Below are 55,668 nucleotides of genomic sequence, written 5' to 3'. Positions count from 1 at the left end.
CCGTACGAGCCGGAGGAGTGCAGTGGCAGCCAAGGACGGGGCAGCAGCTCCTGGAAAGTCCGGCGCGGGCTCCGGCAACGAAGCGCTGATGCGCGCCGCCCTGAGCGCGGTCGCGCCGGGTACCGCGCTGCGCGACGGCCTGGAGCGGATCCTCCGGGGGAACACGGGCGGTCTCATCGTGCTCGGCCTGGACAGGACGGTCGACTCGATGTGCACCGGCGGTTTCGAGCTGGACGTCGAGTTCACCGCGACGCGCCTGCGCGAGCTGTGCAAGCTCGACGGGGCGCTCGTCCTCGACAAGGACATCACCAAGATCCACCGCGCGGGCGTGCAGCTGGTCCCGGACGCGTCCATCCCCACCGAGGAGACCGGCACCCGCCACCGCACCGCGGACCGGGTCTCCAAGCAGTGCAAGTACCCCGTCGTCTCCGTCTCGCAGTCGATGCGTCTGATCGCGCTGTACGTGGACGGTGAGCGCCGGGTCCTGGAGGAGTCGGCCGCGATCCTGTCCCGCGCCAACCAGGCGCTCGCGACCCTGGAGCGGTACAAGCTGCGGCTCGACGAGGTGGCCGGTACGCTCTCCGCGCTGGAGATCGAGGACCTGGTCACGGTCCGGGACGTCACCGCGGTCGCGCAGCGCCTGGAGATGGTCCGGCGGATCGCCACCGAGATCGCCGAGTACGTGGTCGAGCTCGGCACCGACGGGCGGCTGCTCTCGCTCCAGCTCGACGAGCTGATCGCGGGTGTGGAGCCGGAGCGCGAGCTGGTGATCCGGGACTACGTGCCGGAGCCGACGGCGAAGCGTTCGCGGACCGTCGCCGAGGCACTCACCGAGCTGGACGCGCTCACCCACACCGAGCTGCTCGAGCTCCCGGTCGTGGCGCGGGCCCTCGGTTACAGCGGCTCGCCCGAGACGCTGGACTCGGCGGTCTCGCCGCGCGGCTACCGGCTCCTGGCGAAGGTGCCGCGGCTGCCCGGTGCGATCATCGAGCGCCTGGTGGAGCACTTCGGCGGGCTGCAGAAGCTGCTCGCGGCGAGCGTGGACGACCTCCAGACCGTCGACGGCGTCGGCGAGGCCCGTGCCCGCAGCGTCCGCGAGGGCCTGTCGCGGCTGGCGGAGTCGTCGATCCTGGAGCGGTACGTCTGAGCCCCGGAGCCCTCGACCCCGGAGCTCTCGACCCCGGAGCTCTTGACCCCGGAGCCCTCGGCCCGGGGTTGCTCAGTCCTTCGCCAGCGTGAACGAGGCCGGGAGGACCTTGGCGCCCGGCATGGTCGCCTCCACGAGGTAGGTGCCGGGTCCGGCCTTGCCCGGCGGGACGCTCGCGCACTGCGGGGCGCTGCGGCCCCGGTCCCATTCCACGGTGTGGGTGAGGGTGGCGCCCGCGGGGACGCGCAGCAGGAGCGGGTTGCCGGGGCGGGGGCAGTCGGCGGTGGACCAGACCTCGTCGTCGCGGTCGTCGCTGATCGTCAGAACCGCGCTGCGGGGCCCGAAGTCGGCCTTGCAGGTGGTCTTCGAGGTGTTCTTGGCGACGAGGTGGAAGCGGGGCTTCTCGTCCGTCTCGTAGCTGACCTTGGCGGTGCGGAGCGTCAACTGCAGCGCTCCGGGAGGGCAGTTGGGCAGCTTGGAGTCGGCCGGGACCTGCTGTCCCGCGCCGGTGCCCGCGCCGCCGTCGCCGCCGGCCCCGTCGGTGTCGCCGTTCTTGCCGGTGCCCGCGGTGCCGGAGTCGGCTCCCGCGTCGGCACCGGCGTCGGCGCCCGCGCCCTCGTCCGTATCGGAGCCCCCGGAACCGCCGTTGTCGCCGGAGTCCCCCGACTCGTCGCGTCCGCCGGGCTGTTGGTCGATCGCCGGTCCGGTACCGGAGGGTCCGGGGGTGATCGACGGCGGGGTCGGCGACGAGCCGTTGGCGGCGTCGTTCGCCTTCTTCCCGCCGCTGTCACCGGAGGTGACGGCCCAGACGGCGAGCAGCGCGAGAAGCGCCACCAGGCACAGCGCCACCGCCCTCCGTCGCCAGTAGATGGTGGAGGGAAGCGGCCCGACCGGATTGCGCAAAGATCCCACGACCCGAACCTTACGAGAGATCCGGCCCAACTCCCGCCCCACCCGCCGCCCGAGACCTCAAGTTTTGCCGATGATCACATCCGTCGGTTCCGGGAACTTTTCGCGGAACCCCACCGGAAACCGTAGGGAACCGGCCCGAATCGCGGCCCCCCACTTTCGTCGGGGGTCGTTCTGGCCGTTGGCCCGGGGCGGCGGACTCCGGATTCCGGTTAGCGTCATGGACCATGAACACCCTCCTCGACCTCTCCGACCGTCTGTATCTCGACGTCGCCGACTTCGCCCACTCCACGCCCCACTGGTTCCAGTGGCTCGCCGAGGTGTGGACCGAGCTCGGCCTGCTGCTCTTCGGCGTGCTGTTCCTGGCCGGTTGGTGGCGCTCGCGGGAGGGTTCGAGCCGTGCGATGGCGCTGGCGCTGCTCGCCCCGGTCGCGACCGGCTTCGGTTACGTGGTGAGCGAGGCGCTGAAGTCGCTGATCGACGAGGAGCGTCCGTGCCGCGCGGTCGCCGGGGCACCCGTCTCGCTCGTCGCCTGCCCGCCGCACGGCGACTGGTCCTTCCCCAGCAACCACTCGGCCATCGCGGGCGCCGCGGCGATCGCGCTCGCCCTGTCCTGGCGCGGGATCGTCTGGCTGACCGTGCCGATGGCGCTGCTCATGGCCTTCTCGCGGGTCTTCGTCGGCGTGCACTACCCGCACGACGTGACCGTCGGGCTGCTGGTCGGCGCCCTGGTCGCGTTCCTCGTGATGCGGCTCGCGGAGCGGCCCGTGCGGTCGCTGGTGGACACGGCCCGGTCGAGCCGGAGCTCGGCCGTGCTGTGGTGCGCGGGGCGCGGGCCGCGCGCCCACGCCCCCGCGCACGCCCCCGCGCACTCCGAGCGGCGCTCTCGCGCGCGCCACGGCGCGTACTGATCCCGCCGCGGACGTGCCAGGATCGGGGGTGCCATGACTTCCATCGACACTCCCCCGACTTCCGAGGCCCCCGTCGCCCCGGCGTTCCCCGCCGAGCTGCACGGGCCCGTCCTCGCCTGGTTCGACCGGCACGCCCGTGACCTGCCCTGGCGCCGCCCCGAGGCCGGTGCCTGGGGCGTCATGGTCAGCGAGTTCATGCTCCAGCAGACCCCCGTCGTCCGGGTCCTCCCGGTGTACGAGCAGTGGCTGGCGCGCTGGCCGCGCCCGGCCGACCTGGCCGCCGAGGCGCCCGGCGAGGCCGTCCGCGCCTGGGGCCGGCTCGGTTACCCCCGCCGGGCGCTGCGGCTGCACGCGGCGGCGGTCGCCATAACGGAGCGGCACCACGGCGACGTGCCCCGCGAGCACGCGCAGCTCCTGGCGCTGCCCGGGATCGGCGAGTACACGGCGGCGGCGGTGGCCTCCTTCGCGTACGGGCAGCGGCACGCGGTCCTGGACACCAATGTGCGCCGGGTCTTCGCGCGCGCGGCGACCGGCGTCCAGTACCCGCCGAACGCGACGACGGCGGCGGAGCGGCGGCTGGCCCGCGCGCTGCTGCCGGAGGACGAGCCGACGGCGTCCCGCTGGGCGGCGGCGTCCATGGAGCTGGGCGCGCTCGTGTGCACGGCGAAGAACGAGGACTGCGGGCGCTGCCCGATCGCCGAGCGGTGCGCCTGGCGGCTCTCGGGGAAGCCGGCGCACGACGGTCCGCCGCGGCGGGGCCAGACGTACGCCGGGACCGACCGCCAGGTCCGCGGCCGGCTCCTCGCCGTGCTGCGGGAGTCGGCGGATCCGGTGGCGCAGTCGGCCCTGGACGCCGTCTGGGACGAGCCGGTGCAGCGGGCCAGGGCGCTGGACGGCCTGGTCGCCGACGGGCTCGTCGAGCCGCTGGACGGCGGCCGGTACCGGCTGCCGCTGTCCTGAGGCGGGACCGTCCCCGCCGGTCGTCCCCCGAAACCTCCTCCGCCCCCGCTGTTACACAACCGATGGGTAGCCGTGCGTCCACCGACGGCTGCCCCGCACAGCCCCGTGACAACCGCTCCGTAGCGTCGTCGACGACACGAGGAACGAAGCAGGTCACGGGGATCGGAGGCGGTTCGGATGAGGCACGGCGAGGTGCTCGACTTCGAGGAGTACGTACGCACGCGGCAGGACGCGCTGCTGCGCAGCGCCCGTCGTCTCGTCGCCGACCCCGTCGACGCCCAGGACCTCCTCCAGACGGCGCTGGCCCGGACGTACGGCCGCTGGGACGGCATCGCCGACAAGTCCCTCGCCGACGCCTACCTGCGCCGCGTCATGATCAACACCAGGACCGAGTGGTGGCGCTCCCGCAAGCTCGAAGAGGTGCCGACCGAGCAGCTGCCCGACGCGAGCGTCGACGACCCGACCGAGCAGCACGCCGACCGCGCTCTCCTCATGGACATCCTGAAGGTCCTCGCCCCCAAGCAGCGCAGCGTCGTCGTCCTGCGGCACTGGGAGCAGATGAGCACCGAGGAGACGGCTGAGGCGCTCGGCATGTCGACCGGTACGGTGAAGTCCACGCTCCACCGCGCGCTCGCCCGGCTCCGTCAGGAGCTGGAGAGCCGTGACCTCGACGCCCGTGCCCTGGGGCGGACCGGGGAGCGGGCGACCGTACGAGGCGACGAAGGGGGGCGGGAGCGGTGCGCGGCGTAGACGGCGAACCGGACGGCAGACCACACGAAGGCCGGCACGGGGTGAGCGGCGACGACCGGTACGGGACCGGGCGCCGCCGCTCGCGCCGTACCGTCAAGGCGGCGAGCGTCACGGCGACGGCCGGGCTCGTCGCCGTCGGGCTGTCCCTGGCCGCCTGCTCGACCGGCGGCACCGGCTCCCGTGACGAGGGCGCGGCCCGCACGGACGAGATCGCCGCCGCCGCGCCCACCCCGTCCGTCTCCGGCAGCGAGGGGCCGCAGTCGGCCGAGCGGGTGGATCCGATCGCGCTCCTGAAGGCCGACCCGAAGATCGGCGAGCGGCTGAAGGCCGATCTGAAGCCGTGTGTCGCGGACGCCTACCCGGTGGACGCCTCCTACGGCAATCTCACCAACTCCTCCGCCCCCGACGTCGTCGTCAACGTGATGACCTGCGGGGACGCCGTCGGCATCGGCACGTACGTCTACCGCAAGCAGAGCGACCGGTACGAGAACGTGTTCATGGCCGAGGACGCCGCGGTGTACGCGGCGATCGACCGGGGCGACCTGATCGTCACCAAGCAGGTGTACGCGAAGGGCGACCCGGTCGCGTACCCCTCGGGGGAGGACGTGATCACCTACCGCTGGTCGGGGAACAGGTTCACCCAGCACGACTGGGTGCACAACGACTACAGCCGGGCCGTCGGAGACGGCGAGGGCGCGGAGCCCGCGCCGAGCGCGTCGCCCGCCGACTGAGCCGTGGAACGAGAGAACGCACCGACCCCGAAGGGCACGCACGATGGCCGAAACCCATGTCCTGTTCGTCGAGGACGACGACGTCATCCGTGAGGCCACCCAGCTCGCCCTGGAGCGGGACGGCTTCCGGGTGACCGCCATGCCCGACGGGCTGTCCGGCCTGGACGCCTTCCGGGCGCAGCGGCCGGACATCGCCCTCCTCGACGTGATGCTGCCGGGCATGGACGGCGTCAGCCTCTGCCGTCGCATCCGCGACGAGTCGACCGTGCCCGTCATCATGCTGTCGGCGCGCGCCGACTCGATCGACGTGGTGCTCGGCCTGGAGGCCGGGGCCGACGACTACGTCACCAAGCCCTTCGACGGCTCCGTCCTGATGGCCCGCATCCGGGCCGTGCTGCGCCGCTTCGGGCACGCGGGCGGGGCCGGCACCGGTGAGCACGACGAGCCGGCGGACGGCGGCGGGCTGCTCTCCTTCGGCGACCTGGAGGTCGACACCGAGGGCATGGAGGTCCGCAAGGGCGGGGTGCCGGTCGCGCTGACCCCGACCGAGATGCGGCTGCTGCTCGAGTTCTCGTCGGCGCCGGGCACCGTGCTGTCCCGGGACAAGCTCCTGGAGCGGGTCTGGGACTACGGCTGGGGCGGTGACACCCGGGTCGTGGACGTCCACGTGCAGCGGCTGCGGGCCAAGATCGGCCAGGACCGCATCGAGACCGTCCGCGGTTTCGGCTACAAGCTCAAGAGCTAGGGCTCGTACTTGTGCATGTGAAGCTGCTCCCCCTGCGCACCGGCGTCCGCTGGAAGATCGCCGTGGCCATCGCGGCGGTCGGCGCGCTCATCGCGGTCACGCTGAGCGTGGTCGTGCACAACGCCGCCCGCATCTCGATGCTCGACAACGCGCGCGAGGTGCAGATGGAGCGGCTGCTCTTCGCCCAGCGGATGTACGAGACGTCGAAGCCGAAGGAACCGCGCTTCGGCACGAAGATCAACGACCCGGCGCTGCCGCCCCAGCTCGACCAGCTGATGCGGGACAAGCGGCGCGGGACGTACGTCCAGGAGCACCGGCACGGCGGGCCGCCGGACGTGTGGGCGGCCGTCCCGCTCGCCAACGGCGACGTGCTGTCGCTGCACATCCCCTTCGCCGACCGCAGTGCGACGATCATGAGCGATCTGGACCGGGCGCTCGTGATCGGCTCGGTGTCGGTGGTCTTCGGCGGCTGCGCCCTGGGCGTGCTCATCGGCGGTCAGCTCTCGCGGCGGCTGCGGAAGGCCGCCGTCGCCGCGGGCCGGGTGGCCCAGGGCAACACGGACGTACGGGTGCGGGACGCCGTCGGCGGAGTCGTACGGGACGAGACCGACGACCTGGCCTGGGCGGTGGACGCCCTGACGGACGCCCTGAACGAGCGGATCGAGGCCGAGCGGCGGGTCACCGCCGACATCGCGCACGAGCTGCGCACCCCTGTCACCGGGCTGCTCACGGCGGCCGAGCTGCTGCCGCCGGGGCGTCCGACCGAGCTGGTCAGGGACCGGGCGCAGGCCATGCGGACGCTGGTCGAGGACGTCCTGGAGGTGGCCCGGCTCGACAGCGCGTCGGAGCGGGCCGAGCTGCAGGAGATCGCGCTCGGCGAGTTCGTGGAGCGGCGGGTGCGGGCCCTGGACCCGGAGGTCGTCGTCCGGGTCGTGCACGACTCGTGGGTGAACACCGACCCGCGCCGTCTGGAGCGGGTCCTCGGCAATCTCCTCGCCAACGCGGCCAAGCACGGCAAGCCGCCGGTGGAGGTCACCGTCGAGGGCCGGGTGGTCCGGGTCCGCGACCACGGTCCTGGCTTCCCCGAGGCGCTCCTGAAGGAGGGCCCGAGCCGCTTCCGTACGGGGACGAGCGACCGCGCGGGCCAGGGCCACGGCCTGGGCCTGACGATCGCGGCGGGCCAGGCCCGGGTCCTCGGCGCCCGGCTGACCTTCCGGAACGTGGCCGCGGAGAGCGCTCCGGGCGGCGTGGGCGGCGCCATCGCGGTGCTGTGGCTGCCGGACCACGCTCCGACGAACACGGGCAGCTTTCCGATGCTGCGGCTGCCGGAGTGAACGGCGGAGGGGGCCGGTCCTTTCCAGGACCGGCCCCCTCTCCCGCACGGATGATCAGACCGTCTCGGCGACCTTCGGCGCGTCGTCGCCGGACTCCGCCTTCGGGGCCGCGGCCGGTCCGGCGCCGCGGAGCGCGACCTCCTTGACGAAGAAGGCGAGGGCGAAGCCGAGGACGGCGACGGCCGAGGCGACCAGGAAGGCGCCGTGGGTGCCGGTGGCGACCGCGTGCTGGTAGGCCTCGCGGAGAGTGGCCGGCAGCTTGGCGAGGCTCGCCGCGTCGAGCTGGGCGGTCCGCTCCGTGAGCCCGCCGCCGCCGCGGGCCGCCATCTCGTCCTGGACGCGGCTGGTGAAGAGGGCGCCCATGATCGCGACGCCGAAGGAGGAGCCGAGGGTCCGGAAGAGGGTGGTGGAGGAGGACGCGACGCCCATGTCCTTCATCTCCACGCTGTTCTGGGCGACCAGCATGGTGATCTGCATGAGGAAGCCCATGCCGGCGCCGAGGACGGCCATCCAGATCCCGGAGACGAGGCGCGAGGTGCCGGTGTCCATCGTCGAGAGCAGGAAGAGACCGGCGACCATGAGCGCGCCGCCCACGATCGGGAAGACCTTGTACTTGCCGGTGCTGGTGGTGAAGCGGCCGACGAGCAGCGAGACGACCATCATCGACAGCAGCATCGGCAGGAGCAGCAGGCCGGAGTTGGTGGCCGAGGCGCCCTGGACGGACTGCTGGAAGATCGGCAGGTAGAGGACCGCGCCGAACATCACGAAGCCGGTGATGAAGCCGATCAGGGACATCAGGGTGAAGTTGCGGCTGCGGAAGATGTGCAGCGGCATGATCGGGTCGTCGGCGCGGGTCTCGACGAAGAGGAAGGCGGCGAGCGCGGCGGCGCCGCCGACCGTCAGGCCGATGATGGTGGCCGAGCCCCAGGCGTACTCCGTGCCGCCCCAGGTGGTGACGAGGACGATCGCGGTGATGCCGGCGGTCAGCAGCGCGGCGCCGAGGAAGTCGATCCTGGTGCCCGTGGCGCGCTGCTTCTTCGGCAGGTGCAGGACCGTGGTCAGCATGGCGAGGGCGACGGCGCCGAGCGGCAGGTTGATGTAGAAGGACCAGCGCCAGCCCCAGTGGTCGGTGATGGTGCCGCCGACGAGGGGGCCGCCGATCATGGCGAGGGCCATGATTCCGGCCATCATGCCCTGGTACTTGCCGCGCTCGCGGGGCGGGATCAGGTCGCCGATGATGGCCATGACGCCGACCATCAGACCGCCGGCGCCGAGGCCCTGGACGGTGCGGTAGCCGATGAGCTGGCCCATGTCCTGGGCCATGCCGCTGAGCGCCGAGCCGATCAGGAAGATCACGATCGAGGTCAGGAAGACGCCCTTGCGGCCGAACATGTCGCCGAGCTTGCCCCAGAGGGGGGTGGAGGCGGCGGTGGCCAGGGTGTAGGCGGTGACGACCCAGGAGAGGTGTTCGAGGCCGCCGAGCTCGCCGACGATCGTCGGCATCGCGGTGCCGATGATCATGTTGTCCAGCATCGCGAGCAGCATCGCGATCATGAGGGCGAGGAGGACGACGCGTACGCTGCGCGGCTGCGGGCCCGCAGCCTCCCCCTCTGCTGCTTGTACGTTCTGTTTCGTCGCCATGTCGATCCCTTACTTGCCGCCCGGCTAGTTACTACACTGAGGAACGTAGGCCGGTCACTAGCCGGTCGTCAAGTAAGTTTTCTGGAAAGTGGAGAGCAGCCATGGCCCGAGGCAACACCCGCCAGCGCATCCAGGACGTGGCTCTCGAACTCTTCGCCGAGCAGGGCTACGAGAAGACCTCGCTGCGCGAGATCGCGGAGCGGCTGGACGTGACGAAGGCGGCGCTCTACTACCACTTCAAGACCAAGGAAGACATCATCATCGGGATCTTCCAGGACCTGGCGCGCCCGATCGACGAACTGGTCGCCTGGGCCGCCGAGCAGCCGCGCACCCTGGACACCAAGCGGGAGATCCTGCGCCGCTACCACAAGGCCCTGCTCGCGGCGGCCCCGCTGTTCCGCTTCATGCACGAGAACCAGGCGACCGTGCGGGACCTGAGCATCGGACTCACGTTCAAGGAGCGCTTCATCGCGCTCAACGAGTTCATCCAGGAGCCCGGCGCCCCGATGAAGGACAGGGTCCGCTCGGTGAGCGCGATCTTCACGCTGCACGCCGGGACCTTCTTCATGGAGAACATCGAGGGCGACCCCGAGGAGAAGCGCGAAGCCATCCTCGAGGTCGCCCTCGATCTGATCGAACAGGCCCAGGGGGCCTGACACGACGGGGTGCGTCAGACGCCGACGCCGTGGGCCCGGAGGAAGGACATCGGGTTGACCGCGGAGCCGTAGTTCGGGGTCGTACGGATCTCGAAGTGCAGGTGGGGGCCGGAGGAGTTGCCGGTGTTGCCCGAGAGGGCGATCTGCTGGCCGGCGGAGACCTTCTGGCCGATGTAGACCTTGATCTTCGACAGGTGGGCGTACTGCGAGTACGTGCCGTTGGCGTGCTTCACGACGATCGCGTTGCCGTACGCGGGGCCGTCGCCGCCGCCGTTCGGGCCGGCCTTCACGACGGTGCCGGCGGCCGCGGCCTTGACCGGGGTGCCGACCGGGACGGCGAAGTCCTGGCCGGAGTGCTTGTGGGCCCACATGGCGCCGCCCTGGTTGAAGCTGGCGCTGAGGGTGTAGGCGCCGACCGGCTTGACCCAGGCCGGGGTCACCTTCTTGACGGCCTTCACGGGGGTGGCCTTCACGGCGGCGGCCTTGGCGACGGCGGCCTTCACCGTGGCGGCGACGTGCGCCTGGGCGTCGGCCTGGGCGGCGACGGCGGCGGACGCGGTCAGGGCCACGGGGGCGGCGGCCTTGCCCTCGGCGGCGAAGGCGGACCCTGCTCCGGCCACCAGCGACGCTCCCAGACCCGCGGTGGCGAGAGCAACGGCGGTGATGCGGGCGGCGGGGTTCATGACGCGCTTCGACATACGGGGGAAAACCTCCGGGACGTACGGGACCCGACGCGGCCGGTCGCCGTGTCGGGCTTGCTCATCCTTGGTAACCCGGACCCCCGGCCCGGCCAAAACACCCCATCTACGACATGACGTCGTAGCGATCTCCGGCGGAATGCGGGGCTTGACGGCCGACGGGCAGCATCACGAAATCGGACAAAACAACCTCGCGGATACGGTTTATCCGCACGTCGAGGGGAGACGGAAGTGCCCGAATCGTGGCCCGGCGCCCGGTTCGGGCCCCTCGGGACCAAAGTCCTGATGCTTGATCCCTAAACATCCCGATTCACCCCCGATGCGGTCCACTAACCCGGCTAGTACCCTCCGAAACCCCTGTGCGCCTTGTCACCAGCGCCCCGCCCCGGATGGGACCTGGGTCACGCAACCGAGCCGTCCGAAACCCCGTCCCGCACTACGCTGATCACTTCGGGACACCACGGGGGGGCACACATGGAACCGGCGCTCATCGGCACCCGCCTGGCCTCGGCCGCGATCGGCCCACTCCTGAAGAAACTGCTGGTCAGCGACGGACCGGGGGCGGGCCTCACCGGCTCCTCGACGATCCGGCTCTCCTCCCTGGTCTCCTTCCGGGGCGAAAAGCGCACCCTCACCGAGAAGGACGTCCGGAAACTCGCCGCCACCCTCGTCGGCCGCTCGACGGGCGGCCCCGGCGAGACCCCCTTCCCCGCCGACGAGACCGAGGCCGTCACCGACACCCTCGCGGCGACCCTCCTCGCCCTCGGCGACCTCGACATGGACGACGTCCAGGCCGTACGCCTCGGCCACGGGGCCCTCGCCCGCCGGCTGCGCGCCGCCGCCCCCTCTCCCGACGGCCTCTCCGGCGACTCGGTCCTCTATCTGGAGTCGATGACCGAATGGGCCTGCCTCCACATCCTGGAGTTCTTCACCCAGCGCTCCACGTTCATCGCCCGCAGCCTGGTCGAACAGACCAGGAACCAGGCCGAACTCCTCGCCAAGGTCGACGCCGTCCTGACCCGCACCCCCCGTGCCGACGGCCCGGACACGGCGTTCGAGCACCGCTACCTCGCCCACCTCGCCAAGCGCCACGGCCGGCTCACCATCTACGGCATCGACCTGCACCACTCGCCGGACCAGTGGCCGCTGGACCTCGCCTACCTCTCGCTGGAAGCGGCCGGCGAAGCGCCCGAACCGATGGCGACCGACGAGCACCCCGCCCCGCACCAGCGGGAACAGGCCGTCCGCGCCGACCTCGCCCTCGCCCGCCACGACAAGGTCCTGCTCCGCGGCCTCGCCGGCTCCGGCAAGACGACCCTCGTCCAGTGGCTGACCGTCTCGGCGGCGACCGAGGCCCGCGCGGAGGACATGACGTACCTCAAGGGCCGCATCCCCTTCGTCCTCCCCCTGCGCACCCTCACCCGCCACGGCGAAAGACTCCCCGCCCCCGACCGCTTCCTGCCCGCCGCCGGCTGCCCCCTCACCCCGCCCGACGGCTGGGCCGACCGGGTCCTCACCGCCGGCCGGGGCGTCATCCTCGTCGACGGCATCGACGAGATCCCCGAAGCCGAGCGCGGACGGGCCCGCGAGTGGCTCCGCGGTCTCCTCGACACGTACGAGGGCAACCGCTGGCTCGTCACCTCACGCCCCACCGCCGTCCGCGACGACTGGCTGGCCGCCGACGGCTTCACCGAGCTGACGCTCTCGCCCATGACCCGCACCGGGGTCACCACCTTCGTACGCCGCTGGCACCGGGCCGCCGGACCCGACGCCGAGCCGTACGCGCAGCCGCTCCTCGACGCCCTGCGCACCACCGAGCACGTCGCCCAGCTCGCCACCAACCCCCTGATGTGCGGGCTCATCTGCGCCCTCCACCGCGACCGGCGCGGCTTCCTGCCCCGCGGCCGCAAGGCGCTCTACGAGGCCGCCCTCTCGATGCTGCTCGCGCGCCGCGACCGCGAGCGGGACATGGGCGCCCCGTCCGGCATCGCCCTCGACGAGGCCCCCCAGATCCAGCTGATCCAGCGCCTCGCCTACTGGCTGACGCTCAACGGACGCACCCAGCTGGACCGGACCCGCGCCGAATCGATCGTGCGGGAGGCGGTGCCGGCGGTCCAGGAAGCCGCCCCGCACGACCCGGGCCTGGTCTTCCGGCACCTCCTCCACCGCAGCGGGCTGCTGCGGGAGCCGACGGAGGACACCGTCGACTTCGTCCACCGCACCTTCCAGGACTACCTGGCCGCGAAGGCGCTGGTGGACCACTGGGACATCGGCGTCCTGGTCCGCCACGCCGCGGACGACCAGTGGGAGGACGTCATCCGCATGGCGGTGGGCCACGCCCGGCCGCGCGAGTGCGCGGAGATCCTCCGCGAGCTGCTGGCAGCAGTGGACTCGGCCGAGGACCGCCGTGACCAGCTGCGCATCCTGATGGTCGCGGCGACCGCGCTCGAGAGCGCCACGGAATTGGCCCCCGAGGTACGGGAGGAGATCATGGCCCGCACGGCCGAGCTGATCCCGCCCCGCTCGGACGACGAGGCGCGCCAGCTCGCGCTGGGCGGCTCACCGGTGCTCCGGCTGCTGGGCGGACCCGGGGAGCTCGGCGACGAAGACGCGTACCACTCCGTGGTCGCGGCCTCCCACATCACGGCGGACGCCGCCCTCCCGTACCTGGCCCGCTTCGCCGCTCACCCCTCCCTGCGGATCCGCGCCCAGCTGGTGCACGCCTGGAACCGCTTCGAACCCGGCCCGTACGCCGAGGAGGTCATCGCGCGGCTCGATCCGAGCGAACTCCGGTACTTCGTCCCCACCGACGAGCACGTGGACGCGCTCCTCCGGCTCGGCCTGCGTCCCGACCTGCTGGAGGTCGACGTGTCCGTGTCGGACGAGGGCGTCGCCCGGCTCCTCACCGCCTGCGATCCCGTGGCCCTCCGGCTGCGACGGGCCGGCTCCCGCCCCTCCCTCTCGGTCCTGTCCGGGCTGACCCGGCTGGAGCACCTCACTCTCGGACTGCGTGCCGACGCCCGGTGGTCCACGGCCGACCTGCCCGCGGGAGCACCACTCGGCCTGCTGCAGCTGCCGAGCTGCTGGCCCGAGGACGGCGTGCGGGCGCTCGGACGGCTCCCGTACCTGACCTCGCTGAACCTGTGGAAGGCGCCGTACCTGACCGCCGACACATGGCGAGGGCTCGCCGCCCTCTCCGCGGTGCGCACGCTCTGGATCGACGACGGGGATCTCGTCGACTGCCCGGAGGGGACGTCGCTGGAATCGGTGCGGACCGTCCGGCTGACCCACGAGGAGGAACCGGCGCGCAGCCGCATCGACGCGATCTTCCCCTCGCTGGATCTCCTCGAACTCGTCCGGCTGGAGACCTTCGAGGAGGTCCAGCGGGCCCTGTCCCGCTGACGGCACGCGAAAGGGGCGGCCCCGGAACCATCAGGTTCCGGGGCCGCCCCTTCGTCGCTACAGGCTCAGCGCCCGCGTCACGCGTCCTTCGACAGGTTCGGGCCCGTGCCGCCCGTCGCCTCGATCGGCGGGGCGTCCGGCAGGGCCGTCTTCTCCTCGCCGCGGAAGGTGAACTTGCGCTCCTCGCCTTCGCCCTCCGTGTCCACGACCACGATGTGACCGGGGCGCAGCTCGCCGAAGAGGATCTTCTCCGAGAGCGTGTCCTCGATCTCGCGCTGGATCGTCCGGCGCAGCGGCCGGGCGCCCATCACGGGGTCGTAACCCTTCTTGGCGAGCAGCTCCTTCGCGGACTGGGAGAGCTCGATGCCCATGTCCCGGTCCTTGAGGCGCTCGTCGACGCGGCTGATCATCAGGTCGACGATCTGGAGGATGTCCTCCTGCGTCAGCTGCGGGAAGACGATGATGTCGTCCACACGGTTGAGGAACTCCGGGCGGAAGTGCTGCTTCAGCTCGTCGCTGACCTTCGCCTTCATCCGCTCGTAGTTGGACTTCGTGTCGCCCTGGGCGGCGAAGCCCAGGTTGAAGCCCTTCGAGATGTCCCTGGTCCCGAGGTTGGTGGTCATGATGATGACCGTGTTCTTGAAGTCCACGACCCGGCCCTGGGAGTCGGTCAGGCGACCGTCCTCCAGGATCTGGAGAAGGGAATTGAAGATATCGGGGTGGGCCTTCTCGACCTCGTCGAAGAGGACGACGGAGAACGGCTTGCGGCGCACCTTCTCGGTGAGCTGGCCGCCCTCTTCGTAGCCGACGTATCCGGGCGGCGAACCGAAGAGACGGGAAACCGTGTGCTTCTCGCTGAACTCCGACATGTCGAGGGAGATCATCGCGTCCTCGTCGCCGAAGAGGAATTCGGCGAGCGCCTTCGAGAGCTCGGTCTTACCGACACCGGACGGACCGGCGAAGATGAACGAGCCACCGGGGCGCTTCGGGTCCTTCAGACCCGCACGCGTGCGGCGGATGGCCCGCGAGAGGCCGATGACGGCGTCCTTCTGGCCGATGACGCGCTTGTGGAGCTCGTCCTCCATGCGGAGCAGACGCGAGGACTCCTCCTCGGTCAGCTTGAAGACCGGGATGCCGGTGGCGGTCGCGAGGACCTCGGCGATCAGCTCGCCGTCGACCTCGGCGACGACGTCCATGTCGCCGGCCTTCCACTCCTTCTCCCGCTTGGCCTTCGCGGCGAGGAGCTGCTTCTCCTTGTCACGGAGCGAGGCGGCCTTCTCGAAGTCCTGCGAGTCGATCGCGGACTCCTTGTCGCGGCGGACGCCGGCGATCTTCTCGTCGAACTCGCGGAGGTCCGGCGGCGCGGTCATCCGGCGGATGCGCATCCGGGAGCCGGCCTCGTCGATCAGGTCGATCGCCTTGTCCGGGAGGAAGCGGTCCGAGATGTACCGGTCGGCCAGGGTCGCGGCCTGGACGAGGGCCTCGTCGGTGATGGAGACCCGGTGGTGGGCCTCGTACCGGTCGCGCAGACCCTTGAGGATCTCGATGGTGTGCGGCAGCGACGGCTCGGCGACCTGGATGGGCTGGAAACGGCGCTCCAGGGCCGCGTCCTTCTCCAGGTACTTCCGGTACTCGTCGAGCGTGGTGGCGCCGATGGTCTGGAGCTCACCGCGGGCCAGCATCGGCTTGAGGATGCTGGCGGCGTCGATCGCGCCCTCGGCGGCGCCCGCACCCACGAGGGTGTGGAGCTCGTCGATGAACAGGATGATGTCGCCGCGGGTGCGGATCTCCTTGAGGACCTTCTTCAGGCGCTCCTCGAAGTCACCGCGGTAGCGGGAGCCGGCGACCAGCGCGCCGAGGTCCAGGGTGTAGAGGTGCTTGTCCTTGAGGGTCTCGGGCACCTCGCCCTTGACGATGGCCTGGGCCAGGCCCTCGACGACGGCGGTCTTGCCGACGCCGGGCTCGCCGATGAGGACCGGGTTGTTCTTGGTGCGGCGGGACAGCACCTGCATGACCCGCTCGATCTCCTTCTCGCGCCCGATGACCGGGTCGAGCTTGGATTCGCGGGCCGCCTGGGTGAGGTTCCGGCCGAACTGGTCGAGGACCAGGGACGTCGAGGGGGTGCCCTCGGCAGGACCGCCGGCCGTGGCGGCTTCCTTGCCCTGGTAGCCGGAGAGCAGCTGGATGACCTGCTGCCGCACCCGGTTGAGGTCGGCGCCCAGCTTCACGAGCACCTGGGCGGCGACGCCCTCGCCCTCGCGGATCAGGCCGAGCAGGATGTGCTCGGTGCCGATGTAGTTGTGGCCGAGCTGGAGGGCCTCCCGGAGCGACAGCTCCAGGACCTTCTTGGCACGAGGGGTGAAGGGGATGTGCCCGGACGGGGCCTGCTGGCCCTGGCCGATGATCTCCTCCACCTGCTGGCGGACCGCCTCGAGCGAAATCCCGAGGCTCTCCAGGGCCTTAGCGGCGACACCCTCACCCTCGTGGATAAGGCCCAGAAGGATGTGCTCGGTGCCGATGTAGTTGTGGTTGAGCATCCGGGCTTCTTCCTGAGCCAGGACGACAACCCGCCGCGCGCGGTCGGTGAACCTCTCGAACATCGTTAATCGCTCCTCAGAGCGGTCAGTCAGTTAGGGGTCGATCCCCTCCCTGTCCTTCCGCAGCTTAGTCCCGCAAGCGGGGACCGCTCATTCCAACTGCCGACATCCGTCCGGATCACCCCCTCTTCAGCGGGGAGACCTGCTGCCGAACAGCCGACAAATGCTCCAACCCGATGGTGCGAGACGATGTTCCCGCAGGCCAAGTAGTTACCCGCGCCTTGAGTACGCCGATGGCGAACGTGAGACGCCGAAGCCCGCGAGTCGCCCCTCTCCACTAGGAATGTCTTACCCGTAAGCACGGACACTCCATGCGGCGCACCCCGGTTCCCTCCGCTACCAGCGAACACCCTTGCGCTGCCGAATGCACGCGTACGCCCCATCACGGACACCTTGCGCGTTCGCCCGGGAACCGTCCGTCACCGCGGGCGTAACCAACACGCCCCCGCGGGAGTTGCCCCGGCATGGCCCTCACCGTCCCGCTGCCCCGTACGCCGTCCGACGGCGGGATCGCGCGGTGGTACGAGGACGGGCTCGGCTGGGCCACGGTCGCGGGGCCGCCGGTGGGTCTCGCCACGGGGCTGCGCTTCGACGTCCTGGAGGTTCCCGCCGCGGTCGGCCGGGCCGTGCTGCGCCGGGTGGGCGCGGCGACGGGGCCGGTGGCCCTGATGGGGCGCCGCATGGGGCTGCTCGTGGCCGCGGGCAGCTCGGAGGAGCTGCCGGGGCTGCTCGACTGGCTGGAGTGGGGCGGGATCTCGCTGGATCTCGCGGTCCTCGGTGCCGGCGGCCGGATGACCGCACCCCTTCCCCCGGGGTGGAGCGGTTCCGGCGCGCCGGGCGCCTCGGTGTGGCTGCGGGCGCCCGTGCCGGGGTGCGAGGTCGAGCCCTCGCTGCCGGCGGTGCGGTCCGCGCCGTGGGGCGGTGCGGACGCCCCCTGCCTGGTCCGTCTCGTGGCGACCGCCGCGGCGGAGTGCCACCGGGTGCGGCTGCTGAGTGCCCGTACCCGTGAAGCGGCTCAGCAGCTTTCGCCTCAGCGGTTCGCGTCCTCGTAGGCCGCCTTGATGTCGGCGGGAACGCGACCGCGGTCGTTGACGTTCATGCCGTTCTCCTTGGCCCACGCGCGGATCTTCGCGGTGTCCTGGCTGCCCGTGGCCACGGCGCGGCCCTTGCCGCGTCCGCCGGTGGTGCGTCCGCCAGTGCGACGACCACCGGCGGTGTACGGCTCGAGCAGGCCACGGAGCTTTTCCGCGTTGGCGGTGGTGAGGTCGATCTCGTAGGTCTTGCCGTCCAGAGCGAACGTCACGGTCTCGTCCGCCTCGCCGCCGTCGAGGTCGTCGACAAGAAGGACCTGAACCTTCTGTGCCACCGGATTTCCTTTCATCGAAAATGCAGTACGCGGAAAGGAAACCGCTTTTCCCGGAAAAACACAAACCCCTGGCAGAGGTTCAGAACCCCGACAGCGCGGGAAACGTGCGCGATTCGGACATAGGGTTCCGTGAGAGGATCGCCGGGCTTCCCCGTCACAGGTGCAGAAGCATCCGGCTGTTGCCCAAGGTGTTCGGCTTCACTCGTTCGAGACCGAGGAACTCGGCGACTCCCTCGTCATAGGAACGCAGGAGCTCGCTGTAGACATCTCCGTCGACCGGGGTCTCGCCGATCTCGACGAAGCCGTGCTTCGCGAAGAAGTCGACTTCGAAGGTCAGGCAGAATACCCGCCGCACCCCGAGCCATCGGGCCGTGTGCAACAACTTGTCCAGCACCTGATGTCCGACGCCGGCTCCCTTGAACTCGGGATCGACGGCGAGAGTACGGACTTCGGCGAGGTCTTCCCACATCACGTGGAGTGCGCCGCAGCCGACGACAACGGCGTCCTCGTCCCGTTCCGCGACCCAGAACTCCTGGATGGACTCGTAAAGGGTCACGGTCGCCTTGTCGAGCAGGATGCCGCGCTGCACGAAAGGATCGACGAGACGGCGGACCGCGGCCACATCGCTGGTGCGGGCCCTGCGTACGGTGACGGCTTTGGCGGAGGTCGACATGGGGGGACGCTATCGCTACGGGCGGGGTGCCCCTCCGTCACCCTCGGCCTCCCGCGGGGCGGCGGGCAGCGGGTTGTCGCGCTGGACGATCCGGATGGCGTCGTTCAGCGACTCGCGCTGTTCCGGCGACATCATGCCGAAGAAGGCGACGAGCGCGGCGGCGGGGTTGTCGCTCTGCGCCCAGGCCTCGTTCATCAGGGCCGCCGAGTAGGCGGCGCGGGTGGAGACCGCCGTATATCGATAGGCGCGGCCTTCGACCTCGCGGCGCACCCAGCCCTTCTGATGGAGATTGTCCATGACGGTCATGACGGTGGTGTAGGCGATGGACCGTTCCTGCTGAAGGTCTTCCAGGACTTCCCGGACGGTGACCGGACGGTTCCATTGCCAGACGCGCGTCATGACCGCGTCTTCGAGTTCTCCCAGGGGGCGGGGCACCCTGCCACCCTAGTGGGAGAAACGGCAATAAAGGGCTATTGCCGCCCAGGAACGACGAAAAGGGTGCACGACCGGAAGCGGTCGCACACCCTTGGCACTGCGGTACGGAACGGGGTCGTACGGCACGGGGCCGTACGCGCCCCCGCGAAGCTAGGAGCCGTCCGCCTGGCGGGCGGCCTCGGCGCGGGCGAGGGCGGCGTCCACGACCGCGTCCTCCTTGGCCTTGTTCGGGCCGCCCTGGCTCTTGACGATCACGGTGACGAGGGCGATGAAGAACGCGGCCATCACGATGGGGGGCAGGAGCGCGGATACGTAGTCCATGCCGTCCAGAGTAGCTATCCGGCGACCCGGTCCTCGGGCGGGGGCGGGGGAACCGGGCGTCGGCGTGGCGGGAACACCTCGGAGGGCTTGGGCACCGGGCGCTCGGTGGGGGCGGGCGGGGTCGGCTTGGGCTCGTCGCCCGCCGAGCGTCCGCCGGGCAGGGCGAGCAGCCGGGCCCGGGAGGCGGCGGGCACGAGGGCGGCCGTGGAGGCGGTGGCCTGGGAGACGCGGGCCAGGCGCGCGCGTACGGAACGCTCGGCGAGGACCTGGCAGCGGGCCAGCAGCTGGGCGGCGGCCGGGTTGCGGCGCAGCGCGCGCAGGGCGGCGAGGTCGTCGGCGGCGGGGTCGTAGCCGGCGGCCAGCGCGTCCCGGAGGAGCTCCAGGTACCCGCCGAGGGACCCGGGCAGCGCCTCGCGGTAGCGGGCCAGGTCGTCGAGGAGGAAGGCGCGCAGCCGGCCGGCCTCGCGGACCGCCTCGTCCACGGACTCGGCCAGGCGCAGGCAGTCCTGGACGTCCTCGTCCTGGAGGGGGGCAGGGTGGAGGGCGATGGCAAGGGCGCGGCGGAGCACACGCAGCTCGTCCGTGCTGAACGCCATGCCGCCGCGGGATCCGTATGGCGTGGGCATGGGCCGACGATACGCGCTAATCGGACAATTTCCCCTTAGCGATCATTTCGGCGCGCCGGGACGATCATCCCCGGTCGCCCGGACGATGGCCCCTACATGCGGGAGACGTTCCGCTCGTACACCAGACGCAGTCCGATCAGGGTCAGCCAGGGCTCGTGCTCGTCTATCTCCTTCGAGTCGGCGAGGACCATCGGCGCCAGGCCGCCCGTCGCGATCACCGTCACGTCCGAGGGGTCGCCCTTCGGCCCGACCAGTTCCCGCTTCATCCGGGCCACGACGCCGTCGACCTGGCCCGCGTACCCGAAGACGATGCCCGACTGCATGGCCTCGACCGTGTTCTTGCCGATCACGCTGCGCGGGCGGGCCAGCTCGATCTTGCGGAGCATGGCACCCCTGACGCCCAGGGCCTCGACCGAGATCTCGATGCCCGGCGCGATCGCCCCGCCCGCGTACTCCCCGCGCGCGGTGATCGCGTCGTACGTCGTCGCCGTGCCGAAGTCCACGACGATCGCCGGACCGCCGTACAGCTCGACGGCCGCGACCGCGTTGATGATGCGGTCGGCGCCGACCTCCTTGGGGTTGTCCGTGAGGATCGGCACGCCCGTCTTCACACCCGGCTCCACCAGGACCGCCGGCACGTCCCCGTAGTACCGGCGGGTGACCTCGCGCAGCTCGTGCAGCACCGAGGGGACCGTCGCGCAGATGGCGATCCCCTCGATGCCGTCGCTCAGCTCGACGCCGAGCAGCGGGTGCATGCCCATGAGGCCCTGGAGCAGGACCGCCATCTCGTCGGCGGTACGGCTCGGGTCCGTGGAGATCCGCCAGTGCTCGACGATCTCCTCGCCGTCGAAGAGACCGAGCACCGTGTGCGTGTTGCCGACGTCGATGGTGAGCAGCATCAGGCCCGCACCTCGCGCAGGTCGAGGCCGATGTCGAGGATCGGGGAGGAGTGGGTGAGGCCGCCGACCGCCAGGTAGTCGACGCCGGTCGACGCGTACGCCGCCGCGTTCTCCAGGGTCAGCCGGCCCGAGGACTCCAGGACGGCGCGGCCGGCGACCAGCGCGACGGCCTCCTCCGTCTCGATCGGGGTGAAGTTGTCGAGCAGGATCAGGTCGGCGCCCGCGTCCAGGACCTCGCGGACCTGGTGCATCGTGTCGACCTCGACCTCGATCGGCACCTCGGGGAACAGCTCGCGGACGGCCTTGAAGGCCTCGGCGACGCCACCGGCCGCCACCACGTGGTTGTCCTTCACCAGGGCCGCGTCGGAGAGCGACATGCGGTGGTTGACGCCACCGCCGCAGCGGACCGCGTACTTCTCCAGGGCGCGCAGGCCCGGAGTCGTCTTGCGGGTGTCGCGGACCTTCGCCCCCGTGCCCTCCAGGACGTCCGCCCACGCGCGCGTGGCGGTGGCGATGCCGGAGAGGCGGCACAGGATGTTGAGCGCGCTGCGCTCGCCGGTCAGCAGGTCGCGGGTGCGGGCGGTGACGCTGAGGAGCACCTGCCCGGCCTCGACCCGCTCGCCGTCCTCGACGTGCCGCTCGACCTCGAACTCGTCCGTGCAGACGATCGACAGGACGGCCTCGGCGACCCGCAGACCGGCCACGACACCGGCCTCGCGGGCGGTGAAGTCGGCGGTGGCGACGGCGTCCTCGGGGACGGTCGCCACGGTCGTGACGTCGACCCCGCCGTCGAGGTCCTCGGCGATCGCGAGGTGCGCGATGTCCTCGACCTGGACGGGGTCGAGACCGGCGTCCGCGAGCAGCTGCGCGAGGGCGGGGTCGAGCCCGCACTCGAACTCCTCGCCGCCGCAGCCACAGCCGTCGCCACAGCCGCCGGCCTCTTCGGAGGAGACCGTGTTGATCTGGATGAGAGGGACGTCCACGGGCTCGGGACGGGCTTCCTCGGGCGTGCTCACTTACGGCTCCCTGGTTGCGTCGAGGGTGGGGGGAAAGTCGAAGGTGTCGGTGGTGCGGACCTCCAGGGTCCGCCCCGGGGTGAGGTGGACGACGAGGTGCTTGCGCCATCGCGCGTCGTCGCGGTCGGGGTGGTCCTCGCGCCAGTGGCAGCCGCGGGTCTCCTCGCGGCGGCGGGCCGCGGCGACCAGGACCCGGGCGACGCACAGCAGGTTCGTGGTCTCCCAGGCGTCCACGCCCGGCTCGCCCGCCTTGGTGTCGTCGTCGCCGCCCGCCACGGCGTCGCTGTGCAGGGCTTCGAGGGCCTCGGCGGCCTCCCGCAGGCTGGACTCCGAGCGGAGCACGCCCGCGCCGGCCGTCATGATCCGCTGGATCCGGGTCCGGGCGCCGGCCACGGGCAGCGGCAGGGGCACCGGGGCCGGGGGAGGCACCGGGACGCCCGCCGCGCGCGGGCCGGCCGCCGTGATGTCCTCGGCGATCCGCTCGGCGAAGACCAGGCCCTCCAGGAGCGAGTTCGAGGCGAGCCGGTTCGCGCCGTGGACGCCCGTGCAGGCGACCTCCCCGCACGCGTACAGGCCCGGCACGGTGGTCCGGCCGCGCAGGTCCGTACGGACGCCGCCGGAGGCGTAGTGGGCGGCGGGGGCGACCGGGATCGGCTCCGTCACCGGGTCGATGCCGTGGGCGCGGCAGGCCGCCAGGATCGTCGGGAACCGCTCGGCCCACATCTCGGCGCCGAAGTGACGGCCGTCGAGGTACATGTGGTCGGTGTCCTGCTCCTGCATCCGGCGCGTGATCGCCTTGGCGACGATGTCCCGGGGCGCGAGCTCGGCCAGCTCGTGCTGCCCGAGCATGAAGCGGACGCCGCCGGCGTCGACCAGATGGGCGCCCTCGCCCCGTACCGCCTCGGAGACCAGCGGCTGCTGGCCCTCGGCGCCGGCCCCGAGGAAGAGCACCGTGGGGTGGAACTGGACGAACTCCAGGTCGGAGACCTCGGCCCCGGCGCGCAGCGCGAGCGCGACGCCGTCGCCGGTCGAGACGCCCGGGTTGGTGGTGGCGGAGAAGACCTGGCCCATGCCGCCGGTGGCCAGGACCACCGCGGGCGCGTGGACGGCTCCGACGCCGTCGTGCTGGCCCTCGCCCATGACGTGCAGGGTCACGCCCGCCGCGCGGCCCTCCGCGTCGGTCAGGAGGTCCAGGACGAGGGCGTGCTCGATGAAGCGCACGCCCCCGTCCCGTATCGCCTCGACCAGGGCGCGGGAGATCTCGGCGCCGGTGGCGTCCCCGCCGGCGTGGGCGATCCGGCGGCGGTGGTGGCCGCCCTCCCGGGTCAGCGCGATCTCGCCGTCGGAGGTCCTGTCGAAGTCGGCGCCGGTGGAGATCAGCCGGCGGACGGCGTCCGGGCCCTCCGTGACCAGGGCCCGCACGGCCCGCTCGTCGCACAGCCCGGCACCGGCGACGAGCGTGTCGTCGAGGTGCTGCTCGGGGGTGTCGCCCTCGCCGAGGGCGGCCGCGATGCCGCCCTGGGCCCAGCGGGTGGAGCCGTCGTCGAGGCGGGCCTTGGTGACCACCACCGTACGGAGTCCGGCGGCGGTGCAGCGCAGGGCGGCGGTGAGGCCGGCGACCCCGGAGCCGACCACGACGACGTCGGCGTCGATGGCCCAGCCCGGGGCGGGCGCGTGCAGCCGTATTCCGGTCACTTGGCGGCTCCGAAGGTCAGGGGGGTGTTGTCGATGAGCCGCGTGCTCCCGACGCGCGCGGCGACGGCGAGGACCGCCTCCCCGTCGTGGCCGTCGGCGACCTCGGTGAAGTCGGCGGGGTCCACGAGGGCCAGGTAGTCCAGGGTCAGCGGCGGCTCGGCCTTGGCCGCCTCGTCCAGGACGGCGCGGGCCGCGGCCCGCACGGCCTCGGCGCGACCGCCCTCGGCGGCCTGTGCGACCGCGTGGGCGTCGGCGGCGGCCCGGGCCTCGCCGAGCCGGGACAGGCCCTCCGCACGGTTCTCGGCCCGCTCCTGGGCGCCCGGCAGCGAGGCGGCACGCGCGCGCAGCGCCTCCTGGGCGGCGAGCCGCTCCCGTCCCGCGAACAGCGCGCGGGACAGCGCCAGGGCCGTCCTGCGCTCCCCGTCCGACAGGTAGCGGTTGCGGCTGGACAGGGCGAGGCCGTCGCTCTCCCGGACGGTCTCCACGCCGACGATCTCGACGGGGAAGTTCAGGTCGCGGGCCATGCGGCGGATCAGGGCCAGCTGCTGGGCGTCCTTCTGGCCGAAGAAGGCCAGGTCGGGCGTGGTCAGATGGAGCAGCTTGGCGACGACGGTCAGCATGCCGTCGAAGTGGCCGGGCCGGGAGGCGCCTTCGAGGCGCTCGCCCATGGGGCCCGCGGTGATCCGGACCTGCGGCTCGCCGCCCGGGTAGACCTCGTCCGCGGAGGGCGCGAAGACCGCGCTCGCGCCCGCGGCGCGGGCCAGCTCCAGGTCGGCGTCGAGGGTCCGGGGGTAGCGGTCGAGGTCCTCGCCCGCACCGAACTGCAGCGGGTTGACGAAGACGGTGACGACGACCGTGCCGTCCGGCCCGACCCGCTCGCGGGCGGTGCGGATCAGCGTGGCGTGCCCCTCGTGGAGGGCGCCCATGGTCATGACCACGGCCCGCGGGCCGGTGCCCGCGCCGGCCAGGGCGCGCAGCTCCCGCGCGGTGCGGACGGGCGCGAAGGGCGTGCCGCCGGCGGGCGCGGCCGCGTCGGCGCGCGCGGGCGTGACAGGAGTGACGTTCATCGGGGGTCTCCCTCGGCGAGCACGCCCAGCAGATCCTCGGCCAGCTCGGGCTTGAGCAGGCCGTGCGCGAGCGCCCGGTCGGCGGTCGTGCGGGCCATCGCCAGATAGCCGGCGACGGTGCCGGGCGCGTGCTTGCGCAGCTCGGCGACGTGGGCGGCGACCGTGCCGGCGTCACCGCGCGCGACGGGCCCGGTGAGCGCGGCGTCCCCGGACCGCAGGGCGTTGTCCAGGGCGGCGCCCAGGAGCGGGCCCAGCATGCGGTCGGGGGCGGCGACCCCGGCCTTGTGGAGCAGCTCCATCGACTGCGCCACCAGGGTGACCAGGTGGTTCGCGCCGAGGGCCAGGGCCGCGTGGTAGAGCGGCCGGGCCTCCTCCGCGATCCACTCGGGCTCGCCGCCCATCTCGATGACGAGGGCCTCGGCGGCCAGCCGCAGCTCCTCGGGCGCGGTGACCCCGAAGGAGCAGCCGGCGAGCCGCTGGACGTCGACGGCGGTGCCGGTGAAGGTCATGGCGGGGTGCAGGGCGAGCGGCAGGGCGCCGGCCCGGCGGGCGGGGTCGAGGACCTTTGCCCCGTAGCGCCCGGAGGTGTGCACGAGCAGCTGGCCCGGACGTACGGCTCCGGTGTCGGCGAGGCCCTCGACGAGGCCCGGCAGCGCGTCGTCCGGCACGGTCAGCAGGACCAGGTCGGCGAGGGCGAGGACACGGGCGGGCTCGACGACGGGGACGTCGGGCAGGAGCTCCGCGGCCCGGCGCCGGGAGGCGTCGGAGACCGCCGAGACGGCGACGGGGCGGTGCCCGGCGAGCCGGAGCGAGGCGGCGAGGGCGGGGCCCACACGGCCGGCGCCGACGACCCCGACGGTGAGCCGGGCGGGTCGGTCCTCGGCCCGGGGCTCCGATGCCCTGGGCTCTGGCGCTGCTGGTGCGTTCACGGTGGGGACGGCCTTCCGTTCCAGTCCTCGGCGGGTACCGGACGATTTCTGGTCATGCTACGCCAGCGTTTCGCGGCGCTCCGTGGGCTGTCCACAGGGTGTGGGCGGTGGTGTGATGATCGGCCCATGAATCCTGTGAATCCCGCGGAGACCCCTGCGGACGAGGAAGCGGCCCGGCTCCACCGGGCGAAGGTGTGGGGCGGCGCCGAGCGCCGGCTGTGGGACACCTCGGTGGACGGCACGGTCGGCGGGCGGCTGCGCGAGCTGCTCGCCTGGGCGGAGGCCGCGGGCCACGCGGAGGCCCCGGTCGACATGTACGGGAACGGGCTCGTGGAGCTGCTGGAGCGGCGCGTCGCCGAGGAGCTCGGGCTGCCCGCCGCCGTGTTCTTCCCGACCGGCACCATGGCGCAGCAGGTGGCGCTGCGCTGCTGGGCCGGGCGCACCGGGAATCCCGTCGTCGCCCTCCATCCGCTGGCCCACCCCGAGGTCCACGAGGGCGGGGCGCTCGGGGCCGTCTCCGGTCTCCGTACCGTCCACCTGACCGACGAGCCCCGGCTGCCCACCGCAGAGGAGGTGCGGGACCACCCGGAGCCCTTCGGCGCGCTGATGCTGGAGCTGCCGCTGCGGGACGCCGGCTTCGTCCTGCCGTCCTGGGAGGAGCTGACCGAGGTGGTGGCGGCGGCCCGCGAGCGGGACGCCGTGGTCCACTTCGACGGCGCCCGGCTGTGGGAGAGCACCACGCTGCTCGGCCGCGGGCTCCCGGAGATCGCGGGGCTCGCCGACAGCGTGTACGTGTCGTTCTACAAGTCCCTCGGCGGCCTGTCCGGGGCCGCGCTCGCCGGTCCCGAGGACGTCATGGAGGAGGCCAGGGTCTGGCGCCACCGGTACGGCGGCCTGGTCGCCCAGAACTATCCGGCGGCGCTGTCCGCGCTCCGGGGCCTGGACGTCGAGCTGCCCCGGCTGCCCTCGTACGCGGCCCACGCGCGCGTGGTGGCCGACGCGATCCGGGAGGCCTTCGCCGAGGCGGGCACCGGCTGGTCCCGGGTCCACCCGGAGACCCCGCACACCCACCAGTTCCAGGTCTGGCTGCCGTACGACCCGGAGGCCCTGACGGCGGCGGCGCTCGCCCAGACCGAGGACACCGGCATCGCGTTCTTCCGCCGCTGGTTCTCCCCGGGCGCGGGCGGCCCGCCGGGGGTGGCCGTGACGGAGCTGACGGTCACGGAGCCCGGTCTCGCGTGGACGGCGCAGGACGTGAAGGAGGCGGTACGGGACTTCCTGGCGCGCGTCGAGGGGTGACGGGGCGCCTCGGGTGAAGCCGGGGGGCGCCGGGGGGCCGGGGGCGCCGGGGGGCGCCGGGAAACCCCTGGGGCCCGCGGGTGACGGCGGGCTGCCGGAAGCCCCGGGGGGGTTCAGAAGGAGGGCCGGTGGCGGCGCAGGGCCGTGCGGAGCCGGAGGCGCAGCCCGCCGCCGGCACGGCGGCCCGCCACCACCCGCTCGAAGCGGCGCCGGTCGCGGACGGCCCGGAGGACGGCGACGTCATGGGTACCGGGCGCCGGCGGCGGCGACTCGCCCAGCGAGGTGGCCCGGTAGGTGTCGAAGAGGTACTGGTGCAGCGCGTTCATGTCCTCACCGTGCGCCGCGCCGCCGCGCTCCGGCCCTCTGATTGACCACCCCCGTCAATCCGGGGCCCGTCGATTGACGCCCCCCGTCAAACGGGACGACAGCTCCCCCGCGGCACCCCGCACCATGGACGGGTGAGCGTGACCATCGACATCACCGGACTGCCGCACGAGCGGATCACCTTCTGCCCCTCGCCGCTGGCCGAGCTGGGCGCCGCCCTGCACGCCCTGGCCGAGCCCGCGCACCACCCCCGGCTGCACGCCTGGACCACCACGACCACGGCGGCCCTGAAGCCGGAACTCGCCGACCGGCTCCACGAGGCCGACTTCATGTGGAACTCCACCCGCTCCGACATCCTGCTCCCCTCGCGGCCCCGGGAGACCCTGGCGGAGGAGCTGGACGACCTCGACCGCATGGACGACGAGCAGTTCGTGGGCTCGGCCCTGGAGATCTCCTGCAACAGCAAGTACACGGACGGCGCACCCTCCCCGCTCGTGGACGCGGGGATGCGCCGCCGCGCCCAGGACCTGGCGGCCGCGCGCGGACCGCGCCAGGCCGCGTTCGTGGAGCGGATGCTGACCGACCCGCCCGGCACGCGCGCGTGGGTCCGGCGGCTCCTGGAGGACTGCGACGAGGCCTTCTTCGCGGACACCTGGCGCCGCGTCCGGATCCAGCTCGCCGCCGACGCCCGCCACAAGACCGAGCTGATGCGCCGCAAGGGCCTCGCCGAGGCCGTCGCCGACGTCTCCGCCGCGATGTGCCTGGAGGAGGACGCGCAGGGCACCCGGATCGTCGTCGACAAGCTGGTGCAGGGGCGGACGAGCGCCGAGGGCTCCGCCGTGACGTTCCTGCCCACGGCCTTCGGCTGGCCGCACCTGTTCGCCCTCTACACGCCGGGCTGGCAGCCCGTCATCCAGTACCCGATCCCCGCCCGCGACCTCGGCGGCGCGGCCTCCGTGGAGGCGGTCAAGCTGCGTCTGGAGGCCGTCGCCCATCCCATGCGGATGCGGCTGTGCCGCAGTCTGGCGCGCGGCTCCAGCACGACGAGCGAGCTGGCCGACGCGTACAGCATCACCGCCCCCGAGGTCTCCCGCCACCTCGCGGTCCTCAAGAAGGCCGGGCTCATCACCACCCAGCGCCGCGGCCGGTACGTGCTCCACCAGCTCGACGTGGCCGTCGTCGCCCGGCTCGGCAGCGACTTCCTGGAGTCGGTGCTGCGCTAGCCGGCCGGGTCAGACGCCGCCGCCGCCCGCCCGGACCAGGCCCGACTCGTACGCCAGGACCACGACCTGGACCCGGTCGCGCAGGCCCAGCTTGGTCAGGATGCGGCCCACGTGCGTCTTGACCGTCGCCTCGGAGAGGACGAGCCGGGCGGCGATCTCGCCGTTCGACAGGCCCTGCGCCACCAGCATCATCACCTCGCGCTCCCGGTCCGTCAGCCGCTCCAGCGCCTTGTCGACGGGCCGCGTCTCCTTCCCCGAGGACGGCAGCATCGGCGAGAAGCGGTCCAGGAGCCGACGCGTCGTCGAGGGCGCCACCACCGCGTCGCCGCTGTGCACCGAGCGGATAGCGGCGAGCAGCTCCGCCGGCGGCACGTCCTTCAGCATGAATCCGCTCGCGCCCGCCTTCAGACCCGAGAACGCGTACTCGTCGAGGTCGAACGTCGTCAGGATCAGCACCTTCGGAGCGTCCGGCTGCGAGCAGATCCGCCGGGTCGTCTCCACCCCGTCCAGCTTCGGCATGCGCACATCCATCAGGACGACGTCGACGGCCGTGGACCGCAGCTCCTCCAGGGCCTCGACCCCGTCGCCCGCCTCCGCGACGACCTCCATGTCCGGCTGGGCGGCGAGCACCATGCGGAAACCGGTCCGCAGCAGCACCTGGTCGTCGACGAGCATCACGCGGATGGACATCAGGTCAGTTCCTTAGGGGTCGTCAATGAGCGGGCTTGAGGGGGAGCAGGGCGCTGATCCGGAAACCGCCGCCCGGACGCGGGCCCGCGTCCAGGGTGCCGCCGACCATGCCGACCCGCTCGCGCATACCGATCAGACCATGGCCCCGGCCGTCGGCGCCCCCGTCCTCGTACATCTCCTGCGGAGCGCCCCGGCCGTCGTCCTCGACGAGCAGCCCGAGGCCGTCGTCGAAGTAGACGAGGCGCACGCTGGCGCCGACGTCGGGACCCCCGTGCTTGCGCGTGTTGGTCAGGGCCTCCTGCACGATCCGGTACGCGGTGAGCTCGACGCCGCTCGGCAGCGGGCGCGGGCTCCCCTCGATCGCGAAGTCGACGGCGAGGCCGGCGCCCCTGACCTGCTCCACCAGGTCCTCGATCTGCCCCACGTCGGGCTGCGGCACGTACTCCCCGGCCTCCTGGTGCTCGCCGGTGCGCAGGATCCCGAGGAGGCGGCGCATCTCGGCGAGCGCCTGCCGGCCGGTCGAGGAGATCGTCTCCAGGGCCTGCTTGGCGGTCTCCGGCGAGGACTCCATGACATAGGCGGCGCCGTCGGCCTGCACCACCATCACCGACACGTTGTGCGCGACGACGTCGTGCAGCTCGCGGGCGATCCGGGCCCGCTCGGCGGCGACCGCGACCTTGGCCTGGGCCTCGCGCTCCTGCTCCAGGCGGGAGGCCCGCTCCTCCAGCTGCGCGAAGTAGGCGCGGCGGGTGCGGAGCGAGTCCCCGAGCACCCAGGCCAGGGCGAACGGCACCGTCATGATGATCGTGAAGAAGACCTGGGCGGCGCCGGAGTTCTGGGCCTCCAGGGGCCATCTGAGCTGGGAGAGCGTGGAGGCGCTCAGCCCGCCGATGAGCGCGAGCCGGGACGCCCAGCGGGGTCCGTCGTGCGCCGCGACCGTGAAGATGATCACGAGCATGGCGAAGTCGGCCATGAACGGTTTCAGGCCGAGGGCGAGCTGGGCGACGCCCAGCGTGACCGCGAGCACCAGCATCTTCTCCGGTGCGCGCCGGCGCAGGGCCACGACCAGGGAGAAGAGCACCGCGACGAGGCCGTACGCGAGGGCGCCGCTCCCCAGGTCACCCGCCGACACCACCCACAGCAGGGAGAACCCGAGGAGGACGACGGCCCAGAAGACGTCGACGCCCGTCGGGTGTCTGCGGAGGAAGTCGTAGAGGCTCTGCACGTCACCCAGAGTAGGGAAGAGGGAGAGGTGCAGGGATCAACCGTGGGGTCGATCCTTGGCGCGGGACCCGTACTCCCCGAGGTGGAGACTGGGGCACGTGATGGATGAGACGTGTCAGTGGCAGGGGTGGCGGGAGGCCACGGAGCGGGCGCTGTACGGGCCCGGGGGCTTCTATCTGCGCCCCGAGGGACCCGCGGGGCACTTCCGTACCTCGGTGCACGCCTCCCCGCTCTTCGCGGCGGCCGTGGCCCGGCTCCTCGGCGAGGTCGCGGAGGAACTGGGCACGGACGAGGTCGACCTGGTGGACGTGGGCGCGGGCCGCGGCGAACTGCCGGCCTCGGTGCTCGCGGCCGTCGGGCCCTCGCTCCGGGTGCGGGCCTACGCGGTCGAGCGCGCCGCCCGCCCGGACGGGCTCGACCCGCGGGTGGAGTGGACGGACCGGGTGCCTCAGGGGGTGCGCGGGCTGCTCTTCGCGAACGAGTGGCTCGACAACGTGCCGGTGGACGTCGCCGAGGCGGACGAGGAGGGCACCGCCCGGTACGTGGAGGTCGCGCCGGACGGCACCGAGCGGCTCGGCTCGCCCGTCACCGGCCGGGACGCCGACTGGCTGGCCCGCTGGTGGCCGCTGCGCGAGCCGGGCGCCCGGGCCGAGATCGGGCGGCCCCGCGACGAGGCCTGGGCGGCGGCGGTCGGCCACGTCGCGGCGGGCCGCGCGGTGGCCGTGGACTACGCGCACGTACGGGACTCCCGGCCGCCCTTCGGCTCCCTGACCGGCTTCCGCGCGGGCCGCGAGGTCCCCCCGGTCCCGGACGGCACCTGCGACGTGACGTCGCACGTGGCCCTGGACGCGTGCGGCGGCCTCGCGGCGGGACCCGGGGAGGACGGCGGTGCGGGGGCGGGGCCCCCGGGCGCGCTGCCCCGCGCCGAGCTGGTCACGCAGCGGGAGGCGCTGGCGCGGCTCGGGGTGTCCGGGGAGCGGCCGCCGCTCGCGCTCGCCTCGACCGATCCCACCGGGTACGTCCGCGCGCTCGCCTCCGCCGGCGAGGCGGCCGAGCTCACCGCGCGGGGCGGCCTCGGCGACTTCCTGTGGCTGACGCAGCGGGTCCCGGCCGGCGGAGGCGGCAGGGGATACTGACCGCATGACGGAGACGACGGTCGGCATCGGCGGCGCGGCGGAGAGCACCGACATGGTGCTGAACATCGGGCCGCAGCACCCTTCCACCCACGGTGTGCTCCGGCTCCGGCTCGTGCTCGACGGCGAGGTCGTCCGGCACGCCGAGCCGGTGATCGGCTACATGCACCGGGGCGCCGAGAAGCTCTTCGAGGCGCGGGACTACCGGCAGATCATCATGCTGGCCAACCGCCACGACTGGCTGTCCGCCTTCTCCAACGAGCTCGGCGTCGTCATGGCCGTCGAGCGGATGCTCGGCATGGAGGTCCCGGAGCGCGCGGTCTGGACGCGGACGCTCCTCGCCGAGCTGAACCGGGTCCTCAACCATCTGATGTTCCTCGGCTCGTACCCCCTGGAACTGGGCGGGATCACCCCCGTCTTCCACGCCTTCCGGGAGCGCGAGGAGCTCCAGGCGGTGATGGAGGAGGTCTCCGGCGGCCGGATGCACTACATGTTCAACCGGGTCGGCGGCCTCAAGGAGGACCTGCCCGCCGGCTGGCTGGGGCGCGCCCGGCAGGCCGTCGCGGACGTCCGGTCGCGGATGGACGTGTACGACCGCCTGGTCCTCGGCAACGAGATCTTCCGGGGCCGTACGCGCGGGGTCGGCGTCCTGAGCCCGGAGGCCGTCCACGCGTACGGGGTGTCCGGGCCCATCGCCCGTGCCTCGGGCGTCGACTTCGACCTGCGCCGTGACGAGCCGTACCTGGCGTACGGGGAGCTCCAGGACACCCTGCGGGTCGCCGTGCGGCAGGAGGGCGACTGCCTCGCCCGCTTCGAGTGCCTGCTCGACCAGACGCACAACTCGCTGGACCTGGCGGACGCCTGTCTGGACCGGATGGCCGAGGTGCCGCCGGGCCCGATCAACCAGCGGCTGCCGAAGGTGCTCAAGGCGCCGGAGGGCCACACGTACGCCTGGACGGAGAACCCGCTCGGCGTCAACGGCTACTACCTGGTGTCCAAGGGCGAGAAGACCCCGTACCGGCTGAAGCTGCGCTCGGCCTCGTTCAACAACATCCAGGCGCTGGTCGAGCTGCTGCCGGGGACCCTGGTCGCGGACATGGTGGCGATCCTGGGCTCGCTGTTCTTCGTCGTCGGCGACATCGACAAGTAGCGTCGTCGACGACTGAACGGCCGCCGGGCCGGGGCCATCCGGGGGCTCGGCGTCAGCGCTCCCTGCGCATCACGACGTACTCCCGCGTCTCCCTGCCGGGCCGCTGACGGTCGACGACGCTCCAGCCCCAGCGCGTGTAGCGGTCCGTCAGCTCCGGGACGTCGAGGGTCATGAGCAGGGCCGGTCCGGGGGCCGCGCGGAGCAGCAGCTCGTCGTGGAGCCGGCGGCCGATGCCGCGCCCGTGGTGGCCCGGGTCGACGACGAGTTCGGCGAGCTCGAAGGCGGGGGCGTCCCCGGAGAGGGCCGTGTCGGTCCAGCCGGCGGAGAACCCCAGGAGGGCCTCCTCGGCGTCGAGCGCGGCCACCGCCGTGAAGTCGTCCCTGCCGCCGGCCGACCCCAGCAGCCTGTCCACGGTCCGTACGGCGCCGAGCGGCGGCTCGTGCCAGGGCTCGCCGCAGAAGGCCTGGGCGCACAGGGCGAGGAGTTCGTCACGGCGCGCCGCGAGCTCCTCGGCCGCGAGGCGGGCCGTGCGGTACGTCACGAGTTCACCGCGCCGCGCAGTTCCGCGACGTCCAGCTGTTCCGTCTCGTCATGTGCGGTCAGGTCGATGACCTGGCCGATCGCCCGCGGCGGAGTGACGTGCGGGGCGAGCGGCGCGGCGACCGGGGTGAGCAGCGGGGCCCCGGAGGCCAGGGCCTCTTCGAGGACCTCCTCGCCGACGACGTCGGCGAGGTCGGTGTTCTGCACGGCCTCGATGGCCGCCTCGGCCTTCTGCGTACCGAAGAAGTCGAAGTTGCCCTCGGGGCGCACGACGGGCCTGCGGGCCGCGTACGGCACGATCGCGGCCGCGACCGGGACCGCCGGGACCGGCGTGGCCGGGGGGAGCGCGGGAGAGGCGGCCGTACGGGTGTGCTGCTCGGTTCCGGCGGCCGCCGCGTGCTTCCCCTGCGGCTCCTCCGTCTCCCGGGCGCGCTCGGCGAGGTCGCGGGCGCGGGCCGCCTCGGCCGTACGGCGGGCCTGCTGGGCGGCGGCGTTGCGCGGGAGGTCGCGCAGGGCCTGGGCGGCGCGGCGGAAGGCCTCCGGGGTGGGCGTGGAGCCGGCGGCCGGCAGGGCCTTGGCGCCGGTGGTGCCGGTCTCCAGGGCGAGGACGCGGCGGCCTTCCAGGGCGCTGGCCCGCTCGGTCTCCGCGGTGGCGTACCGGCGGAGGAGGTCCGCGTGCTCGCCGCGCAGCCCGGCCAGCTCCACGCGCTTGGCGCGGAGCTTGGCGTCGAGCCGGGCGCGCAGCGCGCGGGACTCCTCCAGGTCGGCCTCCAGCTCGGCGGTCCGCTCCTCCGCCTTCCACACCTCGGCGGCGCGTGCCCGGTCGAGCTCCGCGACCCTCAGACCGGCGCTCCGGTCCCAACTGCGCATGAGGACGGCACCGGTGACGGCGGCGGCCGCCGCCGCGGCCGCGAGCAGCCGCGCGATCACCGGGTCGCCGGGCAGCCAGGCGGCCGCGGCGCACACGACCGCGGTGCCGGCGACCGCGGAGGGCGGCAGCAGCTTGTGCAGAGGCGGGGAATGGCGGTGGCGTCCACGTGGCATGGCCTGAAATTTACCGTGCGTAGGCGCCATGTGGGGCGTCGGCCCGGCAATCTCTTGGCCACTTCTCGCCACCAGAAGTGGATATCGACGGTTCCGGTTCCGTTTCCGGCCGACTCCCCTCCCCCGCCGTCTACTTCTTGAGCAGCCCCTTCGTCTCCAGATACTCCTTGGCGACGTCCTCCGGCTTCGCCCGCTCGGCGTCCACCTTGCGGTTGAGTTCGGCGAGATCCGCTGTGGTCAGCACCTTGGTGATGCCGTCGAGCGCGGCGGCGATCTCCGGAGAACCGGCGTCCTTGGCGTTGACCACCGGCAGCACGTTGTCGGCGTTCTGCAGGTTCTTGTCGTCGGTGAGGAACACGAGGCCGTATCCGTCGATCGTGGCGTCCGTGGTGGTCGTCAGGACCAGCTGGTCCACCCCGTCCTTGACCGCCTGCTTGGCCTGCGGCGTCCCGACGCCCTTGGGGTCGATCCCGGCCACGTCGATGCCGTACGTCTTCTTCAGACCGGGCGCGCAGAAGGGACGCACCGCGCATTCGTCACCGGCGGCGATCTTGACCTTCAGCTTCGCCCGGCCGAGATCGGAAAGGGTCGTCAGCTTGTTCTTCTCGGCGAATTCCTTCGTCACCGCGAAGGCGTTCTGATCGACCGCCTCTCCGTGCGCGAGCACCTTCAGACCGCGCGGTTCGGCGAGCTTCCGCAGCGCGTCGACGGTGGCCGTCGCGTCGCCCGAGGCGACCGGCTTGTCCTGGGGCGCCTTCGGGCCGTTCACCTTCGCGTTGAGGAATTCGGCGATCGTCGCCGCGTATTCCGGGACGACGTCGATCTCGCCCTTCTCCAGCGAGGGTTCGTACAGCTCGCGATTCTTCACCGTGGTGATGGACACGGAGTATCCGGCGTCCCGCAGCGACTGCGCGTACAGCTCGGCAAGGACCTTGGCCTCGGTGAACGCCGCCGCGCCGACCACCAGAGAGCCCTTCTCCCCGCCACCGGAGGCGCCGGAGCTGCCGGATTCCTTCTTCTTGCCTTCCTCCAGGCTGTCCCCGCCGCACGCGGCGAGGGCGGCGGTCAGCACCGCCGCACCCAGCAGCGCGCCCGCGATACGCGAGACCCTGTTCACGAGATCACCCATCCCAGTCAGCGTTCACCATGTCGTCTGTGTCGGTCGAAAAGCCGGTCCACGCCCACCAGGACGCCCTCCACCAGGAGGGCGAGCAGGGCCACCAGCACGGCGCCCGCGACGACCCGCGCGGTGTCGTACGTCGCGAAGCCGGCCGTGATGATCCGGCCCAGGCCGCCCTGTCCGACCATCGCGGCGACCGTCGCCGTGGCGACGACCTGCACCGCGGCCGAGCGGACCCCGGTCATCACCACCGGCCGGGCCAGCGGGAGTTCCACCCGCAGGAAGACCTGACCGCCCGTCATTCCCATGCCCCGCGCGGCCCGCACGGCGGCCCGGTCGACCTCCCGCACCCCCACGTACGCGTTGGTGAGGAGCGGGGGTATCGCGAACAGCACCAGGGCCACCACCGTCGGGACGTACCCGGCGTTCCGCAGGGGGGAGACCATGAACAGCGCGAGCACCGCGAAGACGGGGATCGCCCGCCCCACGTTGGACACGTTCACCGCGAGCGCCCCGCCCCGGCCGAGGTGGCCGAGCCACAGACCCAGCGGCAGCGCGAGCGCCGCGGCGATCAGCAACGCCGCCCCGCTCACGTACACGTGCTCCGCGAGCCGCTGCCCGACGCCGTCCTCGCCCGTCCAGTGCGCCCCGGTGGCGAGCCAGCCCCAGGCGTCCGTCACGATGCCCATCTCACCCGCCTCCCGGCGCGGTCCGTATGCGGGTCCAGGGCGTGAGCAGCCGCTGGAGACCCAGGAGCAGCAGGTCGGCGACGACGGCGAGCAGCACGCACAGCACCGAGGCGGCGAGCATCTGTGCCTTGAAGAAGGTCGGCAGCGCGTCCTCGATGAGATTGCCGAGGCCGCCGCGGCCGACGACCGAGCCGATCGTCGTCAGCGCGATCGTGGAGACCGTCGCCATCCGCACGCCGGCCATCAGCACGGGCAGCGCCAGCGGCAGTTCGACCTGCCAGAGCATCCGCAGCGAGCCGTACCCCATGCCGCGGGCGGCCTCGCGCGTCTCGGCCGGCACGGCGGCGAGCCCCGCCAGCGTGTTCCGCACGAGGATCGTCAGCGCGTAGAGCACGAGGCCGGTCACGACGAGCGCGGCCGAAAGACCGAAGAAGGGCAGCAGCAGCGAGAACATCGCGAGCGACGGCACCGTGTACAGCAGGGTGGTCAGACCGAGGACCGGACCGGCGAACCGGGGCCGGGCGCGGACGAGCAGGGCGAGCGGCACCGCGACGGCGAGCGCGATCAGCACCGACACGACCGTGATTCCCACATGCTGGAGCAGCGCGTCCGTCAACTCCTCGCGGCGCGTGCGCAGATACTCACCGCATATCCAGTCGTTCGTGACCAGACAGTTCGGCGCGCCCATCGTCCCTCCCCCCGGTTCGTCCGCCTTCCCGAACGCTTGTGTGACGACCCTAACCCCCGCCACCGACAATCCCCGAGACCCGCCACAATGCGGCAACACGCCCTTCACACACCCCCGGCGTCCAGGGGCCAGAATGGGGAACCATGATCCGGTTCGAGCACGTGACCAAGCGGTACGACGACGGCACCACGGCCGTCGACGACCTCTCCTTCGAGGTCGCCGAGGGCGAGCTCGTCACCCTTGTCGGCCCGTCCGGCTGCGGCAAGACGACCACGATGATGATGGTCAACCGGCTCGTCGAACCGACCTCGGGCCGCGTCCTCGTCGACGGCGAGGACATCGCCGGCGTCGACCCCGTCGCCCTGCGCCGCAAGATCGGCTACGTCATCCAGCAGGTCGGACTCTTCCCCCACCGCACGGTCCTCGACAACACCGCGACCGTCCCCTCCCTCCTCGGCTGGAAGAAGGCCGCCGCACGCGCGCGTGCCGCCGAACTCCTCGACCTGGTCGGCCTCGACCCGGCCGTCCACGGCCCCCGCTACCCCGCCCAGCTCTCCGGCGGGCAGCGCCAACGGGTCGGCGTCGCGCGCGCCCTCGCCGCCGATCCGCCCGTCCTCCTCATGGACGAGCCCTTCGGCGCCGTCGACCCGGTCGTCCGCGAGCGCCTCCAGAACGAGTTCCTCGCGCTGCAGGCCACCGTCCGCAAGACCGTCCTCCTCGTCACCCACGACATCGAGGAGGCCGTCCGCATGGGCGACCGCATGGCCGTCTACGGGCAGGGGCGCATCGAGCAGTTCGACACGCCCGCCACCGTCCTCGGCTCCCCCGCCACCCCCTACGTCGCGGACTTCGTCGGCAGCGACCGGGGCCTCAAGCGGCTCGCGGTCACCCCCGTCACCGAGGCCGACCTCGACCCCGCGACCGGCCCCGGCGAGCACGACGGCGCCCCCGCCCCCGTACCCCTCGGAACCTCCCTCAAGGACGCCCTCGCCGTGCTCCTCCAGCACGACACCGGCCGCCTCACCGTCACCGGCGACGACGGCCGGCCGCTCGGCGTCCTCACCCCGGCCGGCGTCCACCGCGCCCTGCGCCGGGCCTCGACACCCGAAAGGCCTTAGGGCCTGTCTGACAGTTCGGACCCGACGGGAATGGTCAGACAGGCCCTAGTCCGCGCTGAGCTTCCCGGACAGCCAGACCAGGCCCGGCGGGATCTCCCGGTTCCAGGTGTTGAAGTTGTGGCCGCCGCTCTCCAGCACGATCGACGAGACCTCCGCCGGGCTCTTCACCTTCCTGACGAACTCCCGCGTGGCCTTCAGGTTGCCCTCGCCCTTCTTCGACGTCGTCACCAGGAACGAGGTGTTCCCCGCCTTCCCGTGGTCCAGGCTCCACAGCAGGTCGCCCCGCTTGCGCAGCGCGTCGTCCCCGTGGAACAGGTCCCCGGTGGTGACGTCCTCCGCCGCCCGGTAGTACGCGGAGAGGCCCGCCCCGGCCGCGTACCGGTCCGGGTGGTGGAGGGCGATCTTCAGCGCGCAGTAGCCACCCGTCGAGCTGCCCATGAAGCCCCAGTTCCGCGGCTTCGTCCCCACCCGGTACGTCTCCGAGACCGCCTTCGGCAGGTCGTCGGCGAAGAAGGTCTCCACCTGCGGGCCCCCGGGGACGTCCACGCACTCGGTGTCCCGCGGCGGGGCGACCGTCGGCCGCAGCATCACCAGGATCATCGGCTGCATCCGCCCCTCCTTCGCCTGGAGGTACGCCGTCCGGGGGTACTTGAGGCCCTTGATCAGGTTCTCGGCCGTCCCCGGGTACCCCGTGAGCACCACGGCCGCCGGGAACTTCCGCTTGGCGTACCGCGCCTGGAAGTACTCCGGCGGCAGGTACACATAGGCCGGCGAGGCGATCCCCGACCGCGCGCCCGCCACCACGACCTTCTGGATCTGCCCGCCGACCGAGGGACGGCCGCCGCCCGGCACGTCGACGGCCTGCGTCCCCACCACCCGTACGTGCTTCGAGCCGGCCGCGTGGTCGACGACCACCCCCATCTCCTGCTCCTGCCCCAGCAGGTCGGCCCACGAGCCGTAGAACAGGAAGGAACGGTTCGCCGCGAGACCCACCACCGCGAACAGGGCCACCTGGGTCACGAGCAGCATCCCCACCCGGCCCGTGACCGCCCGCCAGCCGCGCCGCGCGAGCCGCGGCCACAACAGGATCGTGGCGAAGAACAGCACCAGGGCCAGCACCACGGCCAGCACGAGGACTTTGTCGCTGGTGAGACCCATGAGACGACCGAGCCTTCTTTCCGAGATTTTCCTGTGGACGAATGAACCCGGCCCCGCGCGCCGCCGTCATAGAAGGCGCACCAGCCGGAACGGCCCGCCGAACGCGCCGCAGGGCCCGACCGGAGTCAAAGACCCTGCGCAGGACCACGGGAAGTACGGGAAGCCATGTCTGTCACGGTAGATGGGGACAAATCGGGATTGGTTCCGGTTAGGGTGCGGCGGATTCTCCGCGGCCCCCGCCCCGAGAGGGTCCCGGCCCTCGTCGGCACCGCCTGCACCCTGATCGGCCTCATCGACATCGCCGCCGGGGTCTTCCCCCGCTTCCGCGTCAGCCGCATGCACGCGGTCGCCGAAGTCCTCCCCGGCACGCTCGGCCCCCTGTCCGCCGCCCTCTCCCTGAGCGCCGGCGTCCTCCTCCTGCTCCTCGCCCACGGACTCAAGCGGAACAAGCGCCGCGCCTGGCGCGCCGCCGTCGTCCTCCTCCCCCTCGGAGCGGCCGCCCAGTTCGTCTGGCGCCACTCGGTCCTCGGCGCGCTGCTCTCCCTGGCCCTCCTGACCCTCCTGGTACGCCACCGGAGCGAATTCGCCGCCCTCCCCGACCCCCGCAGCCGCTGGCGGGCGCTCGCCAACTTCGTCGTCATGGGCGCCGGCTCGATCGCCCTCGGCCTCGTCATCGTCAGCGCCCACCCCCGCCGCGTCATCGGCAGCCCCAGCCTCGCCGACCGCCTCGAACACGTCCTGTACGGACTCCTCGGCATCGAAGGCCCCGTCGCCTACTCCAAGGGCGTCGACTGGACCGTCGGCTACTCCCTCGGCGCCCTCGGCATGCTCACCGCCCTCACCACCATCTACCTGGCCTTCCGCCCCGAGCACCCCGCCGCCCGCCTCACCGACGACGACGAGACCCGGCTGCGCGCCCTGCTCGCCCAGCACGGCGGCCGCGACTCCCTCGGCCACTTCGCGCTCCGCCGCGACAAGGGCGTCGTCTTCTCCCCCAGCGGCAAGGCCGCCGTCTGCTACCGCGTCGTCTCCGGCGTCATGCTCGCCAGCGGCGACCCGATCGGCGACGTCGAGGCCTGGCCCGGCGCCATCGAACGCTTCATGGACGAGGCCAAGGCCCACTCCTGGACCCCCGCCGTCATGGGCTGCTCCGAGACCGGCGGCCAGGTCTGGACCCGCGAGACCGGCCTCGACGCCCTCGAACTCGGCGACGAGGCGGTCGTCGACGTCGCGGATTTCTCCCTCTCCGGCCGGGCCATGCGCAACGTCCGCCAGATGGTCAAGCGCATCGAACGCAACGGCTACACCACCCAGGTCCGCCGCGTCCGTGACCTCGACGACGAAGAACTCGAACGCGTCCGCCGCGCCGCCACCGACTGGCGCGGCACCGACACCGAGCGCGGCTTCTCCATGGCCCTCGGCCGCATCGGCGCCCCCGGCGACGGCGACGCCGTCATAGCGACCGCGCACAAGAAGGACGACACCGACGCCCCGGACTCGCCCTACGGCGACCTCAAGGCGATCATCCACTTCGTGCCCTGGGGCCCCGACGGCATGTCCCTCGAACTCATGCGCCGCGACCGCTCCGCCGACCCCGGCATGAACGAGCTCCTCATCGTCGCCGCCCTCCAGGCCTCCCCCGGCCTCGGCATCGCGCGCGTGTCCCTCAACTTCGCCATGTTCCGCGCCGCCCTCGCCCGCGGCGAGAAGATCGGCGCCGGACCCGTCCTGCGGATCTGGCGCGGACTCCTCGTCTTCCTCTCCCGCTGGTTCCAGATCGAGTCCCTGTACAAGTTCAACGCCAAGTTCCGGCCACGCTGGGAACCCCGCTTCGTCGTCTACCGCAAGAGCCGCGACCTCCCCCGCATCGGCCTCGCCGCCATGCAGGCCGAAGGCTTCGTGAACCTCGCCCTGCCCCGCCCCTTCCCCCGCAGGCGCCCCGCCCCGGCCCCCCGCCCCTGCGCCCACATCGTCCCCGCCCAGACGGCCGACCGAGAGGTCCGCGCGGCCTGATATCACCCCTGGGCCCTAGGCTGGACACATGAGTACGACGATCGACCGGGGCACGGCCCGCGGACTGCCGGAGTGGGACCGCTGCGCGGTCATGGGCGTGGTCAACGTGACCCCCGACTCCTTCTCCGACGGCGGCCGCTGGTTCGACACCACGGCCGCCGTCAAGCACGGCCTCGACCTGGTCGCCGAGGGCGCCGACCTCGTCGACGTCGGCGGCGAGTCCACCCGCCCCGGCGCCACCCGCGTCGACGAGGAGGAGGAGCTCCGCCGCGTCGTCCCCGTCGTCCGCGGCCTCGCCGCCGAAGGCGTCACCGTCTCCGTCGACACCATGCGCGCCAGCGTCGCCGCCCGCGCCGTCCAGGCCGGCGCCGTCCTCGTCAACGACGTCAGCGGCGGCCTCGCCGACCCCGGCATGGTCTCCGCCGTCGCCGCCGCCGAGGTCCCCTTCGTCGTCATGCACTGGCGCGGCTTCAGCGACAACATGAACAGCCTCGCCGTGTACGACGACGTCGTCGGCGAGGTCGTCGCCGAACTCCGCACCCGAATGGACGCCGTCGTCGACGGCGGCATCGCCCCCGAACGGATCGTCATCGACCCCGGCCTCGGCTTCGCCAAGCTCGCCCCCCACGACCTGGCCCTCGTCGCCCACCTCCCCGAGCTCCGCGCCCTCGGCCGCCCCCTCCTCGTCGCCGCCTCCCGCAAGCGGTTCCTCGGCCACGTCCTCACCCGCGAGGGCTCCGCCCCACCGCCCGCCCGCGAGCGCGACGCCGCCACCGCCGCCGTCTCCGCCATCGCCGCCCACGCGGGCGCGTGGGCCGTCCGCGTCCACGAGGTACGGGCCACCGCGGACGCCGTACGGGTCGCCAGAGCCGTCGAGGGAGCCGCGTGAGCCGCACGGACCGCGGGGCCGACGAGGTCGCCGTGGAAGCCGCCAACACCGCCTTCTACGAGGCCATGGAGACCGGCGACTTCGAGCGCCTCTCCGCGCTCTGGCTCGACGACGGGGCCACCCCCGTCACCTGCGTCCACCCCGGCTGGCCCGTCCTCACCGGCCGCGCCGAGGTGCTCCGCTCGTACGCCCTGATCATGGCGAACACCGAGTACATCCAGTTCTTCCTCACCGACCTGCGGATCTCCCTCGCCGACGACACCGCCCTGGTCACCTGCACCGAGAACATCCTCAGTGGCGGCCCCGCCGAGGACGGCGCCGAACTCGGCCCCCTCGTCGGCCAGCTCGTCGTCGCCACCAATGTGTTCCGCCGCACACCCGCGGGCTGGCGGATCTGGTCCCACCACGCCTCCCCCGTCCTCGGCGACACCGAGGAGACGGGCGGCCCCGAGGACGGCCCCGAGGCTTCGAATCCGCCCGTCTGACCCTCCCCCGGCCCCCCAAGGGCAAGCGCTGTCGGTCCCCGCAGGTAGATTCGAAGTGGACACCCGGCCGTCCGCACCCGGCTGCGTGGCCACCCGAACTACGACAGCAGGAGTGATTCGCGTGGATCGTGTCGCGCTGCGAGGCCTCAAGGCCCGGGGCCACCACGGCGTCTTCCCCAAGGAGCGCGAGGAGGGCCAGACCTTCATCGTGGACCTGGTCCTCGGCCTGGACACCCGCCCGGCGGCCGCCGAGGACGACCTCACGAAGACCGTGCACTACGGGATCGTCGCCGAAGAGGTCGTCGACGTCGTCCAGGGCGAGCCCGTCGACCTCATCGAGACCCTCGCCGAGCGCATCGCCCAGCAGTGCCTCAGCCATGCCGGGGTACAAGAGGTGGAAGTCGTCGTCCACAAGCCGGACGCCCCCATCACCGTGCCCTTCGACGACGTGACCATCACGATCACCCGGAGCCGACGATGAAGCCGACGCAGAGCGACCCCACCGTCCAGCCCGTACCCGCGTCCGTCGTCGAGACCGTCGACGCCGCCGACACGACCCTGTCCAACCCCCGCTGGGCCGTCCTCGCCCTCGGCGCCAACCTCGGCAACCGCCTGGAGACCCTCCAGGGCGCCGTCGACGCCCTCGGAGACACCCCCGGCCTCCGGGTCAAGGCCGTCTCCCCGGTCTACGAGACGGCCCCCTGGGGCGTCGAGCCCGGCAGCCAGCCCTCCTACCTCAACGCCGTCCTGCTCGTGAAGACGACGCTGCCGCCCTCCTCCCTCCTGGAGCGGGCCCACGCCGTCGAGGAGGCCTTCCACCGCGTCCGCGAGGAGCGCTGGGGCGCCCGGACCATCGACGTCGACATCGTCGCGTACGCCGACGTGGTCTCCGAGGACCCCGTCCTCACCCTCCCGCACCCCCGCGCGCACCAGCGCGCCTTCGTCCTCGCCCCCTGGCACGACGTCGACCCCGAAGCCCTCATCCCCGGCCACGGCCCGGTGGCCGACCTCCTCGCCGCCCTCGGCCACGAGGGCGTCACTCCCCGTGCCGACCTGGAACTCCGTCTCCCGGAGTAGTCGTTACGCTCGTGGCAGACCGCCCGCGCGACGACACGAAGGACATCCGGTGAAACAACTGCGGCTGAAGGTGCTCACCGGACTGTTCCTCGTGGCCGGCATCCTCTCCTGGGGTGCCGCCCGGCTCTGGGACGCGGTCGGCACCCTCCCCAGCGTGCCGATCGCCGCGCCCATCGTCCTCGCCGTGATCGCCGTCGTCCTCACGGCGACGGCCCTCTCCATCCGCGCCCGCCTCAAGGCCCAGCGCGACCGACGGCCCGGCGCCAAGGGCGTCGAGCCGCTGATGGCGGCCCGCGCGGTGGTCTTCGGCCAGGCGAGCGCCCTGGTCGCCGCCCTCGTCGCCGGCATGTACGGCGGCACGGGCGTCTTCCTCCTGGGCTCCCTCGACATCCCCGCCCGCCGCGACCAGGCCCTCTACGCGGCCTTCTCGGTCGCGGCGGGCATCGCCGTCATCGCCGCCGCCCTCTTCCTGGAGCGCGTCTGCAAACTCCCGGAGGACGACGACAAGAACCAGGCCCCGGCGGCCTAGCTCCCTACCAGGGCTCCCGCGCGAGGTGCCCGTTCACCAGGAAGGTGGGGTGCGGGGCCAGCCGATAGCTGTAGAAGGTGAAGGGCTTGGTGCCGAGAGCGGGGCGGGGCCGGACTTCCCGGACCTTGATCCAGGAGGACTCGGGAGGGTCCAGGGGGTGGTGCTCGGGGGTGTAAGTACCTCGGGCGGCCCAGCCGTCCGTCACGTAGAGCAGGGAACGCAGCCCTCGCTTCGAGGGTGTGAACCGGGCTCCGATGATCTGCGCCAACTCTTCGAGAAACGGTACGTTCGCACTGACGACGTGGCGGCCTCCTCGGCCTTTGGCGCGGCAACCGTCCCCCTCGATGTACCCGTCGAGGAATCCGTCGAAGGTGTCGATGTCCCGCAGAACCACACGCGGAAACGCCTGCCGCAAGTGGTGGGCGTCCCCACCCGCGTAGTACCGCAGGGCGTCGGAGAGGTACGAGGAGACCACCCGTACGCGGAAGCCGGGCAGGACTCGCTGCAGATAGCCCGACGGTCGAGTCACCGCCTCAAGACGCGCGGGAAGTCCTGTGCATGCTGTGAGCGCGGTGGCGTACCGGGCCGCGAATCGCTCCTCGTTCACGACCAGCGACACATAGTTCTTGCCCACTGTGCCATCGGCACACGTGGCACCGATGAAGTAGCCGAACTCGTACCCGGGCCTGATCACCAGCCTCTCGCGGCACAGCTTCCGCGTATGCGTCCAGGCGACCGTCTTCCCCGCCGTGTCCGCCGCGTGCATCCACCCGCCCGGCGTCGCCAACAGCAGATCCGGACTGGCGGTGAAGGTCAAGTGGTCCGTGACCACATCGACGGCGGCACGCGCCTTTACCGCCCATACGTCCACGACCACGGTCTGCACCGTCCGGTCTCCGTCAAGCGTCCACAGCGCGCTGCCCGGAGCAACGTTCTTCGCCTGGACGCAGCCGTCCACCAGGTTCACCAGCATCTTGCTGGTCGGCCCGTACCCCATACCGATCCCCCTTGATCAGCGAGCAACTCCACTGGTCGGGGACGGTATGAGGTAAGGCAGACAAACCACCACTAACGGGCGAATATCAGGGACATGGCCTCAGCGCGCGTAGTAGCGTCACGAAGTTGACCACGCACCGCCGAAGTCACCGTCTTCGCGCCCGGCTTGCGGACTCCACGTAGCGCCATGCACATGTGCTCCGCCTCGATGACGACGATGGCGCCACGCGCGTCCAGGATCTCCACGAGCGAGTCCGCGACCTGGGTCGTCAGACGCTCCTGAACCTGCGGGCGCCGGGCGAAGACCTCCACCAGGCGGGCGAGCTTCGACAGCCCGGTAATCTTGCCCGATTCCGCAGGAATGTACCCAATGTGGGCTACGCCATGGAATGGGAGCAAATGATGCTCACATTGGGACACCAGTTCGATATCTTTCACCAGGACCATCTCGTCGTGCCCCAGATCGAACGTCGTCGTGAGGACGTCCTCGGGCTTCTGCCACAGACCGGCAAAAAGCTCCCTGTACGCCCGCGCCACCCGCGCCGGCGTCTCCCGCAGGCCCTCGCGGTCCGGGTCCTCACCGACCGCGATGAGGAGCTCCCGTACCGCGTTCTCGGCGCGCTTCTCGTCGAACTCGCCGATCCTGCCCTCACCGTCCAGCGTCACCGGGTCGGTCATCCTGTGCCTCGTTCCGTCTGCATGTGTGCGCGAAAAAGAGCCGCGCCCCCACAGGCTAGAACCTGTGGGGGCGCGGCATCCATTCCGGGGGTCCCGGGGCGATCAGTCCTCGGGGTTGTCCACGGGGGCGATGTCGATGCCCTTGGTGGTGTCGACCGCCGGGGTCGCCGTGCCGTTCGCGCTGTTCGTCAGGGCGAGCTCCTTGGGGGAGAGCACCGGCGGACGCGTGGACGGGGTGCGGCGGCTGGAGCCGGTCCAGGCCGGGCGGGCCGGGCGCTTGACGATGGGGGCGAAGATCTCGGCGATCTCCTCCTTGCCCAGCGTCTCCTTCTCCAGGAGGGCGAGGACCAGGTTGTCGAGGACGTCGCGGTTCTCGACGAGGATCTCCCAGGCCTCGTTGTGCGCGGTCTCGATGAGCTTCTTGACCTCTTCGTCGACCAGCGCCGCGACCTCTTCCGAGTAGTCGCGCTGGTGCGCCATCTCACGGCCGAGGAAGGGCTCGGTGTTGTCGCCGCCGAACTTGATGGCGCCGAGCCGCTCGGTCATGCCGTACTGCGTGACCATCGCGCGGGCCGTGCCCGTGGCCTTCTCGATGTCGTTCGCGGCGCCCGTGGTCGGGTCGTGGAAGACGAGCTCCTCGGCCGCGCGCCCGCCCAGCATGTACGCCAGCTGGTCGAGCATCTCGTTGCGCGTGGTCGAGTACTTGTCCTCTTCGGGGAGCACCATCGTGTAGCCCAGGGCGCGGCCGCGGGACAGGATGGTGATCTTGTGGACGGGGTCGGCGTTGGGCGAGGCCGCCGCGACCAGGGCGTGGCCGCCCTCGTGGTACGCGGTGATCTTCTTCTCCTTGTCCGACATGATCCGGGTCCGCTTCTGCGGGCCCGCGACCACACGGTCGATCGCCTCGTCCAGAGCCTTGTTGTCGATCAGCTTCTGGTCGCCGCGAGCGGTGAGGAGCGCCGCCTCGTTGAGCACGTTGGAGAGGTCCGCGCCGGTGAAGCCGGGCGTGCGGCGGGCCACGGCGCCGAGGTCGACGTCCGGGGCGACCGGCTTGCCCTTCTGGTGGACCTTGAGGATCTCCAGACGGCCCTGCATGTCCGGGCGGTCGACGGCGATCTGCCGGTCGAAGCGGCCGGGGCGCAGGAGCGCCGGGTCGAGGATGTCGGGGCGGTTGGTCGCCGCGATCAGGATGACTCCGCCCTTGACGTCGAAGCCGTCCATCTCGACGAGGAGCTGGTTGAGGGTCTGCTCGCGCTCGTCGTGACCGCCGCCGAGACCGGCGCCGCGGTGGCGTCCGACGGCGTCGATCTCGTCGACGAACACGATCGCCGGAGCGTTGGCCTTGGCCTGCTCGAAGAGGTCGCGGACCCGGGAGGCGCCGACGCCGACGAACATCTCGACGAAGTCGGAGCCGGAGATCGAGTAGAAGGGCACCCCGGCCTCGCCGGCGACGGCGCGCGCGAGGAGCGTCTTGCCGGTTCCGGGCGGGCCGTAGAGCAGGACGCCCTTGGGGATCTTGGCGCCGACCGCCTGGAACTTCGCGGGCTCCTGGAGGAACTCCTTGATCTCGTGGAGTTCCTCGACGGCCTCGTCCGAGCCGGCGACGTCGGCGAACGTGGTCTTCGGCGTGTCCTTGGTGATGAGCTTCGCCTTGGACTTGCCGAACTGCATGACGCGGGAGCCGCCGCCCTGCATCTGGTTCATCAGGAAGAGGAAGACGACCACGATGAGGACGAAGGGGAGGAGCGAGAGCAGGATCGAGACGAAGGGCGACTGCTTCGTCGGGGAGACGGTGTAGCCCTTCTCGATCTGTCCGGCCTCGAACTTCTCCTGGAGCTTGTCGGCGAGGTCCGCGCCCTGGCTGCCGATGTAGCTGGCCTGGACCTTGTCGCTCTTGTTGATCTTCTGACCGTCGATGAGATCGATCTTGATGATCTGCTCGTCACCGGTGGTGAGCTTTGCCTGCTTGACCTGGTTCTTGTCGATCGCCTGGACGACCTGGCCGGTGTCCACCGTCTTGTAGCCCTCGGACGAGCCGACGACCTGCATCAGCACGACCACGGCGAGGACGGCCAGCACGATCCACATGACCGGCCCACGGAAGTATCGCTTCACGTCCATCCATACGGAGCGAGTACGCCCCGTCCCTCCTGCCCGTAGGAAAATGCTGCTGTGAGAGCTGCTGTGTGAAAAAGCTGTTCTTCGGACGGTACCTCAGCATCGTCGCCCGCGACCGCCTTCCCGTGGTTCAACGGAGGGAAGGCGGTGCGGGTTCCCCGAAGGGCCGAGGTGTCAGCCGCCGTAGACGTGCGGGGCGAGCGTGCCGACGAACGGAAGATTCCGGTACTTCTCGGCGTAGTCGAGGCCGTAGCCGACGACGAACTCGTTGGGGATGTCGAAGCCGATCCACTTGACGTCGATGGCGACCTTCGCGGCCTCCGGCTTGCGCAGGAGGGTGCACACCTCCAGGGAGGCGGGCTCGCGGGAGCCGAGGTTCGACAGCAGCCAGGACAGGGTCAGGCCGGAGTCGATGATGTCCTCGACGATCAGGACGTGCTTGCCCTTGATGTCGGTGTCGAGGTCCTTGAGGATGCGGACGACGCCCGAGGACTGGGTGCCGGCGCCGTACGAGGAGACGGCCATCCAGTCCATCGTGACGGGGGTGGAAAGGGCGCGAGCCAGATCCGCCATCACCATCACCGCGCCCTTGAGGACGCCGACGATGAGCAGGTCCTTGCCCGCGTATTCCGCGTCGATCTTCGCGGCCAGCTCTGCCAGCTTGGCGTCGATCTCTTCCTTGGTGATGAGCACCGACTGGAGGTCGGTGCCCATGTCCTTCTCGTTCACCCGGGTCACTTTCGTTGCAGCGTGCGTCAGCCTTGCCGGATGACCAGTCTGCCACCCTGGCGGCGTGCTTCGACGCGGCCGGGCAGGTTGATGGCGCCCTGGCCGCGCCAGCCGGTGATGAGCCGGTCGACTTCTTCGATGTGGCGGGCGAAGAGGGAGCCGGCCGGGGCGCCCTCGGCGATGACGGCGCGGCGCAGGACGCGGCGGCGTACGGCGGGGGGCAGCCCGAAGAGCTTGGCGCATTCGAGGGTGCCCGCCTCGTCGCGTACGGCGGTCTCGGCGTCGGCGGCCCAGGTGTCGAGGGCGTCGGCGTCGTCGCGGGAGAGCTGGGCCGTTCGGGCGAGGGCTTCGACGACGCCCTTGCCGAGGGCCTTCTCCAGTGCGGGGAGCCCCTCGTGGCGGAGCCGGGAGCGGGTGTAGGCGGGGTCGGTGTTGTGCGGGTCGTCCCAGACGGCGAGTTCCTGTGCGATGCAGGCCTTGCGGACGGTCTGGCGGTCGAGCTGGAGGAACGGGCGCCGGTAGCGGCCGGAGGTGCCGGAGACGGCGGCCATGCCGGAGAGGGAGCGGATCCCGGAGCCGCGGGCGAGGCCGAGGAGGACGGTCTCGGCCTGGTCGTCGCGGGTGTGGCCGAGGAGGATCGCGGCGGCGCCGTGGCGCTCGGCGGCGGCGTCCAGGGCGGCGTACCGGGCGTCGCGGGCGGCGGCCTCGGGGCCGCCTTCGCGGCCGACGGTGACCGTGACGGACTCGACGGGGGCGAGGCCGAGGGCGGTCATGCGTCCGACGACCTCGGCGGCCCGGGTGTCGGAGCCGTCCTGGAGGCCGTGGTCGACGGTGACGCCGCCGGCGCGCACGGGAAGTTTGCGGGCCTCGAAGGCGAGGGCGGAGGCGAGCGCCATGGAGTCGGCGCCTCCGGAGCAGGCGACGAGCACCAGCGGTTCGTCGTCGGTGGTGTGGTCGGTGAGGACGTCGTGGAGTACGCGGCGGACCGCCAGGCGTATCGCCGCGACCGCAGGATGGGGACCCATGTCCGGTGCCCTTCGTGATGGGGGTGGGGTGCCTCGGTCGGAGTCTTAACGGTCGGAAAGGGGGGTTCGGTCACTCAGAGTGCGTCGATGGTGACAGAAACCCGGCCGTTACCCGAGCATTGCACGCCCCACCCCGTGCCCAGGGTCCCTCGGATGGGTGATTGGCGGGGTGTTCTCCTGTGTTCCTGTGCCAGGTGCCGCACCCGTCTCAGGAGTCTGCCTTACGGTGCACCCTCGCGATCCACTCGGCGGGTGCCGCGATCTCGGTCTTGGTGGGGAGCGTGTTGGGCGAGGTCCACACGCGGTTGAAGCCGTCCATGCCGACCTGGTCGACGACGGCGCGGACGAAGCGCTCGCCGTCGCGGTACTGCCGGAGCTTGGCGTCGAGGCCGAGGAGCCTGCGCAGCGCGAGGTCGAGCCGGGAGGCGCCGCGCGCGCGCCGGGCCTGGAACTTCTCGCGGATCTCGGCGACGGAGGGGACCACCTGGGGGCCGACGCCGTCCATGACGTAGTCGGCGTGTCCTTCGAGGAGCGACATGACGGCGGTGAGGCGGCCGAGGATCTCGCGCTGCTCGGGGGTCTGGACCAGTTCGACGAGGGACGGGGAGGGTTCGCCCTCCTCTCCCTCGGGGCGGCCGCCGGCGAGGGTCTGGGCGGCTTCGCGGAGGCGTTCGACGACGGTGCCGGGGTCGACGTCGGTGGCGGCGAGAAACGACTGGATTTCGCCCTGGAGATGGTCACGCAGCCAGGGGACGGCGGTGAACTGGGTGCGGTGGGTCTCCTCGTGGAGGCACACCCAGAGCCGGAAGTCGTGCGGGGACACGTCGAGCTCGCGCTCGACGTGGACGATGTTGGGGGCGACGAGGAGGAGGCGTCCGCCGCCGTTCGCCCCGGCGGGGAGGTCGCGGGTGGCGGGGGCGAAGGTCTCGTACTGGCCGAGGATGCGGGAGGCCAGGAAGGACAGCAGCATCCCCAGTTCGACGCCGGTGACCTTGCCGCCGACGGCGCCGAGCACGGTGCTGCCGGCGCTGCCGGCCCGGCGCTCCTGCATCTTGCCGAGCAGCGGGGTGAGCAGCTCGCGGAAGCCGGCGACGTTGGCCTTGATCCAGCCCGCGCGGTCGACGACGAGGACGGGTGTGTCGTGGGGCTCGACGCCCTCGGGGATCATCCGGGTGTAGGCGCGGACGTGCTCTTCGGAGGCCTTGGCGTGCCTGCGGAGTTCGGCGACGACCTCACGGGCCTCGTCGCGACTGACTTCGGGTCCGGGCCGCACGAGGCGGGTCGCGGTCGCGACCGCGAGGTTCCAGTCGACCATCCCGGATGTGCCTGCGCCACCGATGCTCGTCATGCGTCAACCGTACGGGCTCGACGCCTGTTCGGTGAGGGTTCGAAGGGGGGCGTGTGCGGTCACTTCCGGCCCGCGAGGGCGGCGGAGAGCCGGTCGAGCGCGGGCTGTGCCTCGGACGCCGAGGGGGTGCGGCCGGCGAGAAAGGCGAAGGCGAGGAGGCGTCCGTCGGCGGTGACGACGGTGCCGGCGAGCGTGTTGACGCCGGTGAGGGTTCCGGTCTTGGCGCGGACGAGTCCGGCGCCCGCGGTGGCGGGGGCGGTGTCGAAGCGGCCGGCGAGGGTGCCGGTGAAGCCGCCGACGGGCAGTCCGGTGAGGAGGGGGCGCAGGGCCGGGTGGGCCGGGTCGGCCGCGCGGGTGAGGAGTCCGGTGAGGAGGGCGGCGGAGACGCGGTCGCGGCGGTCGAGTCCGCTGCCGTCGGCGAAGCGGGCGCCGGCGAGGGGGACGCCGAGCCGTCCGAGTTCGTCGCGCACGGCCTTCTCGGCGCCCTGGAAACTGGCGGGCTGCCGGCGGGCGAGCGCGGTCTGCCGGGCGAGTGCCTCGGCGAGGTCGTTGTCGCTGTGGGTGAGGGTCCGCTCGACGAGGTCGGCGAGGGGGGCGGAGTACGTGCGGGCGAGGGGGGCGCCTTGGGGCGTGCGGCCGGGCGCGGGGTCGCCGGTGACCTTGATCCCGGCCCGGGTGAGGAGCTCCGCGAAGGCGGTGGCGGTGTCGCGGGCCGGGTCGGCGCTGCGGGGGGCGGTGCCGCTCTCGCTGTCGTCGAGGCGTCCTTCGCGGGTCATGAGGGCGACGACGGGGGCGATGTTCTCGTTGGGGCCGATGGGATGCAGGGCCGGGCCCCGGTAGAGGCTCGTGTCGTAGGCGAGGCGTACGGAGGTGTGGCCGCGTCCCTTGAGGGCGCGGGCGGTGTCCGCGGCGAGGGCCCCCAGGCGGGCCGGGTCGAGCGTGGGGTCGCCGCCGCCGGTGAGGGTGACGGCCTTGCCGTCGGGGGCGGCGGTGACGGTGGTGGCGATCCGGTGGTCGGGGCCGAGGGCGGAGAGCGCGGCGGCGGCGGTGGCGATCTTGACGGTGGACGCGGGGGTCATGGGGGTGCCGGGGCCCTCGCCGTAGAGCTGTCTCCCGGTGGCGGTGTCGACGACGGAGGCGGTACGGAGCGGGCCGAGGCCGGGGTCGGCGAGCAGCGGGACCAGGACGGCGGCGAGGTCGGCGGGGCGTCCGGCGGGCGCGGCGGGCGCGGGCGCGCGCAGGGCGGTGAGGACGCCGGGGGCGCTGGGTGCGGGCGCGGGGCGGCGGGGTGCGGCGGGCGCCGGGGGCGGGGCGTGACGCGTGCCACCCGCGGTGGGGGCGGCGGCGCGGGCCCGCTCGGCCGTACGCTGGCCTCCGTCCCACGGTCCTGCCGCGGTCACCGCGACGGCGGCCAGGACGAGACCGAGGGCGGCGGAGCCCGCCGTGAGCTGCCACGTCCTCGGCTCCGGCATTGCTGACCAGCCCCTTTCGCGATCACACACGTGCGTGAGGGACACTTAATCACCGCGCGTCGTCGCGAGCATTCACTTGTGTTGATTCAGGAGGAGCCACCCGTGGAGTTCGACGTTCTCATCGAGATCCCGAAGGGATCGCGGAACAAGTACGAGGTCGACCACGAGACCGGTCGCATCCGTCTGGACCGTCGCCTCTTCACGTCGACGGCCTACCCGACCGACTACGGCTACGTCGAGAACACCCTCGGTGAGGACGGCGACCCGCTGGACGCGCTCGTCATCCTCGACGAGCCCACGTTCCCGGGCTGCCTGATCAAGTGCCGCGCCATCGGCATGTTCCGCATGACGGACGAGGCCGGCGGCGACGACAAGCTGCTGTGCGTCCCGGCGACGGACCCGCGCATGGAGCACCTGCGCGACATCCACCACGTGGCGGAGTTCGACCGCCTGGAGATCCAGCACTTCTTCGAGGTCTACAAGGACCTGGAGCCGGGCAAGTCCGTCGAGGGCGCCGACTGGGTCGGCCGCGCCGAGGCCGAGGCCGAGATCGAGAAGTCGTACGCGCGCGCCAAGGAGCAGGGCGGCCACTGAGCCCCGTGTCCTTCGGGCCGTGTGAAGGCGGTGCACCTCTTGGGGTGCACCGCCTTTCGCGCGTCCGTCACACCTTCATACTGGAATCCAGGATTCCCCGGGGATGAGGCGGAGAGCGTGGTGGCGGAGCCGGAGGACGGTGCTCCTGAGGACCGGAAACCGCAGTCGGACGAGGCGCGGAGCGCGTTCGTCCCGCCGGCGGGGGTGGAGCAGCCCGCGCCGCCCGAGGAGGAGCACCCGACCTCCGAGTTCTCCCTCCCGCCGGGTCTGACGCCGGAGCCGCCGCAGGAGCCGGAGGGCTCGGCGTTCGCGCCGCCCGCCACGTACTCGGCCAAGGACTCGCCGCCCGCGTTCACCCCGGCGTACGGCATTCCGCTGGTGCGGCTCTCGCAGGACGCGCCGTGGCAGGACCGGATGCGGACCATGCTGCGGCTGCCGGTGGGCGAGCGGCCGGTGCCGGAGGCGCCGCGCAAGGAGGACGAGGCGGGGCCCTCGGTGCCGCGCGTGCTCGACCTGACCCTGCGCATCGGCGAGCTGCTGCTCGCGGGCGGTGAGGGCGCGGAGGACGTCGAGGCGGCGATGTTCGCGATCTGCCGGTCGTACGGCCTGGACCGGGTCGAGCCGACGGTCACGTTCACCCTGCTGGCGGTCACCTACCAGCCCTCGCTGGTGGACGACCCGATCACGGCCAATCGGACGGTACGCCGCCGGGGCACCGACTACACCCGACTCGCGGCCGTCTACCAGCTGCTCGCGGACATCAACGCGCAGGCGCACGAGGTGACGCCCGAGGAGGCGTACCGGCGGCTCGCGGAGATCCGGCGCAACCGGCACCCGTACCCGGGCTGGGTGCTGACGGCGGCGGCGGGCGTCCTGGCCGGTGCGGCCTCGGTGCTCCTCGGCGGCGGCCCGACGGTCTTCTTCGTGGCGGCGCTCGGCGCGGTCCTCGGCGACCGGCTGGCGTGGCTGTTCGCGGGGCGCGGGATGCCGGAGTTCTACCAGTTCCTGGTGGCCGCGATGCCGCCGGCGGCGATGGGGGTGCTCCTGACGCTGCTGCACGCGGACCTGCGTCCGTCCGCGGTGATCACCGGTGGCCTGTTCGCGCTGATCCCGGGGCGGGCGCTCGTCGCGGCCGTCCAGGACGGTCTGACCGGCTTCTACATCACGGCCTCGGCCCGGCTCCTGGAGGTCGCGTACTTCTTCGTCGCGATCGTGGTGGGCGTGCTGTCGGTGCTCTACATCGCGGTGCAGTTCGACGCGCAGCTGAACCCGGAGGGGGCGCTGCGGGCGGTGGAGCGTCCGGTGACGCAGACCCTGGCGTCGATGGTGCTGTGCGCGACCTTCGCGATCCTGTTGCAGCAGTCGCGGTCGACGGTGCTGTTCGCGACGCTGAACGGCGGGGTGGCCTGGGTGATCTACGCGTCGATCGCGGTCACCGCCGACGGCTCGGCGGTGATGGCGACGGCGGTGGCGGCCGGTCTGGTCGGCCTCTTCGGGCAGCTGATCGCCCGCTATCACCACACCTCGTCGCTGCCGTACGTGACGGCGGCGATCGGGCCGCTGCTGCCCGGTTCGGCGACGTATTTCGGGGTGCTGGCGATCGCCCAGCACAACCTGGACCAGGGCTTCGCCTCGCTCGCGAAGGCGGCGGCGCTCGCCCTGGCGATCGCCATCGGCGTGAACCTGGGGAGCGAGCTGGCCCGCCTCTTCATGCAGGCCCCGGGCGCGGCGGCGGCGCGGCGCGCGGCGAAGCGCACCCGCGGTTTCTAGGAGGTTCCACGCCGCGGGCCCGGCCTGCGGGCTTCCCCGCCGATGTCCCGGCCTGCGGGCTTCCCCGCCGCGGTCCGGGCCCGCGGGCTTCCCCCCGCCACGGTCCCGGCCCGATCCGGCAGGACGGCCCCGGCGTCGGGTCCTACCGCTTGGCGTGGCGGCCGCGGGGGGCCTGGGGGTTCGGGGTGCCGGGGGCGTCGTGGTCGCTGTGCGGCGGGTTCTTCCTGGACTGGGAGCGGGCCCGGAGGAGCTCGATCACGACCGGGATCACGGAGATCAGGACGATCCCGACGAGGATCATCTCGATGTGCTTGTGGACGAACTCGACCTTGCCGAGGGAGGCGCCGAGCAGGGTCACGCCCGCGCCCCACAGCAGGCCGCCGATGACGTTGAACGTGATGAACGAGCGGTAGTTCATCTTGCTGACGCCGGCGATGATCGGTGTGAACGTCCGGACGATCGGGACGAAGCGGGCCAGGATCAGGGACTTCGGGCCGTGCTTCTCGAAGAACTCGTGCGCCTTCTCGACGTTCTCCTGCTTGAAGAGCTTGGAGTCGGGGCGCTTGAAGAGGGCCGGTCCGACCTTGCGGCCGAAGAGATAGCCGACCTGGTCGCCGATGACGGCGGCGGCCACCACCAGGGTGCACACGAGCCAGAGCGGGGTGTCCAGCTTGCCGGTGGTGACCAGCAGGCCCGTGGTGAAGAGCAGCGAGTCTCCGGGCAGGAAGAACCCGATGAGAAGGCCGGACTCGGCGAAGACGATGACCAGGACACCGATCAGACCAAAGGTCCCGATCAGATAGTCCGGGTCCAGCCAGCTCGGTCCGAGGGCAAGCGTGTTCACGGGTTCCGGGCTCCTGCGGTCGGTGGGGCTTGGGGACGGCTGGCCCCAAGCTATCAACGCGGGCCGGAGGCGCCCGGTTCCACCCGGCTCCCACGGGATGCGCGCGCGGCCCTCCGGCCCGAGGCTTGGGGGTCAGGAGGTGCATGCCGATGGGCATCGACGAGTACGGAGGCGGCCAGGGGCCGCACCCCGA

At 72.2% G+C, this 55,668-nt stretch carries 55 protein-coding genes (1 of these 55 running past the window's edge); 24 read left to right on the top strand and 31 right to left on the bottom strand.

The annotated features are described in order from the left end of the window. The first annotated feature begins 22 nt into the window (after window positions 1–22). On the top strand, window positions 23–1,147 hold the full coding sequence (gene disA / locus ABTY59_RS10420; RefSeq protein WP_189803320.1) for a DNA integrity scanning diadenylate cyclase DisA: 1,125 nt from the start codon (window positions 23–25) through the stop codon (window positions 1,145–1,147). 72 nt (window positions 1,148–1,219) lie between these two features. On the opposite strand, the gene ABTY59_RS10415 is transcribed toward disA, so the two are convergent. Further along, window positions 1,220–2,059: a hypothetical protein gene (locus ABTY59_RS10415; RefSeq protein ID WP_352018473.1), complete on the bottom strand. Its 840-nt coding sequence runs from the start codon at window positions 2,057–2,059 to the stop codon at window positions 1,220–1,222. 224 nt (window positions 2,060–2,283) lie between these two features. On the opposite strand from ABTY59_RS10415, the gene ABTY59_RS10410 reads away from it, so the two are divergent. The 6 genes from ABTY59_RS10410 to cseC all read left to right on the top strand — a co-directional run bounded on the left by ABTY59_RS10410 (window position 2,284) and on the right by cseC (window position 7,487). Next, window positions 2,284–2,967 carry a phosphatase PAP2 family protein gene (locus ABTY59_RS10410; protein ID WP_352018472.1) on the top strand — a complete coding sequence of 228 codons (684 nt, stop codon included), beginning with the start codon at window positions 2,284–2,286 and terminating at the stop codon, window positions 2,965–2,967. Window positions 2,968–3,000: 33 nt separating this feature from the next. Next, entirely contained in the window at window positions 3,001–3,927 is a 927-nt protein-coding gene (locus tag ABTY59_RS10405) for an iron-sulfur binding domain-containing protein (RefSeq protein WP_352018471.1), read from the top strand. A gap of 177 nt (window positions 3,928–4,104) precedes the next feature. Next, window positions 4,105–4,677 (top strand): SigE family RNA polymerase sigma factor, encoded by a 573-nt coding sequence (locus ABTY59_RS10400; protein WP_352018470.1) that lies wholly within the window; start codon window positions 4,105–4,107, stop codon window positions 4,675–4,677. Continuing rightward, window positions 4,665–5,408, top strand: coding sequence for a hypothetical protein (locus ABTY59_RS10395; protein WP_403538387.1), 744 nt, complete (start codon window positions 4,665–4,667; stop codon window positions 5,406–5,408). Before ABTY59_RS10400 ends, ABTY59_RS10395 begins: the two co-directional genes overlap by 13 nt. Window positions 5,409–5,451: 43 nt before the next feature. Further along, window positions 5,452–6,153 carry a two-component system response regulator CseB gene (gene cseB / locus ABTY59_RS10390; protein WP_352018468.1) on the top strand — a complete coding sequence of 234 codons (702 nt, stop codon included), beginning with the start codon at window positions 5,452–5,454 and terminating at the stop codon, window positions 6,151–6,153. Between the two features lie 17 nt (window positions 6,154–6,170). Continuing rightward, entirely contained in the window at window positions 6,171–7,487 is a 1,317-nt protein-coding gene (gene cseC / locus ABTY59_RS10385) for a two-component system sensor histidine kinase CseC (RefSeq protein ID WP_352018467.1), read from the top strand. A 54-nt stretch (window positions 7,488–7,541) separates the two neighbouring features. On the opposite strand, the gene ABTY59_RS10380 is transcribed toward cseC, so the two are convergent. Next, window positions 7,542–9,128 carry an MDR family MFS transporter gene (locus ABTY59_RS10380; protein ID WP_352018466.1) on the bottom strand — a complete coding sequence of 529 codons (1,587 nt, stop codon included), beginning with the start codon at window positions 9,126–9,128 and terminating at the stop codon, window positions 7,542–7,544. A 101-nt stretch (window positions 9,129–9,229) separates the two neighbouring features. On the opposite strand from ABTY59_RS10380, the gene ABTY59_RS10375 reads away from it, so the two are divergent. Continuing rightward, window positions 9,230–9,784 (top strand): TetR/AcrR family transcriptional regulator, encoded by a 555-nt coding sequence (locus ABTY59_RS10375; protein ID WP_352018465.1) that lies wholly within the window; start codon window positions 9,230–9,232, stop codon window positions 9,782–9,784. A gap of 14 nt (window positions 9,785–9,798) precedes the next feature. On the opposite strand, the gene ABTY59_RS10370 is transcribed toward ABTY59_RS10375, so the two are convergent. After that, window positions 9,799–10,482, bottom strand: a complete 684-nt coding sequence (locus ABTY59_RS10370) for a M23 family metallopeptidase (RefSeq protein WP_352018464.1) — start codon at window positions 10,480–10,482, stop codon at window positions 9,799–9,801. Window positions 10,483–10,956: 474 nt separating this feature from the next. Between ABTY59_RS10370 and ABTY59_RS10365 the strand changes: the two genes are divergently transcribed. Further along, the gene (locus tag ABTY59_RS10365) at window positions 10,957–13,884 is read left to right on the top strand and encodes an NACHT domain-containing protein (protein WP_352018463.1); all 2,928 of its coding nucleotides are present in this window, start codon (window positions 10,957–10,959) and stop codon (window positions 13,882–13,884) included. A gap of 77 nt (window positions 13,885–13,961) precedes the next feature. Here the strand turns inward: ABTY59_RS10365 and ABTY59_RS10360 are convergent, their stop codons facing one another. Continuing rightward, window positions 13,962–16,484, bottom strand: coding sequence for an ATP-dependent Clp protease ATP-binding subunit (locus ABTY59_RS10360; RefSeq protein WP_351177523.1), 2,523 nt, complete (start codon window positions 16,482–16,484; stop codon window positions 13,962–13,964). A gap of 461 nt (window positions 16,485–16,945) precedes the next feature. On the opposite strand from ABTY59_RS10360, the gene ABTY59_RS10355 reads away from it, so the two are divergent. After that, window positions 16,946–17,533 carry an SCO3374 family protein gene (locus tag ABTY59_RS10355; RefSeq protein WP_352018461.1) on the top strand — a complete coding sequence of 196 codons (588 nt, stop codon included), beginning with the start codon at window positions 16,946–16,948 and terminating at the stop codon, window positions 17,531–17,533. Here the strand turns inward: ABTY59_RS10355 and ABTY59_RS10350 are convergent. The 10 genes from ABTY59_RS10350 to ABTY59_RS10305 all read right to left on the bottom strand — a co-directional run bounded on the left by ABTY59_RS10350 (window position 17,512) and on the right by ABTY59_RS10305 (window position 25,508). Next, entirely contained in the window at window positions 17,512–17,847 is a 336-nt protein-coding gene (locus ABTY59_RS10350) for a histone-like nucleoid-structuring protein Lsr2 (RefSeq protein ID WP_352018460.1), read from the bottom strand. The genes ABTY59_RS10355 and ABTY59_RS10350 overlap by 22 nt on opposite strands. A gap of 154 nt (window positions 17,848–18,001) precedes the next feature. After that, window positions 18,002–18,520 carry an amino-acid N-acetyltransferase gene (locus ABTY59_RS10345; protein ID WP_352018459.1) on the bottom strand — a complete coding sequence of 173 codons (519 nt, stop codon included), beginning with the start codon at window positions 18,518–18,520 and terminating at the stop codon, window positions 18,002–18,004. A gap of 15 nt (window positions 18,521–18,535) precedes the next feature. Further along, window positions 18,536–18,955, bottom strand: coding sequence for a BlaI/MecI/CopY family transcriptional regulator (locus ABTY59_RS10340; RefSeq protein WP_352018458.1), 420 nt, complete (start codon window positions 18,953–18,955; stop codon window positions 18,536–18,538). 150 nt (window positions 18,956–19,105) lie between these two features. Continuing rightward, window positions 19,106–19,276, bottom strand: coding sequence for a hypothetical protein (locus ABTY59_RS10335; RefSeq protein ID WP_352018457.1), 171 nt, complete (start codon window positions 19,274–19,276; stop codon window positions 19,106–19,108). A gap of 14 nt (window positions 19,277–19,290) precedes the next feature. Next, window positions 19,291–19,872 (bottom strand): hypothetical protein, encoded by a 582-nt coding sequence (locus tag ABTY59_RS10330; RefSeq protein WP_352018520.1) that lies wholly within the window; start codon window positions 19,870–19,872, stop codon window positions 19,291–19,293. 122 nt (window positions 19,873–19,994) lie between these two features. Further along, on the bottom strand, window positions 19,995–20,801 hold the full coding sequence (locus tag ABTY59_RS10325; protein ID WP_329854665.1) for a type III pantothenate kinase: 807 nt from the start codon (window positions 20,799–20,801) through the stop codon (window positions 19,995–19,997). Further along, complete coding sequence (gene nadC, locus ABTY59_RS10320) at window positions 20,801–21,817, bottom strand: carboxylating nicotinate-nucleotide diphosphorylase (protein ID WP_352018456.1); 1,017 nt, start codon at window positions 21,815–21,817, stop codon at window positions 20,801–20,803. Before nadC ends, ABTY59_RS10325 begins: the two co-directional genes overlap by 1 nt. Then, window positions 21,818–23,512, bottom strand: coding sequence for an L-aspartate oxidase (locus ABTY59_RS10315; protein WP_352018455.1), 1,695 nt, complete (start codon window positions 23,510–23,512; stop codon window positions 21,818–21,820). Further along, a complete protein-coding gene (gene panC / locus ABTY59_RS10310) occupies window positions 23,509–24,579 on the bottom strand; it encodes a pantoate--beta-alanine ligase (protein WP_352018454.1) in 1,071 nt (356 codons plus the stop codon). Before panC ends, ABTY59_RS10315 begins: the two co-directional genes overlap by 4 nt. Continuing rightward, the gene (locus ABTY59_RS10305; RefSeq protein WP_352018453.1) at window positions 24,576–25,508 is read right to left on the bottom strand and encodes a Rossmann-like and DUF2520 domain-containing protein; all 933 of its coding nucleotides are present in this window, start codon (window positions 25,506–25,508) and stop codon (window positions 24,576–24,578) included. The genes panC and ABTY59_RS10305 overlap by 4 nt, the downstream gene beginning before the upstream one ends. A gap of 126 nt (window positions 25,509–25,634) precedes the next feature. Between ABTY59_RS10305 and ABTY59_RS10300 the strand changes: the two genes are divergently transcribed. Next, window positions 25,635–26,807: a threonine aldolase family protein gene (locus tag ABTY59_RS10300; RefSeq protein WP_352018452.1), complete on the top strand. Its 1,173-nt coding sequence runs from the start codon at window positions 25,635–25,637 to the stop codon at window positions 26,805–26,807. A gap of 113 nt (window positions 26,808–26,920) precedes the next feature. Here ABTY59_RS10300 and ABTY59_RS10295 read toward each other — a convergent pair whose 3' ends face one another. After that, the gene (locus ABTY59_RS10295; RefSeq protein ID WP_352018451.1) at window positions 26,921–27,133 is read right to left on the bottom strand and encodes a hypothetical protein; all 213 of its coding nucleotides are present in this window, start codon (window positions 27,131–27,133) and stop codon (window positions 26,921–26,923) included. A 132-nt stretch (window positions 27,134–27,265) separates the two neighbouring features. Here ABTY59_RS10295 and ABTY59_RS10290 point away from each other — a divergent pair, with 132 nt between their 5' ends. Further along, on the top strand, window positions 27,266–28,354 hold the full coding sequence (locus tag ABTY59_RS10290) for a DUF5937 family protein (RefSeq protein ID WP_352018450.1): 1,089 nt from the start codon (window positions 27,266–27,268) through the stop codon (window positions 28,352–28,354). A gap of 9 nt (window positions 28,355–28,363) precedes the next feature. Here the strand turns inward: ABTY59_RS10290 and ABTY59_RS10285 are convergent, their stop codons facing one another. Together ABTY59_RS10285 and ABTY59_RS10280 are read right to left on the bottom strand one after the other, a co-directional pair. Continuing rightward, a complete protein-coding gene (locus ABTY59_RS10285) occupies window positions 28,364–29,044 on the bottom strand; it encodes a response regulator (protein ID WP_352018449.1) in 681 nt (226 codons plus the stop codon). Window positions 29,045–29,066: 22 nt separating this feature from the next. Beyond that, complete coding sequence (locus ABTY59_RS10280) at window positions 29,067–30,269, bottom strand: sensor histidine kinase (RefSeq protein WP_352018448.1); 1,203 nt, start codon at window positions 30,267–30,269, stop codon at window positions 29,067–29,069. A 100-nt stretch (window positions 30,270–30,369) separates the two neighbouring features. Here ABTY59_RS10280 and ABTY59_RS10275 point away from each other — a divergent pair, with 100 nt between their 5' ends. Further along, on the top strand, window positions 30,370–31,404 hold the full coding sequence (locus tag ABTY59_RS10275) for an SAM-dependent methyltransferase (protein ID WP_352018447.1): 1,035 nt from the start codon (window positions 30,370–30,372) through the stop codon (window positions 31,402–31,404). 4 nt (window positions 31,405–31,408) lie between these two features. Further along, the gene (locus tag ABTY59_RS10270; protein ID WP_352018446.1) at window positions 31,409–32,551 is read left to right on the top strand and encodes an NADH-quinone oxidoreductase subunit D; all 1,143 of its coding nucleotides are present in this window, start codon (window positions 31,409–31,411) and stop codon (window positions 32,549–32,551) included. A 52-nt stretch (window positions 32,552–32,603) separates the two neighbouring features. On the opposite strand, the gene ABTY59_RS10265 is transcribed toward ABTY59_RS10270, so the two are convergent. The 5 genes from ABTY59_RS10265 to ABTY59_RS10245 all read right to left on the bottom strand — a co-directional run bounded on the left by ABTY59_RS10265 (window position 32,604) and on the right by ABTY59_RS10245 (window position 36,632). Next, complete coding sequence (locus ABTY59_RS10265) at window positions 32,604–33,092, bottom strand: GNAT family N-acetyltransferase (protein ID WP_352018445.1); 489 nt, start codon at window positions 33,090–33,092, stop codon at window positions 32,604–32,606. After that, window positions 33,089–34,135, bottom strand: a complete 1,047-nt coding sequence (locus ABTY59_RS10260; RefSeq protein WP_352018444.1) for a coiled-coil domain-containing protein — start codon at window positions 34,133–34,135, stop codon at window positions 33,089–33,091. Before ABTY59_RS10260 ends, ABTY59_RS10265 begins: the two co-directional genes overlap by 4 nt. A gap of 130 nt (window positions 34,136–34,265) precedes the next feature. Further along, window positions 34,266–35,264 carry an ABC transporter substrate-binding protein gene (locus tag ABTY59_RS10255; protein WP_352018443.1) on the bottom strand — a complete coding sequence of 333 codons (999 nt, stop codon included), beginning with the start codon at window positions 35,262–35,264 and terminating at the stop codon, window positions 34,266–34,268. Between the two features lie 5 nt (window positions 35,265–35,269). Further along, window positions 35,270–35,944 (bottom strand): ABC transporter permease, encoded by a 675-nt coding sequence (locus ABTY59_RS10250; RefSeq protein WP_352018442.1) that lies wholly within the window; start codon window positions 35,942–35,944, stop codon window positions 35,270–35,272. A 1-nt stretch (window position 35,945) separates the two neighbouring features. Beyond that, window positions 35,946–36,632 carry an ABC transporter permease gene (locus ABTY59_RS10245; protein ID WP_352018441.1) on the bottom strand — a complete coding sequence of 229 codons (687 nt, stop codon included), beginning with the start codon at window positions 36,630–36,632 and terminating at the stop codon, window positions 35,946–35,948. 143 nt (window positions 36,633–36,775) lie between these two features. Between ABTY59_RS10245 and ABTY59_RS10240 the strand changes: the two genes are divergently transcribed. Next, entirely contained in the window at window positions 36,776–37,750 is a 975-nt protein-coding gene (locus ABTY59_RS10240) for an ABC transporter ATP-binding protein (protein ID WP_352018440.1), read from the top strand. 45 nt (window positions 37,751–37,795) lie between these two features. Here ABTY59_RS10240 and ABTY59_RS10235 read toward each other — a convergent pair whose 3' ends face one another. Next, window positions 37,796–38,908 carry an alpha/beta hydrolase gene (locus tag ABTY59_RS10235; protein ID WP_352018439.1) on the bottom strand — a complete coding sequence of 371 codons (1,113 nt, stop codon included), beginning with the start codon at window positions 38,906–38,908 and terminating at the stop codon, window positions 37,796–37,798. A gap of 165 nt (window positions 38,909–39,073) precedes the next feature. Between ABTY59_RS10235 and ABTY59_RS10230 the strand changes: the two genes are divergently transcribed. From ABTY59_RS10230 to ABTY59_RS10205, 6 genes are all read left to right on the top strand, one after another. Then, the gene (locus tag ABTY59_RS10230; protein ID WP_352018438.1) at window positions 39,074–40,921 is read left to right on the top strand and encodes a phosphatidylglycerol lysyltransferase domain-containing protein; all 1,848 of its coding nucleotides are present in this window, start codon (window positions 39,074–39,076) and stop codon (window positions 40,919–40,921) included. 28 nt (window positions 40,922–40,949) lie between these two features. Beyond that, the gene (gene folP / locus ABTY59_RS10225; protein WP_352018437.1) at window positions 40,950–41,810 is read left to right on the top strand and encodes a dihydropteroate synthase; all 861 of its coding nucleotides are present in this window, start codon (window positions 40,950–40,952) and stop codon (window positions 41,808–41,810) included. Window positions 41,811–41,875: 65 nt separating this feature from the next. Continuing rightward, window positions 41,876–42,295 (top strand): nuclear transport factor 2 family protein, encoded by a 420-nt coding sequence (locus tag ABTY59_RS10220; RefSeq protein WP_403538519.1) that lies wholly within the window; start codon window positions 41,876–41,878, stop codon window positions 42,293–42,295. A gap of 121 nt (window positions 42,296–42,416) precedes the next feature. Continuing rightward, complete coding sequence (gene folB / locus ABTY59_RS10215; RefSeq protein ID WP_116160313.1) at window positions 42,417–42,776, top strand: dihydroneopterin aldolase; 360 nt, start codon at window positions 42,417–42,419, stop codon at window positions 42,774–42,776. Beyond that, entirely contained in the window at window positions 42,773–43,372 is a 600-nt protein-coding gene (gene folK, locus ABTY59_RS10210) for a 2-amino-4-hydroxy-6-hydroxymethyldihydropteridine diphosphokinase (protein ID WP_352018435.1), read from the top strand. The genes folB and folK overlap by 4 nt, the downstream gene beginning before the upstream one ends. A gap of 49 nt (window positions 43,373–43,421) precedes the next feature. Further along, window positions 43,422–43,901, top strand: a complete 480-nt coding sequence (locus tag ABTY59_RS10205) for a DUF3180 domain-containing protein (RefSeq protein ID WP_352018434.1) — start codon at window positions 43,422–43,424, stop codon at window positions 43,899–43,901. A gap of 4 nt (window positions 43,902–43,905) precedes the next feature. On the opposite strand, the gene ABTY59_RS10200 is transcribed toward ABTY59_RS10205, so the two are convergent. The 7 genes from ABTY59_RS10200 to dacB form a co-directional block, all read right to left on the bottom strand. After that, window positions 43,906–44,874 carry a hypothetical protein gene (locus ABTY59_RS10200; RefSeq protein WP_352018433.1) on the bottom strand — a complete coding sequence of 323 codons (969 nt, stop codon included), beginning with the start codon at window positions 44,872–44,874 and terminating at the stop codon, window positions 43,906–43,908. 95 nt (window positions 44,875–44,969) lie between these two features. Next, a complete protein-coding gene (gene folE, locus ABTY59_RS10195; protein ID WP_352018432.1) occupies window positions 44,970–45,575 on the bottom strand; it encodes a GTP cyclohydrolase I FolE in 606 nt (201 codons plus the stop codon). Between the two features lie 102 nt (window positions 45,576–45,677). After that, window positions 45,678–47,696 (bottom strand): ATP-dependent zinc metalloprotease FtsH, encoded by a 2,019-nt coding sequence (gene ftsH, locus ABTY59_RS10190; RefSeq protein ID WP_352018431.1) that lies wholly within the window; start codon window positions 47,694–47,696, stop codon window positions 45,678–45,680. 171 nt (window positions 47,697–47,867) lie between these two features. Next, window positions 47,868–48,407, bottom strand: coding sequence for a hypoxanthine phosphoribosyltransferase (gene hpt, locus ABTY59_RS10185; protein ID WP_030219931.1), 540 nt, complete (start codon window positions 48,405–48,407; stop codon window positions 47,868–47,870). Between the two features lie 41 nt (window positions 48,408–48,448). Further along, window positions 48,449–49,447: a tRNA lysidine(34) synthetase TilS gene (gene tilS, locus ABTY59_RS10180; protein WP_352018430.1), complete on the bottom strand. Its 999-nt coding sequence runs from the start codon at window positions 49,445–49,447 to the stop codon at window positions 48,449–48,451. Window positions 49,448–49,655: 208 nt separating this feature from the next. Further along, a complete protein-coding gene (locus ABTY59_RS10175) occupies window positions 49,656–50,795 on the bottom strand; it encodes an Rv3626c family coenzyme F420 biosynthesis-associated protein (protein WP_352018429.1) in 1,140 nt (379 codons plus the stop codon). A gap of 59 nt (window positions 50,796–50,854) precedes the next feature. After that, window positions 50,855–52,267, bottom strand: coding sequence for a D-alanyl-D-alanine carboxypeptidase/D-alanyl-D-alanine endopeptidase (gene dacB / locus ABTY59_RS10170; RefSeq protein ID WP_352018428.1), 1,413 nt, complete (start codon window positions 52,265–52,267; stop codon window positions 50,855–50,857). Window positions 52,268–52,369: 102 nt separating this feature from the next. Between dacB and ABTY59_RS10165 the strand changes: the two genes are divergently transcribed. Together ABTY59_RS10165 and ABTY59_RS10160 are read left to right on the top strand one after the other, a co-directional pair. Continuing rightward, window positions 52,370–52,861, top strand: a complete 492-nt coding sequence (locus ABTY59_RS10165; protein ID WP_015034462.1) for an inorganic diphosphatase — start codon at window positions 52,370–52,372, stop codon at window positions 52,859–52,861. Window positions 52,862–52,978: 117 nt separating this feature from the next. Beyond that, window positions 52,979–54,631, top strand: a complete 1,653-nt coding sequence (locus ABTY59_RS10160) for a threonine/serine exporter family protein (protein WP_352018427.1) — start codon at window positions 52,979–52,981, stop codon at window positions 54,629–54,631. Between the two features lie 142 nt (window positions 54,632–54,773). Here ABTY59_RS10160 and ABTY59_RS10155 read toward each other — a convergent pair whose 3' ends face one another. Beyond that, the gene (locus ABTY59_RS10155) at window positions 54,774–55,475 is read right to left on the bottom strand and encodes a DedA family protein (protein ID WP_352018426.1); all 702 of its coding nucleotides are present in this window, start codon (window positions 55,473–55,475) and stop codon (window positions 54,774–54,776) included. Window positions 55,476–55,624: 149 nt separating this feature from the next. Between ABTY59_RS10155 and ABTY59_RS10150 the strand changes: the two genes are divergently transcribed. After that, on the top strand, window positions 55,625–55,668 hold the beginning of the coding sequence (locus tag ABTY59_RS10150) for a YbjQ family protein (protein WP_352018519.1). 325 nt of this gene lie beyond the right edge of the window; 44 of the gene's 369 nt are visible here — the first part of the coding sequence; it begins with the start codon at window positions 55,625–55,627; its stop codon lies off the right edge, out of view.

Source organism: Streptomyces sp. NPDC096079 (assembly GCF_040303145.1).
Lineage (GTDB): Bacteria > Actinomycetota > Actinomycetes > Streptomycetales > Streptomycetaceae > Streptomyces.
This window is presented reverse-complemented; position numbering and strand designations above follow the sequence as displayed.

Bases quoted from the DNA above. Each gene is read 5' to 3' on its own strand.
- ABTY59_RS10175 (WP_352018429.1), bottom strand. From the start codon at position 50,795: ATGACGAGCATCGGTGGCGCAGGCACATCCGGGATGGTCGACTGGAAC.
- ABTY59_RS10365 (WP_352018463.1), top strand. From the start codon at position 10,957: ATGGAACCGGCGCTCATCGGCACCCGCCTGGCCTCGGCCGCGATCGGC.
- cseB (WP_352018468.1), top strand. From the start codon at position 5,452: ATGGCCGAAACCCATGTCCTGTTCGTCGAGGACGACGACGTCATCCGT.
- ABTY59_RS10380 (WP_352018466.1), bottom strand. From the start codon at position 9,128: ATGGCGACGAAACAGAACGTACAAGCAGCAGAGGGGGAGGCTGCGGGC.
- hpt (WP_030219931.1), bottom strand. From the start codon at position 48,407: ATGGGCACCGACCTCCAGTCGGTGCTCATCACCAAGGAAGAGATCGAC.
- ABTY59_RS10360 (WP_351177523.1), bottom strand. From the start codon at position 16,484: ATGTTCGAGAGGTTCACCGACCGCGCGCGGCGGGTTGTCGTCCTGGCT.
- ABTY59_RS10230 (WP_352018438.1), top strand. From the start codon at position 39,074: ATGTCTGTCACGGTAGATGGGGACAAATCGGGATTGGTTCCGGTTAGG.
- ABTY59_RS10335 (WP_352018457.1), bottom strand. From the start codon at position 19,276: ATGGACTACGTATCCGCGCTCCTGCCCCCCATCGTGATGGCCGCGTTC.
- ABTY59_RS10295 (WP_352018451.1), bottom strand. From the start codon at position 27,133: ATGAACGCGCTGCACCAGTACCTCTTCGACACCTACCGGGCCACCTCG.
- ABTY59_RS10260 (WP_352018444.1), bottom strand. From the start codon at position 34,135: ATGCCACGTGGACGCCACCGCCATTCCCCGCCTCTGCACAAGCTGCTG.
- ABTY59_RS10250 (WP_352018442.1), bottom strand. From the start codon at position 35,944: ATGGGCATCGTGACGGACGCCTGGGGCTGGCTCGCCACCGGGGCGCAC.
- ABTY59_RS10240 (WP_352018440.1), top strand. From the start codon at position 36,776: ATGATCCGGTTCGAGCACGTGACCAAGCGGTACGACGACGGCACCACG.
- ABTY59_RS10405 (WP_352018471.1), top strand. From the start codon at position 3,001: ATGACTTCCATCGACACTCCCCCGACTTCCGAGGCCCCCGTCGCCCCG.
- ABTY59_RS10355 (WP_352018461.1), top strand. From the start codon at position 16,946: ATGGCCCTCACCGTCCCGCTGCCCCGTACGCCGTCCGACGGCGGGATC.
- ABTY59_RS10400 (WP_352018470.1), top strand. From the start codon at position 4,105: ATGAGGCACGGCGAGGTGCTCGACTTCGAGGAGTACGTACGCACGCGG.
- folP (WP_352018437.1), top strand. From the start codon at position 40,950: ATGAGTACGACGATCGACCGGGGCACGGCCCGCGGACTGCCGGAGTGG.
- ABTY59_RS10330 (WP_352018520.1), bottom strand. From the start codon at position 19,872: ATGGCGTTCAGCACGGACGAGCTGCGTGTGCTCCGCCGCGCCCTTGCC.
- ABTY59_RS10370 (WP_352018464.1), bottom strand. From the start codon at position 10,482: ATGTCGAAGCGCGTCATGAACCCCGCCGCCCGCATCACCGCCGTTGCT.
- ABTY59_RS10220 (WP_403538519.1), top strand. From the start codon at position 41,876: ATGGAGACCGGCGACTTCGAGCGCCTCTCCGCGCTCTGGCTCGACGAC.
- ABTY59_RS10285 (WP_352018449.1), bottom strand. From the start codon at position 29,044: ATGTCCATCCGCGTGATGCTCGTCGACGACCAGGTGCTGCTGCGGACC.
- ABTY59_RS10375 (WP_352018465.1), top strand. From the start codon at position 9,230: ATGGCCCGAGGCAACACCCGCCAGCGCATCCAGGACGTGGCTCTCGAA.
- ABTY59_RS10255 (WP_352018443.1), bottom strand. From the start codon at position 35,264: ATGGGTGATCTCGTGAACAGGGTCTCGCGTATCGCGGGCGCGCTGCTG.
- dacB (WP_352018428.1), bottom strand. From the start codon at position 52,267: ATGCCGGAGCCGAGGACGTGGCAGCTCACGGCGGGCTCCGCCGCCCTC.
- folE (WP_352018432.1), bottom strand. From the start codon at position 45,575: ATGACCGACCCGGTGACGCTGGACGGTGAGGGCAGGATCGGCGAGTTC.
- ABTY59_RS10275 (WP_352018447.1), top strand. From the start codon at position 30,370: ATGGATGAGACGTGTCAGTGGCAGGGGTGGCGGGAGGCCACGGAGCGG.
- ABTY59_RS10300 (WP_352018452.1), top strand. From the start codon at position 25,635: ATGAATCCTGTGAATCCCGCGGAGACCCCTGCGGACGAGGAAGCGGCC.
- ABTY59_RS10270 (WP_352018446.1), top strand. From the start codon at position 31,409: ATGACGGAGACGACGGTCGGCATCGGCGGCGCGGCGGAGAGCACCGAC.
- ABTY59_RS10200 (WP_352018433.1), bottom strand. From the start codon at position 44,874: ATGCTGGTGAACCTGGTGGACGGCTGCGTCCAGGCGAAGAACGTTGCT.
- ABTY59_RS10345 (WP_352018459.1), bottom strand. From the start codon at position 18,520: ATGTCGACCTCCGCCAAAGCCGTCACCGTACGCAGGGCCCGCACCAGC.
- folK (WP_352018435.1), top strand. From the start codon at position 42,773: ATGAAGCCGACGCAGAGCGACCCCACCGTCCAGCCCGTACCCGCGTCC.
- ABTY59_RS10235 (WP_352018439.1), bottom strand. From the start codon at position 38,908: ATGGGTCTCACCAGCGACAAAGTCCTCGTGCTGGCCGTGGTGCTGGCC.
- ftsH (WP_352018431.1), bottom strand. From the start codon at position 47,696: ATGGACGTGAAGCGATACTTCCGTGGGCCGGTCATGTGGATCGTGCTG.
- tilS (WP_352018430.1), bottom strand. From the start codon at position 49,447: ATGGGTCCCCATCCTGCGGTCGCGGCGATACGCCTGGCGGTCCGCCGC.
- ABTY59_RS10245 (WP_352018441.1), bottom strand. From the start codon at position 36,632: ATGGGCGCGCCGAACTGTCTGGTCACGAACGACTGGATATGCGGTGAG.
- ABTY59_RS10325 (WP_329854665.1), bottom strand. From the start codon at position 20,801: ATGCTGCTCACCATCGACGTCGGCAACACGCACACGGTGCTCGGTCTC.
- ABTY59_RS10410 (WP_352018472.1), top strand. From the start codon at position 2,284: ATGAACACCCTCCTCGACCTCTCCGACCGTCTGTATCTCGACGTCGCC.
- panC (WP_352018454.1), bottom strand. From the start codon at position 24,579: ATGAACGTCACTCCTGTCACGCCCGCGCGCGCCGACGCGGCCGCGCCC.